The organism is Hydrotalea sp. (assembly GCF_049968455.1).
Classification (GTDB): Bacteria; Bacteroidota; Bacteroidia; order Chitinophagales; family Chitinophagaceae; genus Hydrotalea.
This window is the reverse complement of the sequence record NZ_JBMFQT010000001.1, coordinates 7,729-65,399: the sequence shown is the minus strand read 5'-3', so window position 1 is coordinate 65,399 and position 57,671 is coordinate 7,729. Positions and strand designations below refer to the sequence as shown.

Annotated in this window: 53 protein-coding genes and 1 tRNA gene (1 of these 54 running past the window's edge); 43 read left to right on the top strand and 11 right to left on the bottom strand. The window is 35.1% G+C overall.

From position 1 onward, the window contains the following. Nucleotides 1-184, bottom strand: the beginning of a protein-coding gene (locus ACP5P5_RS00315) for a thymidine kinase (protein WP_428284127.1). The gene continues 386 nt to the left of window position 1, outside the view; the window shows 184 of its 570 coding nt (coding positions 1-184); the start codon lies at nucleotides 182-184; the stop codon falls past the left edge of the window. Between the two features lie 72 nt (nucleotides 185-256). Here ACP5P5_RS00315 and ACP5P5_RS00310 point away from each other — a divergent pair, with 72 nt between their 5' ends. Next, nucleotides 257-883, top strand: coding sequence for a hypothetical protein (locus ACP5P5_RS00310; protein ID WP_428284126.1), 627 nt, complete (start codon nucleotides 257-259; stop codon nucleotides 881-883). On the opposite strand, the gene ACP5P5_RS00305 is transcribed toward ACP5P5_RS00310, so the two are convergent. Continuing rightward, entirely contained in the window at nucleotides 856-2,118 is a 1,263-nt protein-coding gene (locus ACP5P5_RS00305; RefSeq protein ID WP_428284125.1) for a 3-deoxy-D-manno-octulosonic acid transferase, read from the bottom strand. The genes ACP5P5_RS00310 and ACP5P5_RS00305 overlap by 28 nt on opposite strands. 115 nt (nucleotides 2,119-2,233) lie before the next feature. Between ACP5P5_RS00305 and ACP5P5_RS00300 the strand changes: the two genes are divergently transcribed. The 7 genes from ACP5P5_RS00300 (at nucleotide 2,234) to ACP5P5_RS00270 (ending at nucleotide 8,917) form a co-directional block, all read left to right on the top strand. Further along, complete coding sequence (locus ACP5P5_RS00300; RefSeq protein WP_428284124.1) at nucleotides 2,234-3,370, top strand: DegT/DnrJ/EryC1/StrS family aminotransferase; 1,137 nt, start codon at nucleotides 2,234-2,236, stop codon at nucleotides 3,368-3,370. Continuing rightward, entirely contained in the window at nucleotides 3,367-4,674 is a 1,308-nt protein-coding gene (locus tag ACP5P5_RS00295) for a UDP-glucose dehydrogenase family protein (RefSeq protein WP_428284123.1), read from the top strand. Before ACP5P5_RS00300 ends, ACP5P5_RS00295 begins: the two co-directional genes overlap by 4 nt. A 4-nt stretch (nucleotides 4,675-4,678) precedes the next feature. Then, complete coding sequence (locus ACP5P5_RS00290; protein ID WP_428284122.1) at nucleotides 4,679-5,659, top strand: UDP-glucuronic acid decarboxylase family protein; 981 nt, start codon at nucleotides 4,679-4,681, stop codon at nucleotides 5,657-5,659. 19 nt (nucleotides 5,660-5,678) lie between these two features. After that, the gene (locus tag ACP5P5_RS00285) at nucleotides 5,679-6,953 is read left to right on the top strand and encodes a nucleotide sugar dehydrogenase (protein ID WP_428284121.1); all 1,275 of its coding nucleotides are present in this window, start codon (nucleotides 5,679-5,681) and stop codon (nucleotides 6,951-6,953) included. A gap of 9 nt (nucleotides 6,954-6,962) precedes the next feature. After that, nucleotides 6,963-7,847 carry a dTDP-4-dehydrorhamnose reductase gene (gene rfbD, locus ACP5P5_RS00280; protein WP_428284120.1) on the top strand — a complete coding sequence of 295 codons (885 nt, stop codon included), beginning with the start codon at nucleotides 6,963-6,965 and terminating at the stop codon, nucleotides 7,845-7,847. Between the two features lie 90 nt (nucleotides 7,848-7,937). Further along, nucleotides 7,938-8,402 carry a redoxin domain-containing protein gene (locus tag ACP5P5_RS00275; RefSeq protein ID WP_428284119.1) on the top strand — a complete coding sequence of 155 codons (465 nt, stop codon included), beginning with the start codon at nucleotides 7,938-7,940 and terminating at the stop codon, nucleotides 8,400-8,402. A 167-nt stretch (nucleotides 8,403-8,569) separates the two neighbouring features. Continuing rightward, nucleotides 8,570-8,917 (top strand): T9SS type A sorting domain-containing protein, encoded by a 348-nt coding sequence (locus ACP5P5_RS00270; protein WP_428284118.1) that lies wholly within the window; start codon nucleotides 8,570-8,572, stop codon nucleotides 8,915-8,917. Between the two features lie 11 nt (nucleotides 8,918-8,928). Here ACP5P5_RS00270 and ACP5P5_RS00265 read toward each other — a convergent pair whose 3' ends face one another. Further along, nucleotides 8,929-10,107: a class I SAM-dependent rRNA methyltransferase gene (locus ACP5P5_RS00265; RefSeq protein ID WP_428284117.1), complete on the bottom strand. Its 1,179-nt coding sequence runs from the start codon at nucleotides 10,105-10,107 to the stop codon at nucleotides 8,929-8,931. A 92-nt stretch (nucleotides 10,108-10,199) separates the two neighbouring features. Here ACP5P5_RS00265 and ACP5P5_RS00260 point away from each other — a divergent pair, with 92 nt between their 5' ends. Both ACP5P5_RS00260 and dnaJ read left to right on the top strand, forming a co-directional pair. Beyond that, complete coding sequence (locus tag ACP5P5_RS00260) at nucleotides 10,200-10,781, top strand: nucleotide exchange factor GrpE (RefSeq protein ID WP_428284116.1); 582 nt, start codon at nucleotides 10,200-10,202, stop codon at nucleotides 10,779-10,781. A gap of 37 nt (nucleotides 10,782-10,818) precedes the next feature. Next, nucleotides 10,819-11,985 (top strand): molecular chaperone DnaJ, encoded by a 1,167-nt coding sequence (gene dnaJ, locus ACP5P5_RS00255; protein WP_428284115.1) that lies wholly within the window; start codon nucleotides 10,819-10,821, stop codon nucleotides 11,983-11,985. Between the two features lie 72 nt (nucleotides 11,986-12,057). On the opposite strand, the gene rfaE2 is transcribed toward dnaJ, so the two are convergent. From rfaE2 to panC, 4 genes are read right to left on the bottom strand one after another with little or no spacing between them, the layout of a single operon-like run. Beyond that, nucleotides 12,058-12,552 (bottom strand): D-glycero-beta-D-manno-heptose 1-phosphate adenylyltransferase, encoded by a 495-nt coding sequence (gene rfaE2, locus ACP5P5_RS00250; protein ID WP_428284114.1) that lies wholly within the window; start codon nucleotides 12,550-12,552, stop codon nucleotides 12,058-12,060. Between the two features lies 1 nt (nucleotide 12,553). After that, nucleotides 12,554-13,582 carry a lysylphosphatidylglycerol synthase transmembrane domain-containing protein gene (locus ACP5P5_RS00245; protein WP_428284113.1) on the bottom strand — a complete coding sequence of 343 codons (1,029 nt, stop codon included), beginning with the start codon at nucleotides 13,580-13,582 and terminating at the stop codon, nucleotides 12,554-12,556. Nucleotides 13,583-13,622: 40 nt separating this feature from the next. After that, complete coding sequence (panD, locus tag ACP5P5_RS00240) at nucleotides 13,623-13,967, bottom strand: aspartate 1-decarboxylase (RefSeq protein ID WP_428284112.1); 345 nt, start codon at nucleotides 13,965-13,967, stop codon at nucleotides 13,623-13,625. 50 nt (nucleotides 13,968-14,017) lie between these two features. After that, nucleotides 14,018-14,869 carry a pantoate--beta-alanine ligase gene (gene panC, locus ACP5P5_RS00235; RefSeq protein ID WP_428284111.1) on the bottom strand — a complete coding sequence of 284 codons (852 nt, stop codon included), beginning with the start codon at nucleotides 14,867-14,869 and terminating at the stop codon, nucleotides 14,018-14,020. A 104-nt stretch (nucleotides 14,870-14,973) separates the two neighbouring features. Here panC and ACP5P5_RS00230 point away from each other — a divergent pair, with 104 nt between their 5' ends. From ACP5P5_RS00230 to ACP5P5_RS00205, 6 genes are all read left to right on the top strand, one after another. After that, a complete protein-coding gene (locus ACP5P5_RS00230; RefSeq protein ID WP_428284110.1) occupies nucleotides 14,974-15,786 on the top strand; it encodes a glycogen/starch synthase in 813 nt (270 codons plus the stop codon). A gap of 95 nt (nucleotides 15,787-15,881) precedes the next feature. Then, the gene (metK, locus tag ACP5P5_RS00225) at nucleotides 15,882-17,135 is read left to right on the top strand and encodes a methionine adenosyltransferase (RefSeq protein ID WP_428284109.1); all 1,254 of its coding nucleotides are present in this window, start codon (nucleotides 15,882-15,884) and stop codon (nucleotides 17,133-17,135) included. Between the two features lie 99 nt (nucleotides 17,136-17,234). Further along, nucleotides 17,235-17,801, top strand: a complete 567-nt coding sequence (locus tag ACP5P5_RS00220) for an NUDIX domain-containing protein (RefSeq protein ID WP_428284108.1) — start codon at nucleotides 17,235-17,237, stop codon at nucleotides 17,799-17,801. A gap of 9 nt (nucleotides 17,802-17,810) precedes the next feature. Beyond that, on the top strand, nucleotides 17,811-18,581 hold the full coding sequence (gene rlmB / locus ACP5P5_RS00215; RefSeq protein WP_428284107.1) for a 23S rRNA (guanosine(2251)-2'-O)-methyltransferase RlmB: 771 nt from the start codon (nucleotides 17,811-17,813) through the stop codon (nucleotides 18,579-18,581). Nucleotides 18,582-18,592: 11 nt separating this feature from the next. Next, on the top strand, nucleotides 18,593-19,459 hold the full coding sequence (locus ACP5P5_RS00210) for a hydroxymethylglutaryl-CoA lyase (protein ID WP_428284106.1): 867 nt from the start codon (nucleotides 18,593-18,595) through the stop codon (nucleotides 19,457-19,459). A 19-nt stretch (nucleotides 19,460-19,478) separates the two neighbouring features. Next, complete coding sequence (locus ACP5P5_RS00205; RefSeq protein ID WP_428284105.1) at nucleotides 19,479-20,483, top strand: GSCFA domain-containing protein; 1,005 nt, start codon at nucleotides 19,479-19,481, stop codon at nucleotides 20,481-20,483. Nucleotides 20,484-20,496: 13 nt separating this feature from the next. Here the strand turns inward: ACP5P5_RS00205 and ACP5P5_RS00200 are convergent, their stop codons facing one another. Beyond that, on the bottom strand, nucleotides 20,497-21,105 hold the full coding sequence (locus ACP5P5_RS00200; protein WP_428284104.1) for a tRNA-(ms[2]io[6]A)-hydroxylase: 609 nt from the start codon (nucleotides 21,103-21,105) through the stop codon (nucleotides 20,497-20,499). A gap of 86 nt (nucleotides 21,106-21,191) precedes the next feature. On the opposite strand from ACP5P5_RS00200, the gene ACP5P5_RS00195 reads away from it, so the two are divergent. From ACP5P5_RS00195 to ACP5P5_RS00180, 4 genes are all read left to right on the top strand, one after another. Next, nucleotides 21,192-22,301 carry an aminotransferase class I/II-fold pyridoxal phosphate-dependent enzyme gene (locus ACP5P5_RS00195; protein ID WP_428284103.1) on the top strand — a complete coding sequence of 370 codons (1,110 nt, stop codon included), beginning with the start codon at nucleotides 21,192-21,194 and terminating at the stop codon, nucleotides 22,299-22,301. Nucleotides 22,302-22,442: 141 nt separating this feature from the next. Continuing rightward, a complete protein-coding gene (locus ACP5P5_RS00190; RefSeq protein WP_428284102.1) occupies nucleotides 22,443-24,905 on the top strand; it encodes a penicillin acylase family protein in 2,463 nt (820 codons plus the stop codon). A gap of 21 nt (nucleotides 24,906-24,926) precedes the next feature. Next, nucleotides 24,927-25,274 carry a hypothetical protein gene (locus ACP5P5_RS00185; RefSeq protein ID WP_428284101.1) on the top strand — a complete coding sequence of 116 codons (348 nt, stop codon included), beginning with the start codon at nucleotides 24,927-24,929 and terminating at the stop codon, nucleotides 25,272-25,274. Nucleotides 25,275-25,436: 162 nt separating this feature from the next. Continuing rightward, the gene (locus ACP5P5_RS00180; RefSeq protein ID WP_428284100.1) at nucleotides 25,437-26,483 is read left to right on the top strand and encodes a rhodanese-related sulfurtransferase; all 1,047 of its coding nucleotides are present in this window, start codon (nucleotides 25,437-25,439) and stop codon (nucleotides 26,481-26,483) included. Here ACP5P5_RS00180 and ACP5P5_RS00175 read toward each other — a convergent pair whose 3' ends face one another. Next, a complete protein-coding gene (locus tag ACP5P5_RS00175; RefSeq protein WP_428284099.1) occupies nucleotides 26,484-27,419 on the bottom strand; it encodes a phosphoribosylaminoimidazolesuccinocarboxamide synthase in 936 nt (311 codons plus the stop codon). A gap of 148 nt (nucleotides 27,420-27,567) precedes the next feature. On the opposite strand from ACP5P5_RS00175, the gene ACP5P5_RS00170 reads away from it, so the two are divergent. The 12 genes from ACP5P5_RS00170 to ACP5P5_RS00115 all read left to right on the top strand — a co-directional run bounded on the left by ACP5P5_RS00170 (nucleotide 27,568) and on the right by ACP5P5_RS00115 (nucleotide 43,131). Beyond that, a complete protein-coding gene (locus ACP5P5_RS00170) occupies nucleotides 27,568-30,441 on the top strand; it encodes a TonB-dependent receptor domain-containing protein (RefSeq protein ID WP_428284098.1) in 2,874 nt (957 codons plus the stop codon). A 134-nt stretch (nucleotides 30,442-30,575) separates the two neighbouring features. Then, a complete protein-coding gene (locus ACP5P5_RS00165) occupies nucleotides 30,576-31,562 on the top strand; it encodes a pyruvate dehydrogenase complex E1 component subunit beta (RefSeq protein WP_428284097.1) in 987 nt (328 codons plus the stop codon). A 142-nt stretch (nucleotides 31,563-31,704) separates the two neighbouring features. After that, nucleotides 31,705-33,771 (top strand): TonB-dependent receptor, encoded by a 2,067-nt coding sequence (locus tag ACP5P5_RS00160; protein ID WP_428284096.1) that lies wholly within the window; start codon nucleotides 31,705-31,707, stop codon nucleotides 33,769-33,771. 71 nt (nucleotides 33,772-33,842) lie between these two features. Next, nucleotides 33,843-35,003, top strand: coding sequence for a sigma-54-dependent transcriptional regulator (locus ACP5P5_RS00155; RefSeq protein ID WP_428284095.1), 1,161 nt, complete (start codon nucleotides 33,843-33,845; stop codon nucleotides 35,001-35,003). Nucleotides 35,004-35,101: 98 nt separating this feature from the next. Continuing rightward, entirely contained in the window at nucleotides 35,102-36,637 is a 1,536-nt protein-coding gene (gene lepB, locus ACP5P5_RS00150; protein ID WP_428284094.1) for a signal peptidase I, read from the top strand. An 86-nt stretch (nucleotides 36,638-36,723) separates the two neighbouring features. After that, entirely contained in the window at nucleotides 36,724-37,206 is a 483-nt protein-coding gene (locus ACP5P5_RS00145) for a cytidine deaminase (RefSeq protein WP_428284093.1), read from the top strand. 315 nt (nucleotides 37,207-37,521) lie between these two features. Continuing rightward, nucleotides 37,522-38,817, top strand: a complete 1,296-nt coding sequence (locus ACP5P5_RS00140) for an aminopeptidase P N-terminal domain-containing protein (RefSeq protein WP_428284092.1) — start codon at nucleotides 37,522-37,524, stop codon at nucleotides 38,815-38,817. 23 nt (nucleotides 38,818-38,840) lie between these two features. Next, the gene (locus ACP5P5_RS00135) at nucleotides 38,841-39,611 is read left to right on the top strand and encodes a CDP-alcohol phosphatidyltransferase family protein (RefSeq protein ID WP_428284091.1); all 771 of its coding nucleotides are present in this window, start codon (nucleotides 38,841-38,843) and stop codon (nucleotides 39,609-39,611) included. Further along, nucleotides 39,608-39,862: a phosphoribosylformylglycinamidine synthase subunit PurS gene (gene purS / locus ACP5P5_RS00130; protein ID WP_111294044.1), complete on the top strand. Its 255-nt coding sequence runs from the start codon at nucleotides 39,608-39,610 to the stop codon at nucleotides 39,860-39,862. The genes ACP5P5_RS00135 and purS overlap by 4 nt, the downstream gene beginning before the upstream one ends. A 13-nt stretch (nucleotides 39,863-39,875) precedes the next feature. Then, nucleotides 39,876-40,583 (top strand): 16S rRNA (cytidine(1402)-2'-O)-methyltransferase, encoded by a 708-nt coding sequence (gene rsmI / locus ACP5P5_RS00125; RefSeq protein ID WP_428284090.1) that lies wholly within the window; start codon nucleotides 39,876-39,878, stop codon nucleotides 40,581-40,583. A gap of 27 nt (nucleotides 40,584-40,610) precedes the next feature. Then, complete coding sequence (locus ACP5P5_RS00120) at nucleotides 40,611-41,063, top strand: PepSY-like domain-containing protein (RefSeq protein WP_428284089.1); 453 nt, start codon at nucleotides 40,611-40,613, stop codon at nucleotides 41,061-41,063. A 124-nt stretch (nucleotides 41,064-41,187) separates the two neighbouring features. Further along, nucleotides 41,188-43,131 carry a M1 family metallopeptidase gene (locus ACP5P5_RS00115; RefSeq protein ID WP_428284088.1) on the top strand — a complete coding sequence of 648 codons (1,944 nt, stop codon included), beginning with the start codon at nucleotides 41,188-41,190 and terminating at the stop codon, nucleotides 43,129-43,131. Between the two features lie 52 nt (nucleotides 43,132-43,183). Here ACP5P5_RS00115 and rsmG read toward each other — a convergent pair whose 3' ends face one another. Together rsmG and ACP5P5_RS00105 are read right to left on the bottom strand one after the other, a co-directional pair. Beyond that, a complete protein-coding gene (gene rsmG, locus ACP5P5_RS00110; protein WP_428284087.1) occupies nucleotides 43,184-43,819 on the bottom strand; it encodes a 16S rRNA (guanine(527)-N(7))-methyltransferase RsmG in 636 nt (211 codons plus the stop codon). Between the two features lie 25 nt (nucleotides 43,820-43,844). Further along, on the bottom strand, nucleotides 43,845-44,975 hold the full coding sequence (locus ACP5P5_RS00105; protein ID WP_428284086.1) for a glycosyltransferase: 1,131 nt from the start codon (nucleotides 44,973-44,975) through the stop codon (nucleotides 43,845-43,847). Nucleotides 44,976-45,117: 142 nt separating this feature from the next. On the opposite strand from ACP5P5_RS00105, the gene tgt reads away from it, so the two are divergent. The 11 genes from tgt (at nucleotide 45,118) to ACP5P5_RS00050 (ending at nucleotide 57,561) form a co-directional block, all read left to right on the top strand. Continuing rightward, nucleotides 45,118-46,257, top strand: a complete 1,140-nt coding sequence (gene tgt / locus ACP5P5_RS00100; RefSeq protein ID WP_428284085.1) for a tRNA guanosine(34) transglycosylase Tgt — start codon at nucleotides 45,118-45,120, stop codon at nucleotides 46,255-46,257. Between the two features lie 395 nt (nucleotides 46,258-46,652). Next, a complete protein-coding gene (locus tag ACP5P5_RS00095) occupies nucleotides 46,653-47,756 on the top strand; it encodes an LptF/LptG family permease (protein WP_428284084.1) in 1,104 nt (367 codons plus the stop codon). A gap of 225 nt (nucleotides 47,757-47,981) precedes the next feature. Beyond that, nucleotides 47,982-49,304, top strand: a complete 1,323-nt coding sequence (locus ACP5P5_RS00090; protein ID WP_428284083.1) for a citrate (Si)-synthase, eukaryotic — start codon at nucleotides 47,982-47,984, stop codon at nucleotides 49,302-49,304. A 131-nt stretch (nucleotides 49,305-49,435) separates the two neighbouring features. After that, nucleotides 49,436-49,852 (top strand): EamA family transporter, encoded by a 417-nt coding sequence (locus ACP5P5_RS00085; RefSeq protein ID WP_428284082.1) that lies wholly within the window; start codon nucleotides 49,436-49,438, stop codon nucleotides 49,850-49,852. 60 nt (nucleotides 49,853-49,912) lie between these two features. After that, nucleotides 49,913-49,986, top strand: a tRNA-Ala gene (locus ACP5P5_RS00080). Between the two features lie 241 nt (nucleotides 49,987-50,227). Continuing rightward, nucleotides 50,228-51,322, top strand: coding sequence for a sensor histidine kinase (locus ACP5P5_RS00075; RefSeq protein ID WP_428284081.1), 1,095 nt, complete (start codon nucleotides 50,228-50,230; stop codon nucleotides 51,320-51,322). Further along, nucleotides 51,315-52,355, top strand: a complete 1,041-nt coding sequence (locus tag ACP5P5_RS00070) for a sensor histidine kinase (protein WP_428284080.1) — start codon at nucleotides 51,315-51,317, stop codon at nucleotides 52,353-52,355. The genes ACP5P5_RS00075 and ACP5P5_RS00070 overlap by 8 nt, the downstream gene beginning before the upstream one ends. Nucleotides 52,356-52,407: 52 nt before the next feature. After that, a complete protein-coding gene (locus ACP5P5_RS00065) occupies nucleotides 52,408-53,184 on the top strand; it encodes a LytR/AlgR family response regulator transcription factor (protein WP_428284079.1) in 777 nt (258 codons plus the stop codon). Nucleotides 53,185-53,299: 115 nt separating this feature from the next. Beyond that, nucleotides 53,300-55,954, top strand: a complete 2,655-nt coding sequence (locus ACP5P5_RS00060; protein WP_428284078.1) for an MGH1-like glycoside hydrolase domain-containing protein — start codon at nucleotides 53,300-53,302, stop codon at nucleotides 55,952-55,954. Nucleotides 55,955-56,356: 402 nt separating this feature from the next. Beyond that, on the top strand, nucleotides 56,357-56,812 hold the full coding sequence (locus ACP5P5_RS00055) for a hypothetical protein (protein ID WP_428284077.1): 456 nt from the start codon (nucleotides 56,357-56,359) through the stop codon (nucleotides 56,810-56,812). Continuing rightward, nucleotides 56,767-57,561 carry a sensor histidine kinase gene (locus ACP5P5_RS00050; RefSeq protein ID WP_428284076.1) on the top strand — a complete coding sequence of 265 codons (795 nt, stop codon included), beginning with the start codon at nucleotides 56,767-56,769 and terminating at the stop codon, nucleotides 57,559-57,561. Before ACP5P5_RS00055 ends, ACP5P5_RS00050 begins: the two co-directional genes overlap by 46 nt. The last annotated feature ends 110 nt before the right edge of the window (nucleotides 57,562-57,671 follow it).

Sequence of the window (57,671 nt, the reverse complement as noted above, 5' to 3'; positions counted from 1 at the left end):
TAACTACATCTTGTGCATCATAGCGTGTATCAATGGCGGGTTTAAAAATTTCAACTTTTAAATTGGCTATTTTGGCTCTTTTCAAGCGTCTAATTAATTCTTCCGTTTTACCACTAAACATGCTGCCGCATATTACTTCTATCCAACCAATTTTATCGCCTTTAATATGTGGTTCTATAAACATTTTAATAAAGTGTTAATTGAAAAAAGCTTGCTAACTTAGCCATCATTTCAAACCTCAAATGTATTACATACTATGCAAACTGTAGATACTCTTCTTCATAAATTAAATGAACAAAGAGCCACAGGCGAACCCGTGGTTAATTTATTAACTACCGTTCAACAATTATGGACTGCCTTACAGGAAGAGATGACAACGGTTAAAACTGAACATGCTCTTGTTTCTGTAGTAATGCCTTTTCAAACGCCTATCACACAACAACAATCATCTCAATCCATAGAGCAAAAAGTTCATACAAATGTGATAACTGATGATAGTTTGAATAGTAATACTTTCATTGAAAGTAATGCAACAGGTGTAATAAAAGAAAAAATAGATATACCTAATGTTACAGAAAATGCAACAAGTTTAAATGATAAATTAAAACCACAACAAAAAGAATTGGCTACTACATTACAGGAAACACCGATTAAAGATTTACGAAAAGCAATTGGTATTAACGACCGTTATCTGTTTGTAAAAGAATTATTTAATGGCGATGAAAGCCTTTTTGAAAAAAGTATTAAAACAATTAATAATTTTTTACTTTACCCCGAAGCTGCTTTTTGGGTGCAAAAAGAATTACAACAAAAGTTAGGCTGGAAAGATGATAATGAAGTAGTAGCTGTTTTTAATCAATTGGTTAGGCGCAGATTTTCCTGAATATATTGAATGATGCCATATGTAGAACCTGCATGTTGCAGAACAAAATTGCCTGCATTGTTGCAAACATTACTATAGTAGGTTGCATCAGATAATAGTTTAATAAAAACTTTTTCTAAGTGAAGCGCATCTTCAATGCTAAAAGCACCACCCATTTCAATAAGCAATGCTGCTTCTAAAAATTTATCGTAAACAGGTCCAAAAACTACTGGCTTAAAATAAACAGCTGCTTCTAAAACATTGTGCACACCATCATCACCAAAGGCACCACCAACATAAGCAATAGTAGCATATCGATATAATTTGCTTAGCATGCCAATATTATCAATAATTAAAACATTTTTATTTTCTGCGGTAACACCCGCCAATAAATCTGAATAGCAAATATGATGCTTATATAAGTTTTTACATTCTGCAATTCTATCTTCATCAACCTCATGCGGTGCAATAATGAAAAACAATTCCTGATGGGTATTTGCAAAATGATCAAGTACCTCATCATCTTCAGTCCAAGTACTCCCCGCTACAATTACTTGCCGGTTATCAATCAGTTGTTCAATTAAGTTATTCTCGTAAAATTCTTTAGCAATGTGTATTACTCTATCAAAACGGGTATCACCAACAACACTTGTAATTTGTTGTAACCCAATTTTGGTTAGCAATTCATTCGACTGTTCATTTTGAACAAACAAGTGTTTAAAACAATGTAACATATAACGATGTAGTCCACCATACCATTTAAAAAAAGGTTGGTTGCTTCTAAAAATTCCTGAAACTAAAATAGCAGGTATATTTTTTTCGTGAATGCTTTTTAAATAGTAGTACCAAAATTCGTATTTCACAAAAACAACTAAAGAGGGCAGTACAATTGATAGCCATTTTTCGGCATTTTTACTGCTATCTATCGGTAAATAAAATACCCAATCGGCTATGCTGTCGTCTTTTTTGGCTTCATATCCCGATGGTGAAAAAAAAGAAACCAGAATTTTATAGTTTGGGAACTTCAATTTTAATTGTTCCATTAAAGGACGTCCTTGCTCAAACTCGCCAATGCTTGCACAATGAAACCAAATGATAGGCGCTTTGTTGCTATGTAAAGCCAAAGCTAATTTTTCAAAAATATCTTTTCTGCCCTTTAGCCACAAAGCAGCTTTTTTATTACCCCCTTTTATAATATGGGCAATAAGCACATAAAGTCTTAAAAAAAGGTTATAAAATAGTAATTGCCACTTCATTGTAACCACAAATAAACACTTTTATACAATTACCTGTACCACTTATGGCATGAAATATGTAAAACTGTTTTCAATTATGTTTTTGTTTTACTTTTGCCGCACTTAAATGAAGCCCATGAAGCCTATACAAATGGTAGATACCAAAGGCCAGTATCTGAAAATAAAGCAGGCCATACAACAAGGAATTGAGGAGGTTTTGGAAAGTGCTGCTTATATCAATGGTCCTGCAGTTCAAAGATTTACTCAATCACTCAATCAGTACATGGGTAGTAAACATACTATTCCTTGTGCTAATGGAACCGATGCTTTGCAAATTGCCCTTATGGCATTAGGGTTGCAGCCGGGCGATGAAGTAATTACCCCATCTTTTACATATATTGCTACTACCGAAGTAGTGGCCTTGTTGCGTTTAACACCCGTGTTTGTTGATGTAGATCCTGTTACATTTTGCATAGATCCTGAAGCTTTGCAAAAAGCAATTACACCCAAAACGAAAGCAATTGTGCCCGTTCACTTATATGGACAGGCAGCTAATATGGAAGCTATTATGGCTATTGCTAATGCACATAATATTTATGTAATTGAAGATAATGCACAAGCTATTGGTTGTGATTATACGTTTAGCAATGGCAAAACTGTTAAAACCGGCACCATCGGCCACATTGGTTGTACCTCATTTTACCCCAGTAAAAATTTAGGTGCTTATGGAGATGGAGGCGCTATTTTTACCAACGATGATGCCCTTGCTGAAAAAATTAAGATGATTGCTAATCATGGACAAAAAGAACGTTACTATCATGAAGTGGTAGGCTGTAATTCCAGATTAGATGCTATACAAGCAGCTATTTTAGATGTTAAATTGAAACATTTAGATGAGTATATTGCTGCTCGTAATGCGGCTGCAGCATTTTACAACAATGCCTTTGCCAATAATACTGCAATCACAATTCCGGGAGTGGCTAATTATACCAATCATGTGTATCATCAATATACTTTAGTATTGAACGGAATAAACCGCAATGCATTAAATACTTATTTGGCCGAGCAAAAAATTCCTTCAATGATTTATTATCCTGTACCGGGGCATAAACAAAAAATGTTTAGCACATTTGGTTTGCCTGAAGTGAATTTGCCTGTTACCGATTGGCTTACTGAAAGAGTTATTTCTTTACCCATGCACACAGAATTGGATAATGAACAATTAGAATATATTAGCTCACACGTTTTAAAATTCGTAAATAACAACATATGAAGATAGCAGTAGTTGGAACCGGATATGTAGGTTTAGTTTCCGGCACCTGTTTTGCCGAAACCGGTAATCATGTTACTTGTATTGATATTGATGAAAAAAAAGTAAAGAAGCTGGCATCGGGAACCATAACTATTTATGAACCCGGCTTGGAAAAAATATTTATTCGTAACTTAAATGAAAAGCGTTTAGATTTTACTACCAATTTAGCTGAAGGCATAAAAGATGCACAAATTATTTTTTTGGCTTTGCCTACACCGCCGGGTGAAGATGGTTCGGCCGATTTAAAATATGTGTTGGGTGTAGCAAGAGAGTTAGGCAAGTTATTAACTGATTATAAAGTAATTGTTGATAAAAGCACCGTGCCTGTAGGTACTGCCGAAAAAGTTCGGAATGCTATAGCTGAACATTACAAAGGTGAATTTGATGTAGTAAGCAATCCCGAATTCTTACGGGAAGGCGTTGCTGTTGATGATTTTATGAAACCCGATAGAGTAGTGATAGGAACTACCTCGGAAAGAGCACGTAAAATAATGGGTGAACTATACGCACCTTATGTGCGTCAGGGTAATCCCGTTATTTACATGGATGAAAAAAGTGCAGAATTAACCAAATATGCAGCCAATTCATTCTTGGCAACTAAAATATCATTTATGAATGAAATTGCACAGTTGTGCGAAAAATTGGGTGCTGATGTAGATATGGTTCGACGGGGTATTGGTAGCGATGAAAGAATTGGGAAACGATTTTTATTTCCCGGTATTGGTTATGGCGGAAGTTGTTTTCCTAAAGATGTTCAGGCTTTAATTAAATCGTCTGAACAAGTGCAGTATGATTTTAAAATTTTAAAAGCAGTTGAAACAGTTAACGAAAACCAGAAATTACATCTGTTACCTAAAATAAAGCATTACTTTAATAATCAACTAAAAGGTAAGCACTTCGCAATTTGGGGCTTGGCATTTAAACCCAATACCGATGATATACGCGAAGCTCCGGCTTTATACATTATTAAGGCATTATTAGCTGAAGGTGCAACTGTTACTGCATTCGATCCTGAAGCCATGAACAATGTAAAACAACAAATTGGTAATGTTATTGAATATGCTAATGATCAGTATAGTACTTTAAACAATGCCGATGCTTTAATTATTGCTACCGAATGGAATGAGTTTAGAACTCCTGATTTTGAGGTGATGGTTCAAAAAATGAAACATAAAGTTATATTTGATGGTAGAAACTTGTTTGAGGTAAAAGCTATGCAGGATAAAGGTTTTTATTACGAAAGTATTGGCCGCCCAAAAATGTAAATAAATGGAAAAAAAGCGCGTTTTAATTACCGGCGCAGCCGGATTCTTAGGTTCGCATTTATGCGATAGATTTATTAAAGAAGGTTATCATGTAATTGGAATGGATAACTTAATTACCGGCGATTTGCATAATATTGAACACCTTTTTAAATTGCCGGATTTCGAATTTTATCATCACGATGTTTCTAAATTTATACATGTTCCCGGTCGCTTAGATTATATTCTGCATTTTGCTTCACCGGCCAGCCCCATAGATTATTTAAAAATACCTATTCAAACACTGAAAGTAGGCTCATTAGGTACGCACAATTGTTTGGGATTAGCTAAAGAAAAGAAAGCACGCATGTTAATTGCTTCTACTTCTGAAGTTTACGGTGACCCATTGGTGCACCCACAAAACGAATCATATTGGGGTAATGTAAATCCTATTGGTCCAAGAGGTGTGTATGATGAAGCCAAACGTTTTCAAGAAGCTATTACAATGGCTTATCATACTTATCATGGGTTAGAAACCAGAATTGTACGCATATTTAATACTTATGGGCCTCGTATGCGATTGAATGACGGTAGAGCACTACCGGCATTTATTGGCCAAGCTTTGCGTGGCGAAGATTTAACAGTTTTTGGTGATGGTAGCCAAACGCGTTCTTTTTGCTATGTTGATGATTTAATTGAAGGAATTTATCGCTTGCTTTTAAGTGATTATCCTTATCCTGTAAATATTGGTAACCCTAATGAAATAAGTTTAAAGGATTTTGCTGAAGAAGTTTTAAAACTTACAGGTGCAAATGTGAAAATTATTTATAAGCCATTACCAGTTGATGATCCTAAACAACGACAACCTGATATTACCAAAGCTAAAGAAATATTAGGTTGGCAACCAACTATAGATAGGAGTGAAGGATTAAGAAGAACCTATGAATATTTTAAACAATTACCACAGGAAGAATTGTTTAAACAGCCGAAAGAATTTACACAGCATTAAATGCAAAATTCAATTGCGTATGCACTCTAACCCCATGGTGGCAATTATTGGTATGGGCTATGTCGGTCTTTCCTTGGCTTTGGCTTTCGCAAAAAAATTTAAAGTTGTTGGTTATGATATTGATGTAAATAAAATTCAATTACTGCAACAACACATTGATCCTAACCAAGAGTTTAACGCGGAATCATTTGAAGAATTAAACATAACTTTTTCGAATGATGAACAGTGCTTAAAAAACTGTTCATTTTATATTGTAGCGGTACCCACCCCCGTGAATGGAGAGCGAATTCCCAATTTAACACCTTTGCTTAAAGCTTGCCATACCTTGGGCAATGTTATTAGTAAAGGCGGTACCGTTGTATTTGAATCTACGGTTTATCCGGGCTGTACTGAAGAAGACTGTATTCCTGTTATTGAACAGAATAGCGGATTAAAAGCCGGCGAAGATTTTATGTACGGTTATTCCCCCGAACGGATTAATCCCGGCGATAAGCAACACACTTTGCAAAAAGTAATAAAAGTGGTAGCCGGATGTAATGAAACTGCTACAAAGCAAATTGCATCTTTATATGAGGCCATAATTGAAGCCGGTATTCATTTAGCACCTAATATTAAAACGGCTGAAGCTGCTAAAATTATTGAAAACACACAACGCGATTTAAACATAGGTTTAATGAACGAGTTGTCCATGATTTTTGATAAAATGGAATTAAAAACCCATGAAGTGTTAGCAGCTGCCGCAACAAAATGGAACTTTATGCCTTTTACACCAGGTTTGGTGGGTGGGCATTGTATTGGCGTTGACCCTTATTACTTAACTTATAAAGCTGCGAAGTTGGGCTACAACTCACAGATTATTACGGCTGCAAGAATGATTAATGATGGAATGGGAAAATACATTGCCGATAAAATTATTCAGCATTTAATTGTAGCGGTTGATGTTGTTAAGCAGGCTAAGGTTCTAATTATGGGTGCCACCTTTAAAGAAAATGTGGCCGATATTCGCAACGCAAAAATTGCTGATGTAGTAACAGCCTTGCAGCAACTTCAAATTCAAGTGCATGTTACTGATCCCAGGGCTAGCCATGAGGCATTGTTAAAAGAATATGGTTTCGGCTTGATTGATCAAATACAAAACAATTACGACATTGTGGTAATAGCCGTAGCGCATAATGAATATAAAGCATTGGATGATGCCTATTTTGCCCAAATAACTTTGCCGCATGCTTTAATTGTTGACGTGAAAGGAATTTATGCCAACAAAATATTTTCCAGAAAATACTGGACTTTATAAATTTTGAATATGGAATTACCTCTTATTTTAGTAACCGGTAAAAATGGTCAAGTAGGAACTGAATTACAGCATTTATCGAAAAAATTTGCCCAACACTTTCGCTTTGTTTTTTGCGATAAAGAAACACTTGACATTTCGAACGAAACTGAAGTGTTACAATTTTTTCAGCAATATAAACCTGCGTTTTGTATAAATTGTGCAGCATACACTGCCGTTGATAAAGCCGAAACTAATCAGCAACAAGCCTATGTCGTTAATGCTGATGCTGTTGGTTATTTAGCTAAAGCTTGTTCAAAGTATAATGCTGTATTAATTAGTTTCTCAACTGATTATGTGTTTGATGGTACGGCTACTCAACCTTATTTACCTGAAAGTCTAACCAATCCCATAAATTACTATGGTTATACAAAATATATGGGCGAAAAACTGGCGTTATCAAATTGCCCCAGTGCTATCATTATTAGAACATCATGGGTATACAGCAGCTTTGGTAACAACTTTGTGAAAACCATGATACGTCTAATGAAAGAAAAAAATGAGATTGGCGTTGTAAGCGATCAGTATGGAAGTCCAACTTACGCAGCTGACTTAGCCTTAGCAGTCATGAAAATAATAACAACAATTAGTACCCAATCTATGCAATCAGTACCTTACGGAATCTATCATTATGCTAATCAGGGTATAATTAGTTGGTATCAATTTGCTTTGGCCATACAACAAAAGATGCAGTTGTCGTGCAAAGTAAATGCTATCACAACAGCACAATTTCCAACTCCTGCCAAAAGGCCGGCATACAGTGGTTTAAATATCGAAAAAATTACGCAGGTATTTAGCATTCAGCCACCCGAATGGCAGCACAGTTTGGAGCAATGTTTGCAAAGACTAAAAAATTAATATTTCAATTACTTTATGTTGACTAGGCAACAAATTTAATTTTCGTGTGTTTTAATATAACTTCTACTTTTAAAACTTAAAACTTCATTTATGCAATTACATCCAGGTATGCCTGCTCCAGATTTTACTTTATATGATACGGAAAAAAATCAAGTTACATTAAGTTCATTCAAGGGTAAACAAGTTATAGTGCTATTTTTTCCAATGGCATTTACGGGAGTTTGTACTAAAGAATTATGTGCAGTACGCGATGGTATTGCTGTTTACAACAATGCAAATGCAGTTGTTTTAGGCATTTCAGTTGATTCGCCTTTTACCTTAGCTAAGTTTAAAGAAACTGAGAAATTGAATTTTCCTTTGTTAAGCGATTTTAATAAAGATGTTTCTACTGCCTATGGAGCAATATATGATAATTTTATTGGTTGGATGAAAGGCGTAAGCAAACGTGCTGCTTTTGTTATTGATGCTAATGGTATTATTCAATATGCCGAAGTATTAGAAAATGCCGGCGAGTTACCTAATTTTAACGCCATTCAACAAGTGTTGGCTGCATAATACTTTTAGATTATTTAATTGTATTTTAAGGGAGTAAGGCCTGTTATTGCTCCCTTATTTTTTCTACAAGCCTTCCTGAAAAGTTCATACAAATGTTGTAGTAATTATTAAGGCACTAAATTTATTCAAACCTAATTGCTAACTTAGCATTGTTTAAGTATGCCTGAATGATTAAACTTTACTTAATTTTTTTATGTGCCTTTAGTTTTTTTGTAGGATATGCTAATCCTGAAAAAAGCAGTTTTCCCGATGTTTTCGATCAGGTAAAAGTGGTGTCTGTGTATCCTAACCCCGCTACATCGTTTGTAAATTTTGAATTTGAAGCCAATCAAAATTATAAAAATTACACGCTATATATTTTTAGTTTCATTGGCAAAAAAATGAATGAGTATGCAGTAGATGGCAACAAAATAACTGTTCCTTTAGATGAGTATTACCGTGGTATGTATGTTTATCAATTACGCAATCAAAATGGCATGATTGTACAATCCGGGCGTTTTCAGGTTGTGAAATAATGGATTGGTTCCTATTTATCTCTTACCTCAACAATTAAAAATTTTAGGTATTCCGTATTTTCCAGTCCACGGATAATTGGGTGGTCATTCGATTGTGTTTGGAAAGTAACTTGCCTAATCTTTTTTCGAGCATCTTTTGCTGCCCATTCAATGGTTTGCAAAAACTGTTGTGCATTCACCAAATTGGTACAACTGCTTGTTACTAAAAAGCCACCATTCTCCACCAATTTCATTCCCCTTAAATTAATTTCTTTATAACCATTCAATGCATTTTGAATATTTTGGCGGCTCTTTGTAAAGGCCGGTGGATCTAACATTACCACATCAAATTTTTGATCCTCTTTGGCCCATTGCTTTAATACATCAAATGCATTGGCAACTTCAAAATGGCAAATGTTTTCTAAATGGTTAAGCGTGGCATTTCTTTTGGCTTGTTGTATAGCCGATTCACTAATATCAATTCCTTTTACTGAAGTTGCTCCATAGTGGGCAGCATGTATTTCAAATGTGCCGGTATAGGTAAATACACCTAATACTTTTGCTTGTTTTACTATGGGTGCTATGGCACTTCTATTGTGTTGTTGGTCTAAAAAATAGCCGGTTTTTTGCCCGTTTTCTATGTCAACATAAAATTGTAATCCGTTTTCTCGTATAATAATTTCAGTTTGAAAAGGTGCCGACAAAAAGCCTTTTTGTTGGGTTAATCCCTCTAATTCCCGAACCGGAACATCATTTCGCTCATAAATGCCTTTAGGTTTAAAAATTTTTTCCAACGCATCTACAATAGCAGTTTTCCAAATATCTATTCCTAATGCCAATGTTTGTATAACAAAATAATCGTTAAACTTATCAATAATAAGTGCGGGTAGCTCATCGGCTTCGCCAAATACCAATCTGCAATTTTCGTTATATCCTAGTTTCTGACGGTATTGCCAAGCATCCAAAATTTTTTTATAAAAAAAATGAGCATCAACTTGTTCTTTTTTTCTAGTTAATAAACGAATAGCAATTTGTGATTTAGGGTTAAAATAACCTATTCCAATCCATTTTTTATCAACCGTATAAACTTCAACTAAACTGCCTGCGGCAATGGCATCAAGGGGTATTGGTTGCAATTCATTGCCAAATATCCAAGGGTGGCCACCGGCAATTCTTTCATTCATTTTTTTGTTTAAAAAAACCTTCGTCATTTTGCAAAAGTAAGCGCAACTACTGCCATTTTTGCCGCTTAAGTGTAATTGGCAAAAAAATTGCCCTATACGTATCACTTCAAATTTGAGCTATGCAAGGAAAAGAAAAACATCAAAAACACGTAAATGAGAAGGAAAATCAGGTAAATGATACTGATTTAACATTCAATACTGACGAAAATGCAGCAGGATCTGCTCATTTAAATGAACCTGTGGCAGAACAAGGTCAAATAGAAAAATTAGAAGCTGAAATTCAAGAACAAAAAGATAAATATTTACGTTTGTTGGCTGAATTTGAGAATTATAAGCGTAGAACAGCCAAAGAACGTATAGAGTTACAACAAACAGCGGGAAAAGAAGTTATTGTGGCTTTATTGGAAGTATTGGATGATTGCGACAGGGCTGAGAAACAATTGAATGAATCGGATAATATTGCTTTACAAAAAGAGGGCATACAGTTAGTTTTCAATAAACTGCGTAACATTTTGCAAAGCAAAGGGTTAAAAGTAATGGATAGTTTACAGCACGAATTTGATACTGAAAAGCATGAAGCTATTACCGAAATAGCTGCCCCTACTGAAGCATTGAAAGGTAAAGTGTTAGATGAAATACAAAAAGGCTATTACTTAAACGACAAATTAATTCGTTTTGCAAAGGTTGTTGTTGGTAAATAAAAATTGGTAGTTTCTACTACTCCACAATCAAAAAATTATGTCAACAAAAAGAGATTATTACGAAATTTTAAACGTAACAAAAACAGCTACTGCTGAAGAAATTAAAAAATCCTATCGAAAAGTAGCCATGCAATATCACCCCGATAGAAACCCAGGTGATAAGGCCGCCGAAGAAAAGTTTAAAGAAGCCGCAGAAGCTTATGAAGTGCTGAGCGACCCTGATAAAAGAGCTAAGTATGATAGGTATGGTCATCAAGCCTTTGGCCCCGGCTCAGGTGGATTTGGTGGGGCACAAAATATGGAAGACATTTTCAGCCATTTTGGAGATATTTTTGGTGAAGATGTGTTTGGCAGTTTTTTTGGTGGTGGTGGCTCAAGACGTGGTAGTGGAAGTAACAGAAGACCTACAGGACAAAGAGGTAGTAATCTTAGAATAAAAATTAAGCTAAACTATGAAGAAATTGCAAATGGAGTTAATAAACAAGTTAAAGTAAAAAAATATGTAGTTTGTTCAACTTGTGGAGGCAATGGTGCAAAAGATAAAAGCAGTATTCAAAACTGTGGAACTTGTGGTGGAACAGGTCAGGTGCGCCGAGTTACTAATACTTTCCTTGGACAAATGCAAACTGTTACTACTTGTCCTACTTGTAATGGTGAAGGAAGTACTATTACCAATAAATGCACTGCTTGTAAAGGAGAAGGTAGGGTATATGGTGAAGAAACTATTTCAATTGATGTGCCAGCCGGCGTGCAAGAAGGTATGCAATTAAGCATGAGCGGAAAAGGTAATGCAGGTGAACGTGGTGGAATGCCCGGCGACTTATTAATTCAAATTGAAGAAGAACCACATCCGGAATTACAACGCGATGGATTGAATGTCGCTTATGACTTACATATTTCTATTCCTGATGCTATTTTTGGAACACAGGTTGAAGTGCCTACCATTGATGGTAAGGCTAAAATTAAAATACCGGCCGGTACACAAAGTGGTAAAATATTTCGGTTAAAAGGAAAAGGTTTCCCGGAAGTACAAGGCTATGCTAAAGGTGACCAACTTATTCATGTAAATATTTGGACACCACAAACTGTTTCTGCTGAAGAAAAAGCGATGTTGGAAAAGTTAAGTCAAAGCCCCAACTTCAAACCTCAACCCGGAAAAAATGAAAAATCATTTTTCGATAGGGTGAAAGAGGCCTTTCAATAATTGAATTGAAACATACAATAAAGCCCCTAACTCTTTAATTAGGGGCTTTATTGTATGAATTTAAAAACATCATTAGCCCAATTGCCTTATTTTTTGAAGAATACCTGTGGTTGAAAAACCATCTATAATAGGATTAATGAGCACCTTTCCTCCATTGGCCATTACTTCTTTTGCCCCAACAATGGTTTCAATTGTATAATCTCCACCCTTCACTAAAACATCGGGCATTAAAGCCTCAATGAGTTGCAAAGGGGTATCTTCTTCAAAAATAATAACTGCATCAACCATAATTAATGATGCAAGTATTAATGCTCTGCTATGCTCATTATTTACAGGCCTGTCATTTCCTTTTAATCGTTTGGTACTCGCATCACTATTTACCCCAACAATCAAATAATCGGCAGCTTCAGCCGCTTTAGATAAAGAGGAAATATGTCCTTCATGTAAAATATCAAAACAACCATTGGTAAAGGCTACTGTTTTATTGCGCATTTTCCATCCGGCCCTTATTGCTTTTAACTCATCCAAATGAAATATTTTTTGTTGAATAGCTTTTGTGTATCGCATATTAAGAAATTGTAGTAGTGGATTGTTGTGGTAATCTTTTTTTATTGTACCAAGGTAATAAACCCAGGCAAACAAAGCCCCAAAGTAAAATAATAATAAATTGTGCAAACCATTGCAAAGTTCCATTGGCATATCCTATTCCATAAGCAACCCCATTTTTTTCCAACACCATGGCCATAAAGTAAGCATAGGCACCTATTCCGCCGGGTGTTAAAATCATACCAATACTGGCAAAGGCCAAGGCAGAAAAAGCAACCGGAAAACCTAAACCGCTGGTGCCAATTGTTGCATAAAAACCAATCCATGTTCCTAAAAGATATAATAACCAAATAGCGGCCGAATAAAATATAAACAAACCTTTTTGTTTAACATTTTTAATACTGATGAGCCCTTCCCAAATTCCTTTAATAATTTTTTTAATTTGAATAACTATTTTAAGATGTGCAAATCGCTGAAACCAGTGCCGGATAATAAATATTACAACAATTAATACCAATATGGCAATTCCTAATTTGCGAAGCGATACGCCACCCGATTTAGATTGAAATAGTTGTTTGGTTAATTGAATGGCATAATCTCCAATAATTTCATATTGGGTTAAAAATGCTAATACGAAAACAATACCTAAAGAAAGCACATCAAAGGCTCTTTCTACCACTATAGTACCAACCAGTTTTTCTGCAGGCACTTTTTCATAACGAGCCAATAATGTACATTTCAAAACTTCGCCCAAACGAGGTACTGCAAGGTTAGCTAAATAACCAATCATAACCGCAAAAAAGGTATTGATAAGTGTTGGAAAATAGCCAAGAGGTTGCATTAAAATTTTCCAACGTAAGGCACGAAAAACATGGCTTAGTGTTAAAATGAAAAAAACAGGAATAAATAAAATGTACCTGGCATGCTTCAAAGCGCCGGTAAATTCATTCCATTGATTGGCCGGTATTTGATGTAGACTCCAGGCAACCAAAAAAATGCCCAGTCCTAAAAAAAACAAGTATTTGATAAATACCTTCAGTTTTCTTGCCATGCAGGTTAATTCTTACTGCAATTTACAGAAGCCTGATTAATTATAATTTATTTCCTGTTTTTGGAAATATTACATGTGGTTTAAATGTTTTGGCTGCTTCAAAATCCATTTGTGCATACGACATAATTACAATAATGTCGCCAACAGCGGCTTTACGGGCAGCAGGACCATTTAAACACACAACCCCCGAACCTCGTTGACCTTTAATTAAATAAGTTTCTAATCTCTCTCCATTGTTCACATTAACCACTTGAATTTTTTCATTTTCAATCATGTTGGCAGCATCCATCAAGTCTTCGTCCAAGGTTAAACTACCCACATAATTCAAGTTAGCTTCTGTAATAACAGCTCGGTGAACCTTCGATTTTAATACTTCTATTAACATAATGAGCGCAAAAGTAAAAGATGCTTTGATTATAACAAGTTTTCAAAGCATTAGTTAAGCGGTAAATTATCAATAAGCCGAACATTTTGTAAAAATGCTGCTGCTAAAACAATGGCCGGTTGTTGTGGGTTGAATTGTTCAATAGGTTTCAACGTGTGGGCATCGGCAATGCTTATGTAATCAACTTTTTCAAAGCCTCCTTCTATGAGTTTGGTTTTAGCCATGTTGATTAAAGCATCTAATTTGTATTGGCCTATGTTCTGTTTTATAAAAACAAGGGTTTGAAATAATGTTGCAGCTTTGTTAAAATTTTCAATTGAAAGCCTTCTGTTTCTTGAACTCATGGCCAATCCATTGGCCTCTCGAACAGTGGGTTCAATATGCAATTGAATATTGGAAAGTTGTTGATTGTACTGTAATAAAAATTGAATTACCATACACTGTTGGTAATCTTTACTACCCATGTATAAATGGGTGGGATTGACTAATTTAAGCAATTGTTCAACTATATAACATACACCTTGAAAGTGCCCGGGTCGGTATTCCCCTTCTAAAATCTGTTCCAAATCACCTAATGGATAGTTGTGGGGGATATGTGCGCCATTCGGGTACATTTCTGCTACTGATGGCAAAAACAAAACATCGCACTGGTGTTGTATTAACAAGTTAATATCAGCCTCAATTGAGATGGGATATTTTTCAAAATCTTCCTTGTTGTTAAACTGAGTGGGGTTAACAAAAATGCTAGAAACAGTATAATTCCCCGCTTTTTTACTGGCATCAATTAAAGCCAAATGGCCATTATGTAATGCTCCCATGGTAGGCACAAAACCAATAGATATGGGGTTATTTTGTGTTTGAAGCACTTTTTGCAATGCTTGTTTTGATTTGCAAATAATCATTTTGTTCAAAATTATTTGGTATTAAAGGGTATTTATCGCCTATTTGGTGTATTTTATTTAACTTTGCACCCTTAAAATTTGCCTCACGTAAATTGACTTAATTCATGTCAAAGAAAAGAATTTTATTTATTGCAACCGAAATGTCGCCTTATTTGGAGTTGACAGAGTTTGCAGAAGTGGTGAACAGGCTTGCAATAAAAAGCAATGACAGTGGTTTAGAAGTGCGATGCATTATGCCGCGTTTTGGTGTAATTAATGAACGCAGGCATCGCTTGCATGAAGTGGTTCGTTTATCGGGTATTAATGTTTCAGTTGATGATGATGACTATCCATTACAAATTAAAGTTGCTTCATTACCCAATGCCAGATTACAGGTATATTTTTTAGAAAATGAAGACTTCTTTAAGCGTAAACACATTTTTCATGATGATGATGAGCATTGGTTTGAAGACAATGGGTTGAGAAGTATCTTTTTTGCAAAAGGCGCTTTAGAAACAGTAAAAAAATTTGGTTGGGCTCCTGATGTAATTCATTGTAGCGGATGGATGACAGGGCTTATTCCCGTTTACATAAAAACAGCCTATAAACGCGAAGCTATTTTTAGCAATAGTAAAGTTGTATTTACAGTAGGTCAAAATACCTTCCAAGAAAATTTAGGCGCTGATTTTGTAAAAAAGGCTGTGATTAACGCCAACATAAAAGAAAAAGATTTAGAGTTATATAAAGATGCCAATAACACTTCTTTATTCAAAGGAGGAGCACATTTTGCCGATGCAGTTACCATTGGCGATGAAATGATTGAAAAAAAATTAGCCGACGATATTGCGAAACTAAAAGGCAAAACAATTGTTCCATTTAAAGGATTAGATTCCGATCTTTCTGAATACATTGAATTGTTTCAAGAGTTGGCTAAGTAAACCTTATACACATAAAACAAACACTGGTTTAATTACAAACATTTCAAATAGCATTACACTTATATTTGCAAACATATCTATAAAATCAAGTATTCATGTCTTATTTATTTACTTCTGAAAGTGTATCTGAAGGGCATCCCGATAAAATTGCCGATCAGATTTCTGATGCATTAATCGATAATTTTTTGGCATTTGATCCTAATTCTAAAGTTGCTTGTGAAACCTTGGTAACAACTGGTCAAGTAGTTTTGGCAGGTGAAGTACGTTCAAAAGCATACTTAGATGTGCAAGAAATTGCTCGTGGTGTTATTCGCAAAATTGGTTATACCAAAAGCGAATATATGTTTGAAGCGCATTCTTGTGGCGTTTTATCCGCAATTCACGAACAGTCTCCTGACATTAACCAAGGTGTAGAACGCCAAAAGAAAGAAGAACAAGGCGCCGGCGACCAAGGAATGATGTTTGGTTATGCTGTAAATGAAACCGACGATTATATGCCGCTTTCATTAGACTTGGCACAAAAAATCTTAATTGAATTAGCTGCTTTGCGTCGCGAAAACAAACAAATTAAGTATTTGCGCCCCGATGCAAAAAGTCAGGTTACATTAGAATACGATGACAATAACAAACCCGTAAGAATTGATACCATAGTTGTTTCAACGCAACACGATGATTTTGATACCGAAGCTAAAATGCAGGCCAAAATCAGAAAAGACATGATTGAAATTCTGATTCCAAGGGTGAAAGCTAAATATAAAAAATACGCCAAATTATTCAACAATCAGGTAAAGTACCATATTAACCCAACTGGTAAGTTTGTAGTTGGTGGCCCACATGGTGATACCGGATTAACAGGAAGAAAAATTATCGTTGATACTTATGGTGGAAAAGGTGCACACGGTGGTGGTGCATTCAGCGGTAAAGATCCTTCAAAAGTTGACCGCTCTGCTGCTTATGCAACTCGCCATATTGCGAAAAATTTAGTAGCAGCAGGCGTTGCCGACGAAATTTTGGTACAAGTTTCTTATGCCATTGGTGTTGCCCAACCCACATCCATTTATGTAAACACTTATGGTACTGCTAAAGTGAATATGAGTGATGCAGAAATCAGTAAAATTGTAATGGAATTATTTGATTTGCGTCCTTATTTCATTGAACAGCGTTTAAAATTAAGAAATCCAATTTACAGTGAAACTGCTGCATACGGACACATGGGCCGTAAGAATGAAGTAGTAACTAAAGAGTTTAAATCACCCGATGGTAAAGTAAAGAAAATGAAAGTGGAATTGTTTACTTGGGAAAAATTAGATTATGTACCCAAGGTAAAAAAAGCTTTCGGTATTAAATAAATAGCTAACTACTTGCACTAAATAGTAAAAGGCCGTCTATTTTGATGGCCTTTTTTCTTGTGCTTACATTTGCAACTACTTCATCATAAAAATATTGTTATGCCATTAGCAGAAAAAAATCCGTGGAAAATACTGAATGAAAATTTAATATATGAAAATGGTTGGATTGCGTTGCACCACTATCAAGTAATTAATCCTTCTGGTAATGAAGGCATTTATGGAAAAGTGCATTTTAAAAATATAGCCGTAGGTGTTATTCCGGTTGATGATGAAATGAATACTTATTTGGTGGGACAGTATCGATTTACTTTACAACAATACAGTTGGGAAATACCCGAGGGTGGATGTCCTGATAATGAACAGCCACAGCAAACAGCCCAACGCGAATTATTGGAAGAAACCGGGTTGAAGGCAGGCAAATGGGAATATTTAGGTAGTGCACACTTATCAAACTCCGTTACTGATGAAATTGCGGAATTGTTTGTAGCTACACAATTACAACAATTTTCGGCTTCGCCTGAAGAAACGGAAGAATTACAAATTAAAAAAGTGCCCTTACAACAAGCATTTGCAATGGTTGAAAATGGAGCCATTAAAGATGCTGTATCTATTATTGCTTTACAAAAACTGCAACTATTATGGATGCAGGGCAAATGGAAACCCTAATTTTGCAATATGGGTAAATCATCTGCATCATTAATAATTGGTAGGCAGCCATTAATAGAAGCCATTGAGCAGGGTAGAGCTATTGATAAAATACTATTGCAAAAAAATACTTCAGGCGATTCTATTGCTACCATTAAACAATTGGCTAAACAACACCAAATACCCATTCAATTAGTACCTGTTGAAAAGCTGAATACATTAACTAAGGCTAATCATCAAGGCATCATAGCCTTTGCGGCATTAGTTCCATACATGGATTTGCAACAGGTTATTGATTTTGTTGTGCAGCAGGGTGAAGCGCCACTGTTTGTTATGTTAGATGGCATTACGGATGTGCGCAATATTGGTGCCATTGCACGAAGTGCTGTTTGTTGTGGAGCACAGGCTATTATTATTCCCGATAAAGGTATTGGGGCATTAAATGAAGAGGCCTTAAAAAGTAGCGCAGGCGCCTTACAACATATTCAAGTTTGTAGGGTAAATAGTTTGTTGAAAGCTGTAGATACACTGCATTTAAATGGCATACAAGTGCATACTTCAGAAATGCGAGCTGAAAAAAATGTATTTGAATTAAATTTAACAATACCTGCCTGTATTATTATGGGTGCTGAAGGTAGGGGCGTTCAACCTTACTTAGCCAAGGCAGCAGATTATTTTTTTAAAATTCCTATGGCAGGAAATTTTGATTCATTTAATGTAGCGGTTGCAGCTGGTATTGTACTGTATGAAGCATTGAAGCAGAGACAGTTTAGTTCTATTACTGCAAATAAATTATCCTAATTACATAGGTTATGAAAGACACATTGACCAATATACAATTGATTGAGTGCCCCCGCGATGCCATGCAAGGATGGCATGATTTTATACCCACTCAGCAAAAAATAAATTATATCAATCAATTATTACAAGTTGGTTTTCATACGATTGATTTTGGCAGTTTTGTTTCTTCCAAAGCTATTCCTCAAATGGCTGATACTGTTGAAGTTTTAAAAGGACTAAACCTTCACAATACAAATACAAAGTTATTGGCCATTGTAGCCAATGTACGTGGTGCTGAGTCGGCAGTAATGTTTGATGAAATAACTTATTTAGGTTTTCCATTTTCTGTATCACCCACTTTTCAGCTGCGCAATACCAACAGTACACAAGAAGAAAGTTTACATACCATTGATGCTATTCAGGAATTGTGTTTAAAAAATAATAAAACTTTGGTGGTGTATTTAAGCATGGGCTTTGGTAATCCATATGGTGATGCATATAATGGTGAAATATTATTGCAATGGGCCAATGCTATGGTGCAAAAAAATATTGGCATTATTTCATTAGCCGATACAGTGGGTGTTGCAACCCCAAATCATATAAAGGCTGCTTTTGAAGTACTTATTCCGAAATATCCCAACATTATTTTTGGTGCACACTTGCATGCATCCGCCCAAAATAGAATGGCTAAACTATCTGCAGCATATGAGGGTGGTTGCACTCGATTTGATGGTGCTATTCGTGGTTATGGCGGCTGCCCAATGGCGCAAGATGAATTGGTAGGAAATATGGATAGCCTGGTAATTATGGAATACTTTCAACAAATTGGTAAAGACTTTAATTTTAATCAATCTGCACTAGAAAAAAGTATTCAACTGGCCGCCGAAATTTTTGTTTAATACGTATTATTTTTTATTCATGAAATTTCATGCAGAATTTGATGTTCAAAAATTAGCAATACCTATTCATCATCAACACAAAATAATGTTGATAGGATCCTGTTTTACAGAAAACATAGGTGAAAAATTAATCAATGCAGGATTCCGGGTACATCAAAATCCTAATGGAATTTTATTTAATCCGGTAAGTGTAGCTGAAGCAATCATTAATATTATTTCAAAAAAAGAGTATACTCCTGCTGATTTATTCTTTTTGAATGAAAGTTGGCATAGCTGGCAATTTCATAGTCGCTTTTCCGGTGTAACTTCCGATGAAGCAACAGAAAAAATGAATGCTTCAATTGTTAATGCGCATCAATTTTTGCAAACAGCCGATTATCTTATTGTTACCTTGGGTTCTGCTTGGGTATATAGTTTAACTGCTGAAGCGGCCAATGCTAAACCCGGTACCGTTGCTGCAAATAATCATAAAGCACCTGCCGCATGGTTTCAAAAAAAATTAATGGATACTACACAAGTAATTACTGTATTGGGAACTATGTTAGATAGATTGGGTGCATTCAATAAAAACATAAAAGTAATTTTTACAATTAGTCCTGTTCGGCATTTACGCGAAGGTGTAATTAATAATAACCGAAGCAAAGCAGCTTTAATTAGTGCTGTGCATTATTTAGTCGAGCAGTTACCACAGCTTTATTATTTCCCTGCTTATGAACTAGTAATTGATGATTTGCGCGATTATCGGTTTTATGCGGAAGATTTAGTTCACCCTAACCATGCAGCAACAGAATATGTTTGGACAAAGCTGAAGGAAGCTTGTATGACTAATGAAACTATTGATTTAATTGGACAAATTGAAGAAATACAAATAGCCAGACGCCATGTTTCCTCAAATCCCAAATCACAACAGCATCAAACATTTTTAAGAAAATATGCTACCCTAACACAGCAATTGTTGAAAATGCATCCATACCTTCCTTTACACCATATGCTGGATTATTTTACGAATGCAATCAATGAATAAATATGTCTTATCATTAGTGTATTCTATCGCCTCTTAATTCATTGCTTTGCATTACTTGTGCTTCATAAGTCAGCCATTGCTTCCAACGTTCGTTTACTTTTTCAGCAGGGAAGTACAACCGAGCTAATTCAATAAATAATGTATAATGGCCGGCCTCACTTTCCATAAAGCGCCTGTAAAATTTTCGTAAACCGGCATCTTCTAATCCTTCGCTAAGTCGCTTAAAACGTTCGCAACTGCGGGCCTCAATCAAAGCCATGGTTAAAAGTTTATCTAATAAACGTCCTTCTTCACTACCGCCTTTTTGTTGAAAGCCTAATAATTGATTAACGTACACGTCTTTACGTTGCTTTCCTAAATTCAGTTTTCTTTTTTCCAATTCTTGCAATACCAACCGAAAATGTCCCCATTCTTCCGTAACAATGGGGGACAGTTTATGCACTATTTCTTTTTTGGAAGAATAGTGCTGAATAATTGAAATACATGAAATGGCTGCTTTTTGTTCACAGTAAGCATGATCGGTTAAAATAGCTTCCGTACTAATGGAGGCCAATTGTACCCAACGTGGGTCAGTTATTAATTGCAGATTTAAAATTGATTTTACATCTACGGTATCTTCCATAAAAAAGTATTCCCGGCAAAATTACTACCCTCAGGTATTCTTTCCTCATGTTCAGTTAAACAATAGTATTTCATTAGTTTTGACTTATGTATAACGACCATTTTCTTGATAAAAAAATTGAAGAGCGAACTGCACTTGGATTATTACGAAAGCTGAAATTGCCCGATATGAATGCTGTTGATTTTTTTTCCAATGATTATTTGGGCATTGTGAAAAATCATTTGATTCATCAGGAAACTTCCCAATACTTCGCATTTGGTGCAACAGGTTCACGTCTTTTGTCAGGTAATTATGCATTAATGGAACAAGTGGAGAAAATAATTGCCGGTTTTCATGAAACAGAGTCGGCTCTTTTATTCAATTCCGGTTATGATGCAAATGTGGGTGTTTTATCTTCTATACCACAAAAAGGCGATACTATTTTATACGATGCTCTTTCTCATGCTTCCATACGCGAAGGCGTAAGGCTTTCATTTGCAAAAAGTTTTTCTTTCAAGCACAATGATATGCAGCAGTTGGAGGATAAACTAAAGACTGCAAAAGGCAATGTTTTTATTGTTACGGAATCGGTTTTCAGTATGGACGGCGATGTTTGTCCATTACAAGATTTGATTCATTTATCGCAAAAGTATGGTGCTCATTTAATTATTGATGAAGCGCATGCTACCGGTATTATTGGAAATAAAGGAGAGGGGTTAACCCAACATTTGCAAGTACAAAACAGTGTGTTTGCACGTATTCATACATTTGGAAAAGCATTAGGATGCCAGGGTGCTGTGGTTGTAGGTTCTAACAGGTTAAAAAAATATTTAATTAATTTTTCTCGCCCGCTTATTTATACTACCGCTTTGCCACCCATATTGGTACAGGGTATAATGAAGTCGTATCAACTGTTCCCAACTATGGAATCAGCACGTAGTTTATTGCGGCAGCACATTCAACAATTTCAACAAGCAAAAATTCCATTTCAAAAACTAAATTCACAAACCCCCATTCAAGGGGTGGTTATACCCGGTTATGAACAGGTAATTACAGTAGCTCAACATTTACAGAAAAATGGAATGGCGGTGCGCCCCATACTATATCCCACTGTACCCAAAGGCGCAGAGCGACTAAGAATAGTTTTGCATGCCTTTAATACTAAAGAAGAGATTCAAAAATTGTTGCAATTATTGAACAATATGAAAGCTTCATAATTCTCTGTAACAAATTTGTTGATGTATGCAAAAATTTGTTATTTTCAATTAGCAATCATTGGCTTTTGGGTATAAATAATTATTTTTTGCCACCAATTTCAAAATAGCGATGATTAAAAACCATTGAAACAAATCTTGTCTATGAAATATGTCTACACTCTAATAGCAGCAATTTTTACCATTGCTTTAATTATTGTATTAAATGTTCAATTACCTGCAGGAAAATCAAAAACCCCGCGTTTGGGTTATTTTTTATCGCCACAACTGGGTTTTTGGCAAAATGCCGAAGGTGAAAATGCCAATTTTGGCGGGAAATTGATATTGCCGCAATTAAAAGGGAAAGCTGATGTGTATTTTGATAATAGATTGGTACCCCACATATATGCAGAAAATGATGCAGATGCCTATTTTTTACAGGGCTATTTACATGCTAAATTCCGTTTGTTTCAAATGGAGTTTGAAACTAACGTTGCCGGAGGACGTTTGAGTGAAATGATTGGTAAGGACGGATTAGCCATTGACAAATATTTCAGAAGATTGGGTATGGTTTATGCGGCTGAAAATTCATTGAAGGTAATGGAAGCCGACCCGGAAATTAAAGCAGCTATGGATGCTTATACTGAAGGGGTGAACGCTTACATTCAACAATTAAAACCTTCTGAATTGCCTATTGAATTTAAATTATTGAATGTGCAACCTGAATTGTGGACTAACATGCGTTCCGCGTTGTTTCTAAAATTCATGTCGTATGATCTAACCGGACAGGGGGATGATGATTTATTGATGACGAATACCAAAAATTTGTTGGGATATGATTTATTCCAAAAAATGTTTCCCGATAGAGCCGATTCATTGGATCCAATTTTGCCAATTGGAACCAAATTTGAAAAACCTTCAATCATACCTAAAATTCCTGCCAATATTGATTCTGTTTATTATGGTATTGCCGGTGGTAATACAACAGCCATTCCACCCATTATTCCCAATAAAAACAATGGTAGTAACAATTGGGCTGTTAATGGAACAAAAACCAAAAGCGGGCGCCCCATTTTATGTAACGACCCCCATTTAGGTTTAAATCTTCCATCACTTTGGTATGAAATACAAATAAACACACCCACACAAAATACTTATGGCGCTACCTTTCCGGGTGCACCTTGCGTAATTATAGGTTTTAACGACAGTTGTGCTTGGGGGGTAACCAATGCCGGTAGAGATGTAAAAGATTTTTATGAAATGAAATTTAAAGACAGTACCATGCAAGAGTACTGGTTTAATAACGAATGGAAAAAGGCTGAAATAAGAAAAGAAGTTATAAAAGTAAAAGATGGGCCGGATGATGTGGAAACTTTAGCCATGACAGTATTTGGTCCGGTTATGTATGATAAAAGTTATCAAAGCAAAAATAAAGATGGTCATTATTATGCCGTTCGTTGGAAGGCGCACGATGGGAGTAATGAATTAGCCTCATTTTATCGTTTAAATCGTGCTAAAAATTACAACGACTATCAAAATGCCATTGGTTATTTTCAATGCCCGGGACAAAATTTTGCATTTGCCTGCAAAAATGGAGATATAGCTATTCAACAACAAGGTGCTTTTATTGCTAAATGGAAACACCAAGGCGAGTTTGTAATGCCCGGAACGGATAGTAGTTATATGTGGCAAGGGGTAATTCCAAATAAAGAAAATCCTTTAATGTATAACCCGGCAAGAGGGTTTGTGAGCAGTGCCAATCAAATGGCGGTTGATACTACCTATCCATACTATTTAGGCCGTGAAGGAAATTTTCCTATTTATCGTGGAATAATTATCAATAGATTTTTATCGCAAATGCAAAATATAACTCCAGAAGATATGATGCATATGCAAACCAATAACTATAATGTTTTTGCTGAAATGGCTCGTCCTGCTTTGTTAAAGTATTTAGATGAAAAGCAACTAACCCCTGTTGAAAAGAGATATATTGACAAATTAAAATCATGGAATTTGGTGAGTGATTATGATGCTACTGCGCCAACTATTTTTGAATGTTTTTGGGATAGTGTATTTGTAGGCACCTATGCCGATGAATTAAACAGTACCGGCTTGCCGTACATGTGGCCCGATCAGTCAACATTAGTGGAAGCAATGATAAAGGATACAAATTATATTTTTGCTGATGATATTCGCACAAAAGATGTAAAAGAAAATATGCAGACCATAGTGCAACAAGCATGTAAGAAAGCTTGTGCCGCATTAGAAGATATTGAAAAAGATGGGCGACTGCCTTGGGGAAAATATAAAGATACCTACATTGGTCATTTATTGAAAATTCCTGCCTTTAGTAAACTACATGTGCCAATAGGCGGGGGAACCAATATTATTAATGCTACTACTTCAAATCACGGACCCAGTTGGCGGATGATTGTGCATTTAACAGATAAAACGGAGGCATATGGTGTTTATCCCGGCGGACAAAGCGGCAATCCCGGCAGTTTTTATTATGATAATTTTATTGAACAATGGGCTGCTGGAAAATATTATCCATTGCTTTTTTTAACACGTGATATGGCTGAAAAGAGCTCAGAAATAAAATGGCATTTACAATGCACCAAAGCATAACTAAAATAAAAATAATTGAATATGAAATTCGTAATATCTATATTAATAACAGCACTTTTGAGTTTTGCTTTTAGTTTATATGCAGCATTTCCTTGGTATACCTTTGCTATATGTGCATTCGTAGTAGCTTTGGCTATTCATCAAAAACCTTACAAAGCTTTTTTGGCTGCATTTATTGCATTGTTTTTATTGTGGGGAATCTGGGCATTTTTGATTGATGCGGCTAATGATCATATCTTGTCGAAAAAAGTAGCCCAAATATTACCACTTCATGGTTCTTCTCTGGCTATAATTTTGGTTACAGCGTTGGTTGGAGGTATTGTTGCCGGAATGGCTGCCTTAACAGGTAGTTTAATTAGGAAAATTTAACCTTTCGATGTTATTAGCTTTTAAAGTTCAAATTTTATAACATTGATTGTTTAAAATTGATACTTTTGCAACGATATTTTGCCCACCCTGCAAGTGGGTCCATATTGTTAATGGAACTTTTTTTGCTGTAAAGCAATAAAAAGTCTGAAATGTAATTTTACCATGGCATTGTTGCACAACCGTATTAACAATGAGGAGTTAAAGCAACGCCTCATGCAAGAAACTGAAAAACGTATTACTGTAAGTTTCTATCAGTATTTTGAAATTGAAAATCCGCCTGCTTTCCGCGATTATTTGTACAAGAATTTACATGCCTTGAAGGTCTTTGGCCGTATTTATTTGGCTAAAGAGGGCATTAATGCACAAGCAAGTGTGCCCGAGTCAAATTTTGAGGTCATGAAAAACTTTTTATACAGTATTCCTGCCTTAAATGGTTTGCGAATAAATATTGCGGTTGATGATGATGGGAAAAGTTTTTGGGTATTGAAAGTTAAAGTACGTGAAAAAATTGTAGCAGATGGTATTAACGATCCATCTTTCAATATGTACAAAAAGGGCAAATATGTTGATGCTGTTACCATGAATAAATTACTGGAAGATCCGAATACGATAGTAATTGACATGCGTAATCACTACGAATACGAAGTAGGCCATTTTGTAAAGGCAATTGAAGTCCCATCTGATACCTTTAGAGACCAACTTCCTATGGCAGTGGAAATGATGAAAGGTAATGAAGACAAAAATATCATCATGTATTGTACCGGTGGTATTCGTTGCGAAAAGGCTAGTGCTTATATGCTACACAAAGGTTTTAAAAATGTGTATCATTTAGAAGGCGGTATTATTAATTATGCCAGGCAGGCGAAACAACTTGGTTTAGAAAGTTATTTTAAAGGTAAGAACTTTGTTTTCGATAATCGTTTGGGTGAAAGAATTACGAATGATGTTATAGCCCGTTGCCATCAATGTGGTAAGCCCTGCGATACACACACCAACTGTAAGAATAATGGATGTCATTTGTTGTTTATACAATGTGAGGATTGTGCTAAAACCTACAATGGTTGTTGCAGTAAGGAATGTGCCGATACACTGAACTTGCCGCTTGAACGACAAAAACAATTACGTAAGGGAATAGACAAGGGCCAAAATATTTTCCATAAATCTAAAGCTCGCTTACGGCCACGTCTTGACGAAATAAATGGCGTTTAGTTAATAAATGCCAATTTCTTTTAATGAAGCTACAATTTTTTCAAAAGTTTCCGCTTCGGAAAGTGGTTCGGGTTTAAATGTAACACCAATTAACTTCTCATATAATTCAATGTAACGATTTTGTATGGTGGTAATCCATTCTTCACTCATTTCAGGAACCATTTCTCCCTCTTTACCCATAAAATGATTAGCAATAAGCCACTCTCTTACAAACTCTTTACTTAGTTGTTTTTGCTTTTCACCTTTCTGTTGTCTTGCTTCAAAACCATCGGCATAAAAGTAACGCGAGCTGTCAGGTGTATGAATTTCATCCATTAAATAAATTTCATCACCAATTTTTCCAAACTCATATTTGGTATCAACTAATATTAAGCCTTGTTTAGCAGCTAATTCTTTACCTCTAGCAAACAATGCTAAAGTCAATTTTTCTAATTGCTCCCATTCTTTCTCTGATGCCAAACCTTGTGCTATAATGGCTTCTTTTGAAATATCTTCATCATGTCCTTCCGCTGCTTTTGTACTGGGGGTAATAATGGGTGAAGGGAAAAAATCATTTTCTTTCATTCCCTCGGGTAAAGGAACACCGCATAAACTTCTTTTGCCCGATTGATAAGTACGCCAAGCATGGCCGGTTAAGTTTCCTCTAACAACCATTTCAATTTTAAATGGGTTACATTTTTTCCCTATGCTTACTTGTGGTGCAGGAACAGCTAATAACCAATTTTTGCAAATATCTTGTGTAGCATGCAGCATATGTGCTGCAATTTGGTTTAATACTTGCCCTTTGTAAGGTATAGGTTTCGGTAAAATTACATCGAATGCAGAAATACGATTACTGGCTATCATAACCAGTGTATTATCGGCAATGGTGTAAACATCTCTTACCTTGCCTTTATAAAAATTTGTTTGTTTTGGGAATTGATATGTTGCTGTCATACGTCAAAAATACAAGTAGCTATTTAAAAAACTGTACATTTAATTTTTTTGGATGTGATTGATTTCCAAATTTTTTTCGAATTATTTTTTTAATAATTTTTTTATTCAGCCAACATTTTTTTATATTGCTTAAAACAAAATCTGCCATATGAGAAAATTACAATTGGTGCTATCATTATGTTTGGTATGCTGGTTAATCTTTCCACAGCTATCTTTTGGTCAGGAACCTACTGTAGTAAGTGGGGTTATTAAAAATGCCAACAATAATGAAACTGTATCTTCTGTTTCTGTAACAATTAAAGGAGGTACTAGTGGTGCCTATACCGATGAGAAAGGTTATTTCAAATTTACCACCTCACAAAAACCTCCATTCACACTTGTTATTTCTTCTGTAGGTTATGCCACAAAAGAAGTAAATTTTACAGGTTCACCTATCGAAACTAGTATTCAACCACATTATGCATTAGGTGAAGAAGTGGTTGTAGCTGCTTCACGTGTGCCTGAAAAAATTATTGAATCTCCTGTAACTATTGAAAGGGTCGGTGCATCTACAATTCGTCAGGCTCCGGCATCAAACTATTATGATATTATAGGAAATTTAAATGGAGTTGATGTTGTAGCTTCTAGTTTAACATTTAAATCGGTTGGTACTCGTGGTTTTAATGTGAATGGTAATTTACGTTTAAACCAAATTGTAGATGGAATGGATAACCAGGCGCCCGGTTTAAACTTCCCGGTAGGTGGGGTAATTGGCTTAACTGAGTTAGATGTAGAAAGCATTGAATTGCTTCCCGGTGCATCTTCAGCTTTGTACGGTCCTGGAGGAATGAATGGTACTGTATTAATCAACAGTAAAGATCCTTTTAAGTACCAAGGTTTAAGTTTTCAAATTAAGCAGGGTGTAAACCATGTTGATAATTATCAACGTAATGCTGCTCCTTATTACGATTGGAGCTTACGTTGGGCTAAAAAAGTTTCTGACAAATTTGCATTTAAAATTGCTACGCAATATGTGCAGGCGCAGGATTGGATAGCTAATGATAAACGTGATTATTCTCGCACTACAGGTACACCTAATGGTCAGGTAATTCCGGGTACTCGCGATTCTGATCCCGCATATGATGGTGTAAACGTTTATGGCGATGAAACGAATTTAGTAAATGCAGGCGGTATTACTTTTAATACATTGGCACAACAAGTAGGGCAAGGTTTCATTGCGCAAGGAGTGCCTAGTTCAGTTATCAATGGTATTGTATCTACTATTCCTGCTAACCAAAATGTTTCTCGTACAGGTTTTGATGAAAAATTTGTAATTGCGCCTACTACTTACAATTTTAAAATTTCAGGTCAGGCAGTTTATAAAATTAACAGCCGTACTGATTTAATTGCTGAAGGAAATTGGGGTACAGGTAGCACAGTTTATACTGGTTCAGACAGGTATGCTTTAAAGAACTTGAAAATGGGGCAGTATAAAATTGAAATGAAGAATAAGAACTGGTTTTTAAGAGCTTATACAACTCAGGAAAATGCAGGAGATTCTTACAACTCAACCATTGCTGCTCGCTTGTTTAATGAAGCATTGTTACCTAGTGGGGGTGCAACAGGATGGTTTTCACAATACACTCAAAATTATATTAAGTCAAGATTGCCGGCTGCTTTAGGCGGAGCGGCATTGAGTGATGCTGCTGCACAAATTTATGCCCGTGCAACTACCGATGCAGCTTCTGGAAGACCAACAGGTGCCATTTATAATAATCCATTATTCCAAAAAATTGTACAAACTCCCATTTCTAAAGGCGGCGCTTTATTTGTTGATAAAACAGCCTTATATATGGTAGAAGGTCAGTATAATTTAACACATGCGTTAGGTTTGGAAAAAACCAAAACCGATTTATTGGTGGGTGGAAACTGGAAACAATATGCCTTAAACTCACAAGGAACTTTATTTGCTGATACTGCCGGTAAAATATACATCAATGAAGTAGGTGCTTATGCACAAGTATCACAGCAATTGTTCAATGATGTTTTAAAATTAACAGCTTCCGGTCGGTATGATAAAAACAGCAATTTCGATGGAAAATTCACACCTCGCTTTTCTGCAGTTGTAAAACTGGCCAAAAATCACAATTTGCGTTTCTCTTATCAAACCGCTTATCGCTTCCCCTCTACCCAAAACCAATGGATCAATTTGTTAGTAAGTGGGGGTACTCGTTTAATGGGTGGTTTACCACAGTTGCGTAATTATTATAACTTCAATAATAATCCATCCTACACGTTGGCAAGTGTACAAGCTTTTGGTGCTTCCCTTCAAGCTGGTACGCCTAACCCCGGATTATTGCAGGTACAAAATTTTGGAAAATTTAAACCGGAATCCTCTAATTCATTCGAAGTGGGTTATAAAGGCTTAATAGCACAAAAATTATTAATTGATGTTTATGCTTATTGGGCTACGTACCAAGATTTTTTGGGTAGTGTAACGGTAGTACAATCTCAAAATGGTTCACCTTTAGGTTTGTTAGGCTTAAATCCAAATGGTACTTCCGGTAATGCAGCAGCAACACGTACTATTTACAGCATTTCTGTAAATACCCCGGGTAATGTTTCTACAAATGGTTGGGGTGCTTCTGTACAATATTTATTGCCAAGGAATTTCTCTGTAAATGCTAATTTGTATTCTGATCAAATTGGTAGTCTTCCTTCTGGTTTTGTGTCTTATTTCAATACGCCTAAAATTAGAACAAATATTGGGTTTAGCAATTCCGGATTTTTATTAAACAACCGCTTAGGCTTTAGTTTAATGTATCGTTATCAAGATAGCTTTTACTATGAAGGTACCTTTGGTACCGGCACAGTTCCATCCTTTTCAACTATTGATGGGGTAATTACCTTTAAATTGCCTGCAACCAAATCAATGATTAAAATTGGTGGAACCAATTTGTTGAATCATTACTACACTAATGGTTTTGGTAATGCACAAATTGGTGGGTTGTATTACATTAGTTATGGATATAACGTTTTTTAATACCCTATTAAATTTTAAAAAAAGCCCTTTGAAAAGCTTCAAAGGGCTTTTTTATTGATGAAATAGCCAGTTTTTGGTTTTATACCCGATAATCTTCTATTTTTGCTACTCAAATTTCACTAACCGATAATTTTATGCGATCAATAGCTTTTAGAGAGGCACTAAGAGAGGCCATGCAAGAAGAAATGAGAAGAGATGAAAGAGTGTTTTTAATGGGTGAAGAAGTTGCTGAATATAATGGTGCTTATAAAGTTAGCCAGGGTATGTTAGCAGAATTTGGTGCTAAACGTATCATAGATACACCTATTACCGAATTGGGTTTTGCAGGCGTAGCCGTTGGTGCTGCTCAAAATGGGCTAAGACCGGTTGTTGAGTTTATGACATGGAATTTTGCTGTTTTGGCTTTAGACCAAATTTTAAATACCGCCTCAAAAATGTTAGCCATGAGCGGAGGACAAATTTCCTGCCCCATTGTTTTCAGAGGTCCCAATGGTAGTGCCGGTCAATTAGGGGCGCAACACTCAACCGCTTTCGAAAGTTATTATGCCAATATTCCAGGAATCAAAGTAATTTCTCCTTCTAATGGTTATGATGCAAAAGGTTTGTTGAAACAAGCCATTCGTTATGAAGAGGATCCAGTTATGTTCATGGAAAGTGAGGTGATGTATGGTGATAAATGTGAAGTGCCTGATGAAGAATATTATATTCCCATTGGAAAAGCCGACATCAAAAAATCGGGTAGAGATATCACTATCGTTTCATTTAATAAAATGATGAAAGTTGCTTTAGGAGCTGCTGCTGAATTAGAAAAAGAAGGTGTAAATGCCGAAGTAATTGACCTTAGAACTATTCGCCCTTTAGATTGGCAAACCATTTTAGAAAGCGTTAAGAAAACTAACCGATTATTAATTGTGGAAGAGCAATGGCCATTTGCTTCTGTAAGTTCTGAAATTTCTTATCGTATTCAAAAAGAGGGCTTCGATTATTTAGATGCACCCATTCGTAGAATTACAAGTGCTGATGCTCCAATGCACTATGCTCCCAACTTAGCAGCTTTAGCTATTCCTGATGTTGAGCGTACCGTTAAGTTAGCTAAGGAAGTGATGTACATGAAAAAATAAGTGTAAATGTTTCTTAATATAAAATCCCGAAATTTTTCGGGATTTTTTTTGTTTCATTAATTATTGAATCAACTCAGTAAAGGCAGATTAAATGGCCTAATTTTATGCTTGTATTTGCTGGCATCTTAACCAGATTATAATAATGAAATATTTAGCACTAGTTATTGGAATAGCATTTTTTCAAAAAGTATATGCGCAAACAGTAAATAAACAAGTTGCATTTGGTAATGATACATTGGCGGAAGTAACGGTGCATGCATTTATGTTGAATAATAAATGGAAAGAGGCACCTGCTGCTGTTGCCATTATTAGCCATTCAGATATAGAAAAAACTGCGCCCACTAGTTTACTGCCTGCCATTAACTCCGTTGCCGGGGTAAGAATGGAAGAACGTTCTCCGGGTAGTTATCGTCTTTCCATTAGAGGCAGTACTTTACGTTCTCCATTTGGTGTAAGAAATGTAAAAGTCTATTGGAATAATATTCCCATTTCTGATGGAGGTGGAAATACGTATTTAAATTTAATTGATGTTAGCCAGATTAATAGCATGGAAATTATCAAAGGCCCTTCTTCCAGTGTTTATGGGGCAGGAACAGGCGGTGTATTATTAATGAATTCGCTTCCAAATTTTAGTAATGAGGTGCAGCATCATGTAACAGCAGGTATCACCGGCGGCTCATATGGTTTGATGGCTGAAAACACAGGTTACACCCATCAAAACAAGCAATTTGCATCTACCTTACAGCAAAGCCATTTACAATCAAACAACTATCGTCAACAGAGTGCCGTTAGAAGAGATACTTATAATTGGGTAGGAAAATGGCAAACTAATTCGCATACCTTTGATGTTTTAGCCTATTATACCAATATGTATTACCAAACGCCGGGAGGTTTAACATTGGCTGAAATGCTTAAAAATCCTACTTCTGCAAGACCACCATCGGGTAATATTCCCGGTGCTGTACAACAAAAATCTGCTATATATGATAAAACAGGTATGGTAGGAGTGCATCATACATGGAAAATCAGTTCCGCATTTTCTAATGAGGCCACTGTAATGTTAAATCACAATGCAATTACCAATCCGTTTTTAACTAAATATGAAAATAGAGATGAAACCAATACCGGTTTAACCGAACAATTTATTTACCGGTTGCAAAAAAAGCAATTCAATATAACTTGGATCAATGGGGGGGAATGGCTTTACAATCATTCTCGAATTGATGATTATAACAACTTAAATGGTGTAGCAGGAGCAGTTCAATTTAAAGATAACTTATTTGCAAATCAGTGGTATTTATTCTCGCAATTACAAATCAAATTGTACAAATTAATTTTTAATGCCGGACTCAGTTACAATAATCAATTACTCAGTTATCGCAGATTAACTGATACTGCTATGTTGCACGACTTGCGAACACAAAGCCAACAGGTAACAACACCGCGTTTTTCGGTAAGTTATGCAATTAATAGCGCTATAACTTGGTACGGCATTGCAGCTAAAGGTTTTTCGCCACCTACTTTGGCCGAGTTTTTTCCGCAGGACAGAATTTTTCATTCCGAATTGAAACCTGAATATGGCTGGAACTTAGAAACAGGATTTAAAGGTAGCTTACTCAATAATGCATTGCACTTTGATGTGGCAGCCTATCGGTTTCAATTGCAAAATGCCATAGTGATGCGTATTAATGCACAGGGGCAGCAATATTTTGTCAATGCCGGGGGGGCCATGGAAAAAGGAGTGGAGGCATCTGCTCATTATAAAATTTTGCAACAGCCTTTTAAGCTAATAAAAAAATTGTCTGTTTGGGGAAGTTATAGCTATCAGCCATATCATTTTTATAATTACAAACAAGGAAATACCGAATACTCGGGAAATGCTGTTACGGGAGTGCCCAAAAATAATTTTAGTGGTGGAATTGATGTGGATACTCGCAATGCATACTATTTGCATATCATGCTATTTGCTACAAGTGCTATTCCTTTAAACGATGCCAACTCAGTATTTGCTAATAGCTATCAAAATTTACAACTGAAAATGGGCAAGAACTTTCAATGGGGAAAATGGCAATTGAATGCATTTGTAGGAGCAGATAATCTACTAAATCAGCAATATAGCCTGGGAAATGATTATAATGCAGCAGGTGGCCGATATTATAATTCTGCTCCATTACGTAATTTTTATGTAGGCTGTCAACTACAGCTTTAGGCGGCTTTAACGGCGGTTCTGTTTAAAACAATTACGAAACACTTATCTTAGCAAAAACTATAAGTAGTTATATGTCACAAATTTTGGTAATAGATGACGAACGTGCTATTAGAAGTGTGCTCAAAGATATTCTTAGTAATGAAGGCTACAAGGTAGAAGAGGCAGTTGATGGAGAAGATGGTTGGAAAAAATTTGTAGCCGGAACTTTCGATGTGGTATTATGCGATATAAAAATGCCCAAAATGGATGGCATTGAGTTTTTATCGAAGGCATTGCTTGAAAAGCCGGAAGTACCCATCATTATTATTAGTGGGCATGGAAATATTGAAACAGCTGTAGATGCTGTGAAGAAAGGTGCTTTTGATTATATTTCAAAACCACCCGATTTAAATAGATTGCTCATAACCATTCGCAATGCTTTGGATAAAACAACCTTAGTAAAGGAAACCAAAGTTTTAAAAAGAAAAATAAGCAAGGTTCAAGAAATTATTGGTGAAAGCGAAGCTATTCAAAAAATTAAAGATACAATTGATAAAGTGGCACCCACTGATGCCCGGGTTTTAATAACCGGAGAAAATGGAAGTGGAAAGGAATTGGTAGCCCGTTGGGTACATGAAAAAAGCAATAGAGCCAATGCACCTCTAATTGAAGTAAACTGTGCAGCTATACCTGGCGAATTAATTGAAAGTGAATTATTTGGCCATGAAAAAGGCTCTTTTACCTCTGCCATTAAACAACGTATTGGCAAATTTGAGCAAGCTAACGGTGGCACCTTGTTTCTCGATGAAATTGGTGATATGAGCCTTCAGGCGCAGGCTAAAGTGTTAAGAGCATTGCAAGAAGGAAAAATAACCAGAGTTGGTGGTGATAAAGAAATTAATGTAGATGTTAGGGTAATTGCCGCTACCAATAAAAATTTATTGGAGGAAGTGGAAGCAAAAAATTTCCGATTAGATTTATATCATCGGCTAAGCGTTATTCTAATACACGTACCATCATTAAATGAACGTGTTTCAGATATTCCATTATTAATTGAAAAATTTTTAGAAGATATTGCCGAGGAATATGGTGAAGCAAAAAAAGTGATTGATAAAAAAGCCATAGAAGCATTACAAAACAAAAAATGGTCGGGTAATATTCGTGAATTACGGAATGTAATTGAAAGGTTAGTCATATTATCGGGTAAAACCATCACTGTTGACGATGTAACCAACTATGCTTTACCGGCTTAATATAAGTTTGGGTTTTGTTTAACAAATCTAAACCAAGCTTTGTAACATTGTTAAAAGCAAAAAACAAAAGAAAATTTAGCTTTATTTAAAACTTACGTATGGGTATAGCACTTTTCATTATTGGTATTATTGGTTGGCACATTGGAATGTATGGCATGTTTCAAAAAGCTGGAATAGAAGCTTGGAAAGCATTTATTCCATTTTACAATACTTGGCTAATTGTAGAAAAATGTAATATAAAAAAATGGTGGTTTTGGTTGCAATTCATTCCTATTGCAGGGCAATTCATTACAATTTGGATAACCATTATTTTTACTATGCATTTTGGTAGGTTTAATTTAATTGAACACACCTTAGTTGTATTCCTACCATTTATTTATTTTCCTTATTTAGGTTTTTCGGCTAATGCAAAGTGGGGTGGTGAAAAAGTTGTAAAGCAATATAAAAAATCAGCTGCACGTGAATGGATTGACGCTGCCGTATTTGCTATAGTAGCGGCAACTATTATTCGCACTTTTATTTTTGAAGCTTACGTAATTCCAACGGGAAGTATGGAAAAAACATTAATGGTGCATGACTTTTTGTTTGTAAACAAAATGGCATATGGGCCTCGTATTCCTGAAACACCTTTATCATTTCCTTTTGTACATAATACCATGCCATTAAGTGAAACAACTCCTTCATACTTAACCTGGATTAAATTAAAATATATGCGTTTGCCGGGTTATGAACCAATTAAAAGGAATGATGTGGTTGTATTCAATTTCCCGGAAGGTGATACAATTATTAATTTACCGGGTTATGGTTCCGCACAACCTTACTACGATTTTGTTCGGAGGCAAGGGCGAGAGGCTGTTTGGCAACAATTTGGTGATAATATTATTGTCCATCCAATGGATAAAACAGATAATTATATTAAACGTTGTGTCGGTATGCCTGGTGATACCATTCAAGTAAAAGAAAGTATTCTTTACGTAAACGGTAAAAGAGCATTTCAACCCACTCATTCTCAAACCACTTATGTTGTAAAAACCAATGGCCATCCCCTCGATTTCGATATTTTGAAATCTCAGTACAATATCGATGTTCGCAACGACGAAAAATCCGAACAATTGCACGAAGATTTACAAAATATGTTCCGCCAAAGTGGTGCGTATTACATGCCCTTAACGCACGATGATGCTACTAGTTTACGCAAAGTACCCAACGTTGTTTCTGTTGAACGCTTTGTTATTCCCTTCGATTCATCTGAAGCAACTTATAGTATTTTCCCCTATCAGCTTTCTTTGGGTTGGGGTGTTGATAATTATGGACCTATTTACATTCCTAAAAAAGGAGCTACAGTTACACTAACCGCCAATAATATTGCTTTTTACAGGCGTTTAATTCGCGTATATGAACATCATTCCTTAGAAGAAAAGGATGGAACATTTATTATTGATGGCAAACCTGAAACACAATACACCTTCCATTACAATTACTACTGGATGATGGGTGATAACAGGCATAATAGCCAAGATAGCCGTTTTTGGGGGTTTGTACCCGAACCCAATATCGTGGGAAAAGCCTCACTCATTTGGTTTAGTTGGGATAATGGTCCAAGATGGAAACGAATATTTAAATGGATAAATTAGTTATCTTTATTTTTACTTTGTTATATCCTTGTATTTAATACAAGGATTTTTTATTGGTAATAATTGCTTGACTAAAATTGTATTACATGCACAAAAAGCACATTGAATTTACCTTTCAGGTTTATGATGATATCAATGAATTACCTGAATCCGATGCCAAATTAGTAGAAAAAGCAAGACATAATACTGCTTTAGCATATGCACCTTATTCAAAGTTTCGAGTTTCGGCAGCTGCTTTATTAAGCAATGGTGAAATAGTTACGGGAACCAATCAGGAAAATGCCAGTTATCCCGTAAGTATTTGTGCTGAAAGAAGTTTGTTGGCTTCTGCTGCAGCGTTATTCCCTGAAGCATACATTACTACAATGGCAATTACTTATGATACGGAAAGAAATAATAGCCAACAACCTATTTCACCATGTGGTATGTGTCGGCAGGCTATAATAGAGCACCAAAGTCGTTATGGTCATACCATGCGTTTAATTTTAGCTGCCCAATCGGGTGAGATTATTGTTGTAGAAAATGCAACAAATTTATTGCCTTTAGCATTTTCCAATAAGGCTATGTAAAAAAGGAACCCCCGAGGAATCGGGGGTTCGAGAAATATTTTGAAAAATTAACATTATGAAACTCAAATGTATGGCTATAAACTAACAGTTTCATGTTATCTATTGCCGTTTTATTACAATTTAATCGGTTTTAAATGGTTATTTATTTTGGGTATGCTTCTTAGTTTGTTTTTAATATCATAATAATCTTTAAAATTAAATTAGTTTTCTATTTGTTTTTATTCGTATGCGTCATGGTAAATAACTGTTAATGCCTTTCATAAATTATAATAGTATTCGCTTGAATGAATTATCTTTCCATTTTAAATTTTGCATATGAAAAATTTGCCTTTACCTGCCGATTTGTTTACTGAAAACAGGCATCGTTTTATAAAAGCCATGGAACCCAATAGTATTGCTATTTTTGTTAGCAATGATGCATTTCCTGTTAATGGTGATGCTTTACATCCCTTTAAACAAAATAGCGATTTGTATTGGTTAAGCGGTATAACTCAGGAAGATAGCATGGTCATTCTTTATCCGGATAATCCTGAAAAAAAATTTAGAGAAGTTTTGGTTTTAGTAAGACCCAATGAACTAAAAGAAAAATGGGATGGAAAAAGACTGCGCATTTCAGAAGCACAGGCTATTTCTGGTATTGAAACCATTATATGGTTAGATAGCATAGAAGCTTTGTTACAGGGATGGATACATTGTGTTGATACAATTTATCTCGATTCAAATGAAAACGACAGAAAAGCATCACTGATTCGTACGAATGAATACAGGTTTATTGATGAAATGAAAGCGCGTTATCCTTTACACGAATATAAAAGGGCAGCCAAAATATTAAAACAATTACGAAGTATAAAAACCAAAGCCGAAGTAGCAGTTATTCAAAAAGCCATCGATATTACGGAAAATACTTTTCGGCATCTTTTACAATTCATTAAACCCGGTGTTACAGAATATGAAATTGAAGCAGAAATTTACAAATTTTTTTTAAGTCAACGTGCTGAAGGGCCTGCATACCACAGCATTATAGCCAGTGGTGATAATGCCAGAACGTTACATTACATTTTCAACAATCAGGAATGTAAAGACGGCGACCTTGTTTTAATGGATTTTGGCGCAGAATATGGTGGTTATTGCGCCGATTTAACCAGAACAGTTCCTGTAAATGGTAAATTTACAAAACGACAAAAAGAAGTGTACAATGCTTGTTTACACTTACATAATTATGCAAAATCAATTTTAAAACCCGGTATATTATTATCCGATTACCATAACAAAGTAGGGGAAGAGGCAACTAAACAATTTTTAAAAATTGGTTTATTGAACAAAGCTGATGTTAAAAACGAAGACAAAAATAATCCAGCCTATCGCAAATACTTGTATCATGGCATTTCCCATCATTTAGGGATTGACGTACACGATTTGGGTAATCGACTTCAGCCCGTAACTGCGGGTATGGTATTTACCGTTGAACCCGGTATTTACATTGAAGAAGAAAAAATGGGTGTGCGCATTGAGAATAATGTTTGGATTACCAAAAATGGTAATACCGATTTAATGAAAAATATTCCCATTACGGTAGAAGAAATTGAAAAATTAATGCAACATAAAAAATAAAACCAACTTATTATAACCCTGTTATGCACAAACAAATTCCCAACATTTTTACGCTGTTAAATTTGTTTTTTGGTTGTATTGCCATCGTTGTAATATTACAACCCGGTTTAATGTTAAGTGTTGATGACACAGGTCAACAAACCATAGAAATTCCACAAAAAATATTTTGGGCAAGTGTTTGTATTGGCATAGCCGCTGTAATTGATTTTTTAGATGGATTAGTGGCTCGTGCATTAAAGGCCACTTCTGAATTAGGCAAACAATTGGATTCACTTTGTGATTTGGTTAGCTTTGGTGTTGCACCAGGAATGATTTTTTATGAGTTTTTACGCAGGGCTTACGCAGGACAACCTAATGGATTAGATGTATCAGTTTTATGGTTACTGCCTGCTTTCTTAATTCCTTGTGCGGGTGCTTTTCGTTTAGCTCGCTTTAATGTAGATGATACACAAACACATCATTTTAAGGGCGTACCTATTCCTGCTGTCGGATTATGTGTTGCTTCTTTCCCTTTAATTTATTGGTTTTCTAACAAGGCATGGTTAATTGAGCTAATGGTAAACAAGTGGTTTTTGTATGCCGCAATCATTATTTTGAGTTATTTAATGGTTGCTAAGTTGCCTATGATGGCATTGAAATTTAAAAAATTGGAATTTAAAAAATTATGGCCATTCCTAATATTGGCACTAATTGCTGTTATTATTGCACTATTTTTAGGGTGGATGTCCGTACCGGTAACTTTTATAGCTTATGTAGTTTTATCTTTGCTTTTAAAACAAAGCATCACATCATGACGACCTACCACGTGCAAATTAAAGTAATGCCATTAAAAGATTTATTAGATCCGCAAGGAAAAGCAGTATTAGGCGGTTTACACAACTTGGGTTTAAATGGCATTTCCGATGTAAGAATTGGTAAACATATAACACTTCAAATTGAGGCCGAATCTGAATTAAGCGCTAAAACTAAGGCAGAAGAAGCCTGCAAAAAATTATTAGCCAACCCTGTTATGGAATTTTATGAAATTGAAATGGTGCAGGGTTAATTAAGTATTTGTAATGGCGGAAGTACAACAATCAACAAACCAGCAAAAGGTTAGCTTATATTTAGTTCCTACACCTGTAGGTAATTTAAAAGACATTACTTTTCGTGCCATAGAAGTTTTACAAAGTGCCGATGTTATTTTGTGTGAAGACACACGTACTTCAGCCCGCTTATTACAACATTACCAAATTCAAAAACCTGTTTCGCCTTACCATCAACATAACGAACATAAAATAGTTCCCCATTTAATTTCGCAAATGCAGTCGGGTAAAGTATTTGCATTAATAACCGATGCAGGTACACCTGGTATTTCCGATCCGGCATTCTTGTTAGTAAGAGCTTGTGTACAAAACAATATCAATGTACTTTGTTTACCCGGCGCAACTGCTTTTGTTCCTGCATTGGTAGTAAGTGGTTTACCTGCTCATCGCTTTGCATTTGAAGGGTTTTTGCCACCCAAAAAAGGCAGACATACCTTATTAACAAAATTGGCGCAGGAAGAACGGACCATAATTTTATATGAGAGCCCTATGCGGCTACAAAAAACATTATTGGAATTAATGAATTATTTCGGTGAATCGCGAAATTGTTCAGTGAGTCGTGAAATATCTAAAATGTTTGAAACACACATACGCGGCTCATTACTTGAAGTGTATAACTATTTCCAAGCGCATGGTGTTAAAGGTGAAATAGTGCTGGTAATTGAAGGTAAAACTGACTAATTTCTTAATATGAAAAATAAATACGGTATGAAAATAAAAAGAGTTATCGTTGCATTCTTTATTCTTTTCTTTGGCTTTATTATATCCTCTCAAGCTCAATTAAGAAAAATTCCTTCTGAAGTAACAGCTGCATTTGCTAATCAATTCCCTAAAGCAGCCCAGGTTAGTTGGAAAGATAACCTTACCAATTTTCAGGCAAATTTTCAAAATGGCGATACGGTAATGCAAGTGAAGTATAACAACAAGGGCCAATGGCTAGAAACCATTAGCAAAATGCCTTATGATCAATTGAACGATGCGATAAAGGATGGTTTCGATAAAAGTAAATTTAACGATTGGGAAATTTTGTTGGTACAAAAAATTACTTCACTCAATAATGAAGTATTGTATCGGATTGAAGTTCGCAAAAACGCATTTCGCAAAACTTATTTGTATTTTAATACCAAAGGGCAACTACAAAAGGATGCGCCTGCTTTATAAAGCAAATTCAACTGCATAAATAAAATATTTATTTTACCTTGCTATATTTTGTTAAGCAGTATTAGCAAGGCATATTCAATACTGTTGTGATTTATAAATAATATAATTTTAAAATTGTTTGCACATGATGAAGAAAATATCAATTTTATTATTGATGGGATTTTTGGCAACATCAATGCTTTTTGCCCAGCCTGAAAGATGGCAACAACACATTGCTTATCAAATGGATGTAAACATGGATGTTGCAACGAATCGATTTACAGGTATTGAGAAAATTGTTTATACCAACAATTCGCCGGATACTTTGCATCGCGTTTTTTTTCACTTATACTGGAATGCCTTTCAGCCTAACAGCAGTATGGATGTTAGAAGCCGTGAGTTAGGAAAAATAGCCACTCGCCAAGATAGAAATGGTAACCCCATTCCCGATTGGGATAGCCGTGTAAAAGATAGGATTAGCAAATTGCAACCTAACGAAATAGGCTACGATAGTGTTACAAGTATAATAATGAATGGTGTTGAACAAAAAGTGATATATCACGAAACCATTTTAGAAGTTCCTTTATCAACACCAATTTTACCAAACAGCAAGACCAATTTTAAAGTTTCTTTTAAAGCACAGGTTCCTATACAAATTAGGCGAAGCGGCCGTGATAATGCAGAAGGAGTACGGTATAGTATGAGCCAATGGTATCCTAAAATGGTTGAGTATGATTATGAAGGTTGGAATGCTAATCCATACATAGCTAGAGAGTTTTACGGTGTTTGGGGAAACTTCGATGTAAAAATTACAATTGATAAACATTATATGGTTGCAGCAACCGGCATATTGCAAAAGCCTAATGAAATAGGATTTGGCTATGAAGCTCCCGGTGTTAAAGTACCAGAACATAAAGGTAATACAATTACATGGAATTTTATTGGAAATAACGTGCACGACTTTGTGTGGGCCGCTGATCCGGATTATAAGCATTTATCAAAAAAAGTAAGACCCGGTTTAGTATTAAATGTGTTTTATAAAGCAGGTGATGCACATACAGACAGTGCTTGGAATAATGTGTTATGGAGTGCTGAAAAAGTATTGCCTTACATGGAAAAACGCTTTGGTCCTTATCCTTATCCACAATATTCCTTTATTCAAGGCGGTGATGGGGGGATGGAGTATGCCATGGCTACTTTAATTAAAGGGCCCAGTTTAGGTACCGTTTTTCACGAGTGGATGCATAGTTGGTACCAACAAATTTTAGGTACCAACGAAAGCTTATATCCTTGGATGGATGAAGGGTTTACCTCATATGCCGAAGCGGAAGTAATGGCTTGGTATAATGAAAACTACGCACAACAATCGCCCTACACCAATATACCTGTTAAGAATTATTTGAAAAATAAGGTTATTGAAGATGCTTATAAGCTGCCCAAAAATCAATATGAAAACTATGCCGGTTATTTTGCATTAGCTCGTAGTCCTTATGAAGAGCCCATGAGTACACATGCTGATCACTTCAACACCAATTTTGGCTACTCCTTAGCCGCCTATAATAAAGGCGCGGTGTTTTTAGAACAATTAGGCTACATTATTAGTGATAGCCTACGAAACAAAGTTTTACTAGCTTATTATAATACTTGGAAATTTAAACATCCTAATGCCAATGATTTTATTCGTATTGCAGAAAAAGTAAGCAATATTGAATTGGAATGGTATAAGGAATATTGGATCTATTCAATTAAAACCATTGATTATGGAATTGGTAATATTGATTTGGTAAATGGCAAACCTCAAATTACTTTAAAACGTATTGGCAAAATGCCTATGCCCATTGATGTGTTGATTACATATAAAGATGGCACTTCTGAAATGCATTATATACCTATGAATTTAATGTATGGTATAAAACCCGCTGAAGATAATACACCGCGTATAGTTCATCAAGAATGGAAATGGACCGACCCGGAATATAATTTCACCATTAATAGAAATATTGGCGATATCCGCTCCATTGAAATTGATCCTTCACAGCGTATGGCCGATGTTAATAGAAGTAATAATAAGTTGGTAATTCCCAATTAATAATTGGCAATGAATGATTCTGAAAAGATAAGAGGCATCTATTTAGTGCCTCTTATCTTTTAACGTAAACAATAAACTTTTCTTCAAAATATGGTTCCGGAAAAATATCATGAATACTATACAATGTGGGTCGGGTTAAACTTGCCGAAATTTCTTCATGCAAATCACCTCCCTTTAAGCAGATTAACCCATTGGCTAATATATCTTCCGATGCATGGGGTGTTGATTTTTTTAACAATGGTTTGCTCCATTGCCATAAATCTTTTAAAGGTGCTACAGCACGGCTAATAGCATAATCAAATTTTCTATCCTTAATTTGTTCTACTCGTGTATGTTGTGTAGTAACATTGGTTATACCTGCCGACTCGCAAACAGCATTAACCACAGTAAGTTTTTTGGCAATGCTATCCACTAAATGAAACTGTACTTCAGGAAAAAAAATTGCTAATGGTATACCCGGGAAACCGCCACCGCAGCCAATATCAATAATTTCCTGTCCGGGTTGAAAGGATGTAATGGCCGCGATGCTTAATGAATGAAGTACATGATGCAAGTAAATACTATCAATATCTTTTCTGGATATGACATTAATTTTCTCATTCCATTCTTTATACAATCCTGCCAAAGCATTGAATTGTTGAAGTTGTTTATCCGAAAAATCATCAAAATATTTTAGTATTTCCTGCATGTAGTAAAGTTAATAGCACCAAAGCTTAGTTCCATGTTTTTTTAGGCTTTTTCCATAAAGCAGGGAAAAACAATATGTAATAAAAAAACATCCAAATATCGAATAGCCAAAATAGTGGAATCAAGTCAGATTCATTTAATTTTTTCATGCCCTTATAATAAATGATTCCTTGAATTAACCATCTAAAAGCAAAAACTAGCAATGGCAACCACCAATTAAAAAATATTATGCTTGCGGCCAATAGTGGGTATATCCAAAAAAAACTAAAGGTGTATAAGCCCAACCAAAACTTATGCTTAAATTTATAATATTTTGAAGTGGAATAGTGGCGGTTTTTTTGCTTCATCCAATCATGCCAAGTTTGTTTGGGCTCACTTAAGGTAAATGCCTCCGGATCAATTACAACAGCAGTGTTGTATTTGTTAGCCACTTTGTTAATGAATAAATCATCATCACCACCGGGTATTTGATTCATGGATGAAAAACCTTTGTTGCGTATAAACACATCGCGTTTATAACTTAAGTTTCTACCCACGCCCATGTAAGGCATTCCTGCTAAAGCATAAGAAAAATATTGAATGGCAGTATGAAACGTTTCAAAGCGAATAATTTTATTTAGAAAGCCCGGTTTTTTATGATAAGCACCATAACCTAATACTATTTCAGTGTTGGGGTTATAAGCTTCCTGCATTTTCTTAATCCATAGCTCGCTGGCGGGAACACAGTCGGCATCAGTTAATAACAAATATTCGAACTTGGCGCTTTTAATACCCATTGACAATGGAAACTTTTTTCCGGCAATTAATTTAGCCTCTTGTGTTAATTCAATATGATGAATGTTGGGGAATACGCCTTTCAATTCTTCTAATACATATTTCGATTCATCGGTTGAATTGTCATTCACAACAATTACTTCATGCGTTGCAGGATATTCTTGCACCAATATACCCGGTAAGTTTTTTACCAAATTTGCTGCTTCATCACGGGCACAAACAATAACTGATAGTGGTTTAAGTGCCTCATCATAATAGTCCTTTGGTTTATAAAATGCTGTTTTGCTAAATAAAAATAAGTAATACAATATTTGAATGCCAATGCATACACAGAAAGCAACAAAAATATATAATGCAAAGGGATAGGGTAAAGGTATTGTCATTCTGCAAAAATAATTGACAACACTACTTGTAGGCACTGGCTATTCATATTGTGGATAACAATTGCGCAACCTATTGCTTTTTTGCAAACATGTTCATACTAATAGCACACCAAAAGCACCATACACTTATTTTTGCAAACTTATGCCAGCTTTACAATTTAGTATTCAGCAAGTAGATAGTGCCAGTGCAGCAAGGGCAGGTACTATAGTTACCGATCATGGAACCATTCAAACTCCCATTTTTATGCCGGTGGGTACAGTAGGTTCAGTAAAAGCAGTTACCCAACAGCAATTAAATGCAGATGTTAAGGCGCAAATAATTTTGGGAAATACTTACCATTTATACTTACGTCCCGGTATTGAAATTTTAAATAAGGCAGGGGGTTTACATCAATTCATGGGATGGCATAAACCTATATTAACCGACAGTGGCGGCTACCAAGTATTTTCATTGGCATCGCAAAGAAAAATTAAGGAAGAGGGGGTAACCTTTCAATCCCATATTGATGGCAGTAGGCATTTGTTTACACCCGAAAATGTTATGGATATTGAGCGAAATATAGGTGCGGATATTATTATGGCCTTTGATGAATGCCCACCTTATCCCTCAGAGTATCAATATGCCAAAAATAGTATGGAGCTAACCCATCGTTGGTTGGATAGATGTATAGCTCATTTAAAAGAAACGCCCGATTTATATGGATACACACAAAATTTATTTCCCATAGTGCAAGGTGGAACTTATAAAGATTTAAGAACTGCTTCAGCTCAATATATTGCTGATAAAAATGCTGCTGGTAATGCAATTGGCGGGTTATCGGTAGGAGAGCCGGAGGCAATGATGTACGATTTTACAGCCCTTTGTTGTGAATTTTTGCCTGTTAAAAAGCCTCGTTATTTAATGGGAGTAGGCACCCCATGGAATATATTAGAAAGTATTGCCTTGGGTGTTGATATGTTTGATTGTGTTATGCCTACCCGAAACGGACGTAACGGTATGCTATTTACTTCAAAAGGAGTAATCAATATCAAGAACAAAAAATGGGCAACCGATTTCTCGGTAATAGATGATGGCTATACTTCCAGCATTAGCAACTATTATACAAAAGCCTACTTAAGGCATTTATTTGCAGCCGATGAAATTTTGGCTTTGCAAATAGCCAGCCTGCATAATCTTTCTTTCTATTTGTGGTTAGTTGCCGAGGCACGCAATCAAATTTTAAACGAAAATTTTTATGCATGGAAGCAAGAAATGGTGCCTGTACTAAAACAACGCTTGTAATTCAATGAGTTTATGAAGGATAACCGCAATAATTTAAAAAATATACATATAATTTTTATGTCGAAAATGTGTATAATACAATAGTTGTTCATCAGTTATCCACCATTCGGTTTTTTGGTTTACTTTTTAAAAAATTAAAATTAGCTTTACGTTACTTACTAATCTGTTACCTGTGAAATACGTTCCCCCTACATCCATTTTAATGGATGTTTTTTTATGGTTTAAATGGCGTTGAACCATCTTTAACAGGTTTCTGCTTAATTCATGTACTATCTCAATTATATTTGCAACGGTTTATTTAGGATTTTTAACCGGAAAATTTGTTGTTGCTACAATGTGCCCATCAATCTTTCCATTGCCTAAATCACACTCATTAATAAGGACGCATAACAAATATGAAAAAATTAGACTGGTATATCATTAATAAATTTTTATCTACCTTCTTTTTTTCCATATTTCTATTTACCGTAATTGCTGTAGTAGTTGATATTAGTGAAAAAGCCGACGATTTTGCCAAATCGGGTTTAACTGCCCGGGAAATTGTTACGCAATATTATTTTGGTTTCGTACCCTATATTTTGGCTTTGTTATTTCCTTTATTCATATTTATTGCTGTTATATTTTTTACTTCTAAAATGGCCGGCAGAAGTGAAATTGTTGCCATTTTAGCCAGTGGCACTACTTATAACCGCTGGTTACGACCTTATTGGATGGCGGGTATTTTATTGGCTTTAATGCTTTTGGCAGCCAATTTATACATCGTTCCAAAAGCCAATGTAATACGGGGAAATTTTGAAGCAAAGTATTTAGATCCCAATTCTTCCTACGAAAACCTTACCAAAAGCAGAAACGGCAGCGGTAGCGATTTTTATATGAAGGTAGATACCTTTACGTATGCCGGAATTTATAATTATGATACAGTGAGTAAGCGCGGCGGGCCGGTTTTTTTAGATGAAATTCGTAATAATCAGTTAATTAAAAATACACGTGCCGAAGGTATTTCGTGGGATACATTAACCAAACAATGGAAATTGGAATATGTTGTTCAGCGTGTTTTACTGCCCTTGGGCGAAAATGTGCAGTTAATTCCGGCTTTATATAAAAATTTGAACTTTACACCATTTGATATACGCCAAGATAAATACACGAAAGATAAACTTACCTCACCTGAATTGGCTCGTTTTATCAAATTACAGGAACTGCGCGGTGCCGAGGGATTAAATGAACTAAAAGTGGAAGCCGGAAGGCGATACGCAACGCCTATAACTGTTATTTTACTTACCTTAATCGGTGCTATTGTTGCCGGCAGAAAGGTAAGGGGCGGCAGTGGTTTGCATTTGGCGGTGGGTTTTGTTATCGCCGCGCTCTTCATTATTACCGATAAATTTTCAACTATTTTTTCAACTAAGGGCAATTTGCCTCCTTCCATTGCTCCATGGATTCCCAATTTCCTATTTTTATTTGTGGTTATTTACTTGTATAAAAAGGCCCCCAAATAACCCATTCACTATCATTAATTTCTTGTTATAAAAGTTGTAACATTTCTATAATTCATTTGTTACAACTGTTAAGTTCATTTACCTTTATAGCCGCTAATTGTTATATGTAGCCTGCAAACATTTTGCACTCCATTTTTCAATCAGTTAAGCTAAGCCGCCAGCTCTTTACTTACATACCTCAAAAAAGGCAATAAATACAATTATTCGAACATAAAATTTAGCACTATGGGAATTATTAAAGAAAGGTTTAAATTAAAAGCCGATGCAGCCAATGCAGAAATAAAAGATTTATTAAAAGAACATGGTAATAAAAAAATTGGAGAAGTAACACTAGCTCAAATTTATCAGGGAATGCGGGGCATTACCGGTTTAGTTTCTGAAACCAGTTTGTTAGATGCGCAAGAAGGCATTCGTTTTCGCGGATATTCTATTCCTGAATTACAAAAAAGTTTACCAACTGCTATTCCTAACGGTGAACCTTTACCCGAAGGTTTATTTTATTTAATGTTAATTGGTGAATTGCCAACTGAAGAAGATGTACATCATGTTACCAATGTTTGGCAACGTAGAAGCCATGTGCCTACACATGTGTTCAAAGCCATTGATGCATTACCCATTTCAACACATCCTATGACGATGTTTGTAGTTGGTGTAATGGCTTTGCAAACAGAAAGCGATTTTGCCCGTGAATACGCAAAAGGCATTAGCAAAAAAGATTATTGGAATCCTACTTATGATGATGTAATGGATTTGATAGCGCGCCTACCACGCATAGCCGCTTACATCTATCGTCGTAAATATAAAAATAACGACCACATACAACCTGATGGTTTATTAGATTGGGCAGGTAATTTGGCGCATATGATGGGCTTTGAAGATGAAAGTTTTAAAGAATTAATGCGTTTATACATGACTATACATGCAGACCATGAAGGCGGTAATGTAAGTGCGCATGCTACACACCTAGTAGGAAGTGCATTAAGCGATCCCTACTTAAGTTATGCCGCGGGTATGAATGGGTTAGCTGGCCCTTTACACGGTTTAGCTAATCAGGAAGTAATTAAATGGATTTTTGAGATGCAGAAAGAATTGGGAACTGATAATCCCTCAAAAGAACAAATTGAGGATTATGTGAAAAAAACCATTGCAGCCGGTAAGGTTGTTCCAGGTTACGGACACGCAGTGCTGCGCAAAACAGACCCTCGTTTTACTGCACAAATGGAATTTGGCAAAAAACATATGGCTGACGATAAATTGGTGAACACCGTTTGGAAAATTTATGAAACTGTGCCTCCAATTTTACAATCATTAGGTAAAATAAAAAATCCATGGCCCAATGTAGATGCACACAGTGGTGCATTGTTAGTACATTATGGGTTGGTTGAATATGAATTTTACACTGTATTATTTGCTGTTAGTCGTGCATTGGGTGTATTAGCCAACTTATGTTGGGATAGAGCTTTAGGTTTCCCCATTGAGCGTCCGAAAAGTGTTACCACTTCAGCTGTAAAACGTTGGTTAAATGGGGAAGATGAAATTTGGGAATAAGTAACATTAGCAAACAGTGGTTTAAAATTTTTTACACATAGTTTTGCAATCAACTTAATTTTAACCTGTAAGCTCAAAAATTTTTGCTTACGGGTTTTTTTATATATTTATTTCAACAAAATGCTTATCTAATGTGGTGGATTTATGCTTTGTTTTCAGCTTTGTTTGCGGCCTTAACAGCCATTTTTGCTAAAAAGGGAATCAGCCATATTGATAGTGATTTGGCTACTGCAATTCGAACTTCTTTTATTTTATTATTAACATGGGGAATTGCTATTTTTAAAGGAAATATACAAGGAAGTGTTTTAGTATTAACACGTCAAAATTGGTTTTTTTTAATTTTGTCTGCCATAGCAACTGGGTTGTCCTGGTTATTTTATTTTAAAGCTTTACAGCTAGGAAGTGTAGCGCAAGTGGCTCCGGTTGATAAAGCCAGTGTAGCAATTGCCATTATATTATCCGTTGTTTTTTTGGGTGAAGTAGTTACTTTAAAAATGGCCATTGGCGCTTTGCTTATCCTCATCGGTACACTGGTATTAATAATTTGAGGAAGAAAAATTTTGTGCAACAAGCATCAGGCTATACATTTGCAATCCTAAAAGTAAAATGGGGAATTAGCTCAGCTGGCTAGAGCGCTTGCATGGCATGCAAGAGGTCACCGGTTCGACTCCGGTATTCTCCACTGAAAATCCCGCAATATTGCGGGATTTTTTAATTAGTACCTGTTGTTAATTGCAGGTAGAACCAATCATTATAACATTTTTCATCTGTAATTTAAAGGCATTCTTCCTATATTTTAGTTTATTTGGAAGTATATTGGCATTCATGTAAATTTTTTAATGCATTTTAACACCATGAAATCATTGCTTAATTAGCAAAAGCTTTATACAATAGTATGTTTCCTGAGTTTATAAATAATTGAAATGTTGCAAAGTAAAATTGAAATAAAAGTTGTAAAAAAGATTACCGGCAGTGTACACTTTTGGTTGCCAATTAGTGGCATTGTATTCTTTTTCCTTTTTTTGGCATCTCTAGCATTTATAAATACAGGAAGTTTTAGGCCTTTATTAGATTTTCAGAGCATTATACACGAAGGTTTTTTTCTGTTGATTGATATGATAACCTCCATGTACTTTGTATATTATTCCATACAACTTTTCAATAAAAAATTTTCCTCCAATACATTATCAATAAAACGATATGCTATAGAAATACCTGTGGTTTTTTTAGGTGGCTTTGCATTAAAAAGCATTTTTTATTTTCTATTCGTGAAATTAATTGTGATACCTGAAGCGAATGTTGACTCTCTTGAAATGCGCCTAAGAAACTTACTGGCCATGACGCATACTTATTTAATGCTCACCTATGTTGTAATTACCGGATTCAATTCTTTTAAAAGTATGGAACAACGAAAAACACAGGTAAGCAGGCTTGAAAAAGAATATGCACAATCGCGTTTTGAGGCTTTGCAAAACCAGTTGAATCCTCACTTTTTATTTAATAGCCTTAGCATTTTAAGTTCATTAGTACAAATAAATGCCGATATAGCTGAGCAATTCATTGAAAAATTATCGAAAACATATCGCTACTTGCTTGACCAAAGGGAAAAAGAATGGGTTCCATTGAAGGATGAAATTGTTTTTTTAAAAAATTATATTTTTTTAATTCAACAGCGCTATGCCGATAAGCTTTTTGTAGATATTAATGTGCACCATGATGAGTTAACATCATATTTAATTATACCCAACACTTTTTTGGTAATTATAGAATATATTATCAATAAAACAAGTATGTCGGTTCTAAATCCTTTACACATTGTTGTTTCGGTTGCCGATAAGAAAGTACTTTTTTCTTATACCGGTCAGGTAAAAGAAATATCGGGTAGTGGTGTCTTGCAACCATTTCAGCAATTAGAAAATAGATATGCACAGGTAAACAAAAAAATTGAATTATATACAAATACAAATACGTTTGAAAATTTCATAGCCATTCCATTGATAAAAAATAACAATGAGTAAACTCTTTAAAAATACTGGTAAATTTCCATTACTACGATTTAGCCTGGTAGTAATGATAGTATATACGGTGTACCCTTTGCTATTTGCCTATTTAGGTAATGAAACCAGCTTGGTTAACTTATTTAAAGATTTAGCCTATACCTGGGGTATTGGAATATTTTTTACGTTTTTTATTGTTTATCTCGTAAAGTATAGTGAAGTCTATTTTCATAAGGTAGGCCCAATTCGGTATTGGTTAGAATGGTTATTTGTTTGTATTGTTTCTTATTATTTCATCCTCATTATTTATAAGTTTCGTTTAAGTAAACCCATTAGCACTGCGGAATTATTGGATATGGTTTATTTTCGTTTATATCTGGTTGAGAATATTTTAGGCGTATCATTTATATACTTATTAAATAGGGCTTTTTATTTTTATCAATCTGCTTTAGAAAAAGCAGCTTTCGCCGAGAAGCTACAAAAAGAATATGCTGAAATGCGTTTGCAGGTTTTAAAGAGTCAAATTAACCCGCATTTCTTGTTTAATAGCTTAAGTGTATTATCGAATTTGGTACATGTTGATAAAGACGCATCTGAAAAGTTTATTCTTCAATTATCAAAGGCATATCGATATATATTAGATCAAAAAAATGAAGAATGGGTTTCGCTTGAGAAGGAATTAGCATTTTTAGATACTTATTTCTATTTATTGCAAATTCGGTTTAATAAAAAAGTTTGTTTAAATATGGACATACAGGTTAATGCCGATGAATGGCTAATACCGGCATTAACATTGCAACTACTGGTTGAAAATGTTGTGAAGCACAATAGTATGTCAACTACACATCCTTTATGTATTGATGTTACGGCAATGAACAACAAAATAATTGTTCGTAATAGTATTAATAAACGTGAACACACTGAAAAATCTACAGGTATTGGTTTACAGAATATTGCTCGTAGGGTAGCTTATAGAACAACCAGCAAAGTGGAAATAGAAAAAAACGATCAATTCTTCTCTATATCAGTGCCTTTAATTGCCAAGTTAAACTAGCTTGAAATATTATTAAAAATGTAATTAAAATAACTTGTAAAAAATTAATATTATGAAAGTAGTTATTGTTGAAGATGAGTTTTTAACTGCTCAGCGTTTAGATGGTATGCTAAACAAATATGATAGTACAATTGAAGTACAAGCCATTTTACCTTCTGTAGCTGATGCAGTACAATGGTTTAAAGAAAATCAGGGAACTGATTTAATTTTTATGGATATACATCTAGAGGATGGGCAATGCTTTCAGATATTTGAAACAATTAATCTGGAAATACCCATCATATTTACTACTGCTTATGATGAGTATATGATAAAGGCATTTAAAGTAAACAGTATCGACTATTTAATGAAGCCAATTAACTTTGAAGAGCTAGTACAAGCTATTGAAAAATTTAAAAAATTGCATTCTCCGGTTTATAATGAAGATGAGAACTGGCCAACGGAAGGCTTGCAACAGTTAATGCATTCATTGCAACCGGGTACTTCTTCCTATAAATCAAGGTTTTTAATTTCTTTGGGTTCACGTTTAAAAACGGTTGAAACAGCTGATATTCAATATTTTTATAGTGCCGATAAAATTACCTTTTTAGTTACTGCTGATAATCAACGTTATCCCCTTGAATTTAGCTTAGATAAACTATGTGCATTATTAAACCCTGCTGAGTTTTTTAGAATCAATCGGCAAACCATTGTTAAATTAAATGCTATATCGGCAATACATGTTTTCCCCAAGGGAAAATTAAAAGTGGATATACAGCCTGCATTTAAAGACGAATTATTTGTAAGTCTTGATAGGGTAACAGAGTTTAAAGAATGGTTGGGTAAATAAATAGTAGTTTTCTATGTGTTATTTTTTGTTAAAATGTAAAATATGCCAACATTTTTTACACAAATCTTTAATTAATCTGTTATTCTATACATTGCAGTATTAATTTGCTGATGTTATGACCGCAGAAGAAAAAAGATTAAAAGAAAATAGTACAAAAAAAGTTCCATTAGAACAATGGGGGCCTTATTTATCAGAACGGCAATGGGGTACTGTTAGGGAAGATTATAGTGCCAATGGCGATGCATGGAATTATTTCCCTTTTCATCACGCATCATCACGGGCATATCGTTGGGGTGAAGATGGTTTGTGTGGTATATCTGATTTTTTCGGTAATCTCTGCTTTAGTGTTACTTTATGGAATGGGAAGGATACCATTTTAAAAGAAAGATTATTTGGTGTAGGCAATTCCGATGGCAATCATGGTGAAGATGTAAAAGAGCTTTATTATTATTTAGATAATTTGCCTACTCATTTTTATATGCAAATGTTGTACAAATATCCGCAACAAGCATTTCCCTATGAACAAATTATTGCTGAAAATAAAAAACGAAGCAAATTTGAACCCGAATACGAAATATTAGATACCGGTATTTTCGACAACAATGAATATTTTGATGTATTAGTTACATATGCCAAATTAAATAAAAAAGATATAGGCATTAAAATTGAAATTACCAATCGCTTTTCAAAAGCGGCACCCATAACAGTATTGCCAACCATTTGGTTTTTTAATCGATGGCAATCAAAAATTACCGATGAAAAACCGGTAATAAAAACAATAAATCGGCCGGGTGTTGTTAAAGCAATGCATGAAAGATTAGGCAACTATTATTTCTATTATCCTGAAACCAATTTGCAGCTTTTTACAGAAAATGAAACCAATACTGAAAAATTATTCGGTATTCCTAACGCTACCCCATTTGTGAAAGATGCTTTTCATGATGCTATCATTCATAATAAAAATAAAGTTTTATTTTCCGGACAAAAATCAGGTACCAAATTTGCGCCGGTTTATGAGTACATGATTCAACCGGGCGAGACCAAAGTATTATATTTACGTATCTCATCTACATTGCTTCAACACAATCCTTTCGGATATAATTTCGAAGAACTTTTTATTAATAGAAAAGAGGAAGCTGATGAATTTTACAATAATATTTTGCCCAAAAATATATCTACAGAATTAAAAAATATTCAGCGTCAGGCATTAGCCGGACTTTTGTGGAGTAAACAATTTTATTATTATGATGTTGAACGCTGGTTGCAGGAAAGTGATGGAATTACAGCACTCTCGTGGCAACGCACTCATGGGCGAAATAGTGAATGGCAGCATTTAAAAAATCAAGATATTATTTTAATGCCTGATAAGTGGGAATACCCATGGTATGCTGCTTGGGATTTGGCTTTCCATTGTGTTTCAATGGCTTTGGTAGATATCAATTTTGCTAAGCACCAACTCACTTTAATAATGCGCGAATGGTACATGAAACCCGATGGTCAACTACCGGCATATGAATGGCATTTTAGTGATGTAAACCCACCGGTACAAGCTTGGAGTGCATTACAAATTTATAATATTGAAAAAGAAAAAAACGGAAAGGGTGATATCCGTTTTTTGAAAAAAGTGTTCAACAAACTTATTATCAATTTTACTTGGTGGATTAATCGAAAAGACCCTCAAGGGAATAACATGTTTGAAGGAGGTTTCTTGGGCTTAGATAACATTGGAGTATTCAATAGGAGTATTCAAATTAATAATCAGGCTCAGTTAGAGCAAGCAGATGGCACTAGTTGGATGGGTATGTATGCTTTAAATTTAATGGATATTGCCATTGAAATTGCCATGCAGGACGACGCTTTTGAAGATAGTGCTACTAAATTTTTTGAGCACTTTATTTTAATTGCGGAAGCATTGAACCAGTTAGGCATGTGGAATGAAGAAGATGAATTTTATTACGATAAATTGGGGTTGGCCGGAGGAGAAACCATTCAATTACGCATACAATCTATTGTTGGCCTTACCTCTTTATTTGCCGTTTCTGTAATTGATAAAAAAGTTTTGAAAAAATTACAAGATTTTGATAAACGAATTAGTTGGTATAAACAATATCGATTAAAAAACAACAAATTTTGGCCTAATGAAGAAAAAACAGACCAAGATAAAATTTTAATATCCTTATTGCCCAAGGATAGATTGGTTGGGTTATTAAAACACCTGCTTAGTGAAACTGAATTTTTATCGGATGGAGGTATTCGTGCTTTATCTAAGTATCACGAAAAAAATCCCTATTCTGTTACTATTGATGGTGTACTATATTCTATACAATATGATCCGGGCGACTCTACTTCCGATTTTTTTGGAGGCAATAGTAATTGGAGAGGCCCGGTTTGGATGCCTATTAATTATTTAATTATTAAAAGCATTCAAAAATTTGGTGAATTTTACGACGGTTCTTTAAAAGTTGAATACCCCACTGGATCCGGTAAGTTTATTGAATTAACCGAAGTGGCTGATGAGTTGGAAAAAAGAGTAATTCGCCTATTTACTTTAAATGAAAAAAACGAAATTAAATTATATGGTAAGTATAATTGGTTTTATCAGCAGCCTGAAAATAGACATTTACTTCAGTTTTATGAGTATTTTCATGGTGATACCGGCCATGGGTTAGGTGCAAGCCATCAAACGGGATGGACGAGTCTCATTGCTCAACTTATCTTTGAAAGGGCACAACTGAAGGGGGAAATATTTAACAGCAAAATCGATGAATAAAAAAAGAGGGAGGCCACAATCCTTCCCTCTCTTATCCCCAATCAAAAACCAAAAAAATATAAAGCTGTGGTTGGTTTAGAATTATAGTGCGAACATAATTTAAAGCATGCATTCAAAAAAACGTATTTCTACGTAGTGAAATCACTTATTTTTACATATATCATTCTATAAATGGTCGGAACTTTAGTCTATATCGAGCTTTTACTGTTACTGGCAGGGATTTATTATTTGTTTCTGAAATTCAAACATTTTAACCTTCCCGGTCTAATTTTCTTTAAAATACTGTATGTTTTAACATTTTTTACCGAAATTTTAGGTAAAATAACTGCCCAACATCATATTCATAATGAGTATATTTATAATGTATTTGTCGCTATTGAGTTTGTTTTACTGGTTATTATTATGGAAAAAAACATTCCGGCAAAGTTACAATGGCATAAATGGTCTAAAATTGGCATTTTCATTTTTTTTGCATTGTACTTAGCTGAAATTTTATACCATAAGGGTATTATGGATTCATTTGTGTTTTTTAGCCATACATTTATTTCATTCTATTTTATAGTAATAGGATTTGTGTACTATTATCGCCTTATTCATTTTGAAATTGCTGTACAGTCCAAAAACGATTACGTGTTTTGGCTGGTAACCGGTATATTTCTGTATCAGTTTGCCAGTTTTTTCATTAATTTATTTTTTTCCTATATTGTTCAATTATATTTATCTGACCATGCCAATTGGGGCATATCGGTTATTACCATATTAAGGGTGTTATTCAATGTGTTTTTTTATAGCGCCTGGCTTTATGCTTTTATATGCAAGTATCGGGAAACTATATCATCTTCATCATTTTATGTTTAACGGCCGTTTTTTTATTGGTGGCTTTTTACATTGTAGTTCAGGTTATTAATTATGCCCGTAAAAAGAAAAAATATGAAGAAGAGAAAAAAGAAATGAACCAATTGTTTGAAGAACAACTCGTTCAAACCAAGTTAGAAGTGCAGGAACAAACCTTGCAAAATTTTGCTGCGGATTTACATGATAATATCGGACAATTGTTAAGCTTAACCAATGTAACCCTTGCTTCCGTAAATGTAAATGATGCTGCTAAAACTGCTTCAAAAATTTCATCTGCACAAGAATTAATTAAACGAGCCATTAAAGAAATTCGAATCTTGGCCAAGTTGCACCAAGGAGAAAGTTTAATGGAAAATGGTTTATCGGATGCCATTTCGCAGGAAGTACAATGGTTTCAGCGCAATGCTTATTTTAAGGTTGAATTTAAAAATAATTTGCCCGATAACTTTACGCTTTCCCATCCTTATGCCAACTTATTTGTTTACCGTTTATTACAAGAGTGTTTAAGTAACATTGTTAGGCATGCCGACGCAACCGAAATTTTTATATTTTTAGGAGTAAAAGACGATTACTTTACAATGGAAATTAGTGATAACGGTAAGGGCTTTCGGTATAATGAATCCAATTTTCAATCGAATGGAATGGGAATTAATAATATGCAAAAACGTATTCAATTATTGAGTGGTACCATGCGTATTGTTACTGCCGAAAAAAAAGGAACCCGAATTTTGTTTAATATACCTTGTAACTGATGGAAAGCGAAATTATTAGAATTGCTTTAGTTGATGACCACGCTTTATTTAGAAGTGGTATTGCTGCTTTATTGAAAGAATTTGATGATTTAATGATTGTTTTTGAAGCA

Bases quoted from the DNA above. Each gene is read 5' to 3' on its own strand.
- ACP5P5_RS00120 (WP_428284089.1), top strand. From the start codon at position 40,611: ATGAAAATAAAAAGAGTTATCGTTGCATTCTTTATTCTTTTCTTTGGC.
- ACP5P5_RS00270 (WP_428284118.1), top strand. From the start codon at position 8,570: ATGATTAAACTTTACTTAATTTTTTTATGTGCCTTTAGTTTTTTTGTA.
- lepB (WP_428284094.1), top strand. From the start codon at position 35,102: ATGGGTATAGCACTTTTCATTATTGGTATTATTGGTTGGCACATTGGA.
- ACP5P5_RS00135 (WP_428284091.1), top strand. From the start codon at position 38,841: ATGCACAAACAAATTCCCAACATTTTTACGCTGTTAAATTTGTTTTTT.
- ACP5P5_RS00290 (WP_428284122.1), top strand. From the start codon at position 4,679: ATGGAAAAAAAGCGCGTTTTAATTACCGGCGCAGCCGGATTCTTAGGT.
- ACP5P5_RS00155 (WP_428284095.1), top strand. From the start codon at position 33,843: ATGTCACAAATTTTGGTAATAGATGACGAACGTGCTATTAGAAGTGTG.
- ACP5P5_RS00220 (WP_428284108.1), top strand. From the start codon at position 17,235: ATGCCATTAGCAGAAAAAAATCCGTGGAAAATACTGAATGAAAATTTA.
- ACP5P5_RS00285 (WP_428284121.1), top strand. From the start codon at position 5,679: ATGCACTCTAACCCCATGGTGGCAATTATTGGTATGGGCTATGTCGGT.
- ACP5P5_RS00265 (WP_428284117.1), bottom strand. From the start codon at position 10,107: ATGACGAAGGTTTTTTTAAACAAAAAAATGAATGAAAGAATTGCCGGT.
- rfaE2 (WP_428284114.1), bottom strand. From the start codon at position 12,552: ATGCGATACACAAAAGCTATTCAACAAAAAATATTTCATTTGGATGAG.
- ACP5P5_RS00185 (WP_428284101.1), top strand. From the start codon at position 24,927: ATGAAATTCGTAATATCTATATTAATAACAGCACTTTTGAGTTTTGCT.
- metK (WP_428284109.1), top strand. From the start codon at position 15,882: ATGTCTTATTTATTTACTTCTGAAAGTGTATCTGAAGGGCATCCCGAT.
- ACP5P5_RS00275 (WP_428284119.1), top strand. From the start codon at position 7,938: ATGCAATTACATCCAGGTATGCCTGCTCCAGATTTTACTTTATATGAT.
- ACP5P5_RS00200 (WP_428284104.1), bottom strand. From the start codon at position 21,105: ATGGAAGATACCGTAGATGTAAAATCAATTTTAAATCTGCAATTAATA.
- ACP5P5_RS00245 (WP_428284113.1), bottom strand. From the start codon at position 13,582: ATGGCAAGAAAACTGAAGGTATTTATCAAATACTTGTTTTTTTTAGGA.
- ACP5P5_RS00175 (WP_428284099.1), bottom strand. From the start codon at position 27,419: ATGACAGCAACATATCAATTCCCAAAACAAACAAATTTTTATAAAGGC.
- ACP5P5_RS00075 (WP_428284081.1), top strand. From the start codon at position 50,228: ATGTTGCAAAGTAAAATTGAAATAAAAGTTGTAAAAAAGATTACCGGC.
- ACP5P5_RS00060 (WP_428284078.1), top strand. From the start codon at position 53,300: ATGACCGCAGAAGAAAAAAGATTAAAAGAAAATAGTACAAAAAAAGTT.
- ACP5P5_RS00295 (WP_428284123.1), top strand. From the start codon at position 3,367: ATGAAGATAGCAGTAGTTGGAACCGGATATGTAGGTTTAGTTTCCGGC.
- ACP5P5_RS00050 (WP_428284076.1), top strand. From the start codon at position 56,767: ATGCAAGTATCGGGAAACTATATCATCTTCATCATTTTATGTTTAACG.
- ACP5P5_RS00140 (WP_428284092.1), top strand. From the start codon at position 37,522: ATGAAAAATTTGCCTTTACCTGCCGATTTGTTTACTGAAAACAGGCAT.
- ACP5P5_RS00055 (WP_428284077.1), top strand. From the start codon at position 56,357: ATGGAAAAAAACATTCCGGCAAAGTTACAATGGCATAAATGGTCTAAA.
- dnaJ (WP_428284115.1), top strand. From the start codon at position 10,819: ATGTCAACAAAAAGAGATTATTACGAAATTTTAAACGTAACAAAAACA.
- ACP5P5_RS00105 (WP_428284086.1), bottom strand. From the start codon at position 44,975: ATGACAATACCTTTACCCTATCCCTTTGCATTATATATTTTTGTTGCT.
- purS (WP_111294044.1), top strand. From the start codon at position 39,608: ATGACGACCTACCACGTGCAAATTAAAGTAATGCCATTAAAAGATTTA.
- ACP5P5_RS00195 (WP_428284103.1), top strand. From the start codon at position 21,192: ATGTATAACGACCATTTTCTTGATAAAAAAATTGAAGAGCGAACTGCA.
- panC (WP_428284111.1), bottom strand. From the start codon at position 14,869: ATGATTATTTGCAAATCAAAACAAGCATTGCAAAAAGTGCTTCAAACA.
- ACP5P5_RS00170 (WP_428284098.1), top strand. From the start codon at position 27,568: ATGAGAAAATTACAATTGGTGCTATCATTATGTTTGGTATGCTGGTTA.
- ACP5P5_RS00095 (WP_428284084.1), top strand. From the start codon at position 46,653: ATGAAAAAATTAGACTGGTATATCATTAATAAATTTTTATCTACCTTC.
- rfbD (WP_428284120.1), top strand. From the start codon at position 6,963: ATGGAATTACCTCTTATTTTAGTAACCGGTAAAAATGGTCAAGTAGGA.
- ACP5P5_RS00115 (WP_428284088.1), top strand. From the start codon at position 41,188: ATGATGAAGAAAATATCAATTTTATTATTGATGGGATTTTTGGCAACA.
- ACP5P5_RS00065 (WP_428284079.1), top strand. From the start codon at position 52,408: ATGAAAGTAGTTATTGTTGAAGATGAGTTTTTAACTGCTCAGCGTTTA.
- ACP5P5_RS00165 (WP_428284097.1), top strand. From the start codon at position 30,576: ATGCGATCAATAGCTTTTAGAGAGGCACTAAGAGAGGCCATGCAAGAA.
- ACP5P5_RS00205 (WP_428284105.1), top strand. From the start codon at position 19,479: ATGAAATTTCATGCAGAATTTGATGTTCAAAAATTAGCAATACCTATT.
- ACP5P5_RS00145 (WP_428284093.1), top strand. From the start codon at position 36,724: ATGCACAAAAAGCACATTGAATTTACCTTTCAGGTTTATGATGATATC.
- ACP5P5_RS00260 (WP_428284116.1), top strand. From the start codon at position 10,200: ATGCAAGGAAAAGAAAAACATCAAAAACACGTAAATGAGAAGGAAAAT.
- rsmI (WP_428284090.1), top strand. From the start codon at position 39,876: ATGGCGGAAGTACAACAATCAACAAACCAGCAAAAGGTTAGCTTATAT.
- ACP5P5_RS00230 (WP_428284110.1), top strand. From the start codon at position 14,974: ATGTCAAAGAAAAGAATTTTATTTATTGCAACCGAAATGTCGCCTTAT.
- ACP5P5_RS00070 (WP_428284080.1), top strand. From the start codon at position 51,315: ATGAGTAAACTCTTTAAAAATACTGGTAAATTTCCATTACTACGATTT.
- ACP5P5_RS00300 (WP_428284124.1), top strand. From the start codon at position 2,234: ATGAAGCCTATACAAATGGTAGATACCAAAGGCCAGTATCTGAAAATA.
- tgt (WP_428284085.1), top strand. From the start codon at position 45,118: ATGCCAGCTTTACAATTTAGTATTCAGCAAGTAGATAGTGCCAGTGCA.
- panD (WP_428284112.1), bottom strand. From the start codon at position 13,967: ATGTTAATAGAAGTATTAAAATCGAAGGTTCACCGAGCTGTTATTACA.
- ACP5P5_RS00180 (WP_428284100.1), top strand. From the start codon at position 25,437: ATGGCATTGTTGCACAACCGTATTAACAATGAGGAGTTAAAGCAACGC.
- ACP5P5_RS00085 (WP_428284082.1), top strand. From the start codon at position 49,436: ATGTGGTGGATTTATGCTTTGTTTTCAGCTTTGTTTGCGGCCTTAACA.
- ACP5P5_RS00190 (WP_428284102.1), top strand. From the start codon at position 22,443: ATGAAATATGTCTACACTCTAATAGCAGCAATTTTTACCATTGCTTTA.
- ACP5P5_RS00090 (WP_428284083.1), top strand. From the start codon at position 47,982: ATGGGAATTATTAAAGAAAGGTTTAAATTAAAAGCCGATGCAGCCAAT.
- rlmB (WP_428284107.1), top strand. From the start codon at position 17,811: ATGGGTAAATCATCTGCATCATTAATAATTGGTAGGCAGCCATTAATA.
- ACP5P5_RS00310 (WP_428284126.1), top strand. From the start codon at position 257: ATGCAAACTGTAGATACTCTTCTTCATAAATTAAATGAACAAAGAGCC.
- ACP5P5_RS00305 (WP_428284125.1), bottom strand. From the start codon at position 2,118: ATGAAGTGGCAATTACTATTTTATAACCTTTTTTTAAGACTTTATGTG.
- ACP5P5_RS00210 (WP_428284106.1), top strand. From the start codon at position 18,593: ATGAAAGACACATTGACCAATATACAATTGATTGAGTGCCCCCGCGAT.
- rsmG (WP_428284087.1), bottom strand. From the start codon at position 43,819: ATGCAGGAAATACTAAAATATTTTGATGATTTTTCGGATAAACAACTT.
- ACP5P5_RS00160 (WP_428284096.1), top strand. From the start codon at position 31,705: ATGAAATATTTAGCACTAGTTATTGGAATAGCATTTTTTCAAAAAGTA.